The sequence below is a fragment of the Pseudothauera rhizosphaerae genome (genome assembly GCF_004801305.1).
Classification (GTDB): Bacteria; Pseudomonadota; Gammaproteobacteria; order Burkholderiales; family Rhodocyclaceae; genus Pseudothauera; species Pseudothauera rhizosphaerae.
This window is the reverse complement of the sequence record NZ_SSOD01000002.1, coordinates 334,549-383,938: the sequence shown is the minus strand read 5'-3', so window position 1 is coordinate 383,938 and position 49,390 is coordinate 334,549. Positions and strand designations below refer to the sequence as shown.

Annotated in this window: 46 protein-coding genes (1 of these 46 cut by a window edge); 16 read left to right on the top strand and 30 right to left on the bottom strand. The window is 68.4% G+C overall.

The features are described 5' to 3' along the window. Positions 1-248 precede the first annotated feature (248 nt). The 3 genes from E6O51_RS03830 to E6O51_RS03820 all read right to left on the bottom strand — a co-directional run bounded on the left by E6O51_RS03830 (position 249) and on the right by E6O51_RS03820 (position 3,274). The gene (locus E6O51_RS03830) at positions 249-1,538 is read right to left on the bottom strand and encodes an HAD family hydrolase (protein ID WP_136383633.1); all 1,290 of its coding nucleotides are present in this window, start codon (positions 1,536-1,538) and stop codon (positions 249-251) included. A 234-nt stretch (positions 1,539-1,772) separates the two neighbouring features. Beyond that, on the bottom strand, positions 1,773-2,651 hold the full coding sequence (locus E6O51_RS03825) for a pirin family protein (protein ID WP_136383632.1): 879 nt from the start codon (positions 2,649-2,651) through the stop codon (positions 1,773-1,775). A 23-nt stretch (positions 2,652-2,674) separates the two neighbouring features. After that, positions 2,675-3,274 carry an FMN-dependent NADH-azoreductase gene (locus tag E6O51_RS03820; RefSeq protein ID WP_136383631.1) on the bottom strand — a complete coding sequence of 200 codons (600 nt, stop codon included), beginning with the start codon at positions 3,272-3,274 and terminating at the stop codon, positions 2,675-2,677. A 96-nt stretch (positions 3,275-3,370) separates the two neighbouring features. Between E6O51_RS03820 and E6O51_RS03815 the strand changes: the two genes are divergently transcribed. The 6 genes from E6O51_RS03815 to grxD all read left to right on the top strand — a co-directional run bounded on the left by E6O51_RS03815 (position 3,371) and on the right by grxD (position 9,221). Beyond that, positions 3,371-4,300, top strand: a complete 930-nt coding sequence (locus E6O51_RS03815; protein WP_136383662.1) for a LysR family transcriptional regulator — start codon at positions 3,371-3,373, stop codon at positions 4,298-4,300. Between the two features lie 59 nt (positions 4,301-4,359). After that, the gene (locus tag E6O51_RS03810) at positions 4,360-5,118 is read left to right on the top strand and encodes an META domain-containing protein (RefSeq protein WP_136383630.1); all 759 of its coding nucleotides are present in this window, start codon (positions 4,360-4,362) and stop codon (positions 5,116-5,118) included. A gap of 137 nt (positions 5,119-5,255) precedes the next feature. Continuing rightward, entirely contained in the window at positions 5,256-6,509 is a 1,254-nt protein-coding gene (hemA, locus tag E6O51_RS03805) for a glutamyl-tRNA reductase (protein ID WP_136383629.1), read from the top strand. A gap of 121 nt (positions 6,510-6,630) precedes the next feature. Next, positions 6,631-7,710: a peptide chain release factor 1 gene (prfA, locus tag E6O51_RS03800; protein ID WP_136383628.1), complete on the top strand. Its 1,080-nt coding sequence runs from the start codon at positions 6,631-6,633 to the stop codon at positions 7,708-7,710. Between the two features lie 216 nt (positions 7,711-7,926). Continuing rightward, entirely contained in the window at positions 7,927-8,808 is an 882-nt protein-coding gene (gene prmC, locus E6O51_RS03795) for a peptide chain release factor N(5)-glutamine methyltransferase (protein ID WP_136383627.1), read from the top strand. 80 nt (positions 8,809-8,888) lie between these two features. Continuing rightward, entirely contained in the window at positions 8,889-9,221 is a 333-nt protein-coding gene (grxD, locus tag E6O51_RS03790; protein WP_136383626.1) for a Grx4 family monothiol glutaredoxin, read from the top strand. A gap of 121 nt (positions 9,222-9,342) precedes the next feature. Here the strand turns inward: grxD and E6O51_RS03785 are convergent, their stop codons facing one another. The 13 genes from E6O51_RS03785 to argH all read right to left on the bottom strand — a co-directional run bounded on the left by E6O51_RS03785 (position 9,343) and on the right by argH (position 22,849). Further along, positions 9,343-10,044, bottom strand: a complete 702-nt coding sequence (locus tag E6O51_RS03785; RefSeq protein WP_136383625.1) for a retropepsin-like aspartic protease family protein — start codon at positions 10,042-10,044, stop codon at positions 9,343-9,345. A gap of 43 nt (positions 10,045-10,087) precedes the next feature. Further along, positions 10,088-11,179 (bottom strand): nucleotidyltransferase domain-containing protein, encoded by a 1,092-nt coding sequence (locus E6O51_RS03780; RefSeq protein WP_211091316.1) that lies wholly within the window; start codon positions 11,177-11,179, stop codon positions 10,088-10,090. After that, positions 11,176-12,099, bottom strand: a complete 924-nt coding sequence (locus tag E6O51_RS03775) for an HprK-related kinase A (RefSeq protein ID WP_168735179.1) — start codon at positions 12,097-12,099, stop codon at positions 11,176-11,178. The genes E6O51_RS03780 and E6O51_RS03775 overlap by 4 nt, the downstream gene beginning before the upstream one ends. 155 nt (positions 12,100-12,254) lie before the next feature. After that, positions 12,255-12,668, bottom strand: coding sequence for a type IV pilin protein (locus tag E6O51_RS03770; RefSeq protein WP_136383623.1), 414 nt, complete (start codon positions 12,666-12,668; stop codon positions 12,255-12,257). Between the two features lie 32 nt (positions 12,669-12,700). Further along, positions 12,701-16,222: a pilus assembly protein gene (locus E6O51_RS03765; RefSeq protein ID WP_168735178.1), complete on the bottom strand. Its 3,522-nt coding sequence runs from the start codon at positions 16,220-16,222 to the stop codon at positions 12,701-12,703. Positions 16,223-16,285: 63 nt separating this feature from the next. Then, on the bottom strand, positions 16,286-16,894 hold the full coding sequence (locus E6O51_RS03760; RefSeq protein WP_136383621.1) for a pilus assembly PilX family protein: 609 nt from the start codon (positions 16,892-16,894) through the stop codon (positions 16,286-16,288). Next, positions 16,891-18,087 carry a PilW family protein gene (locus E6O51_RS21750; protein ID WP_168735177.1) on the bottom strand — a complete coding sequence of 399 codons (1,197 nt, stop codon included), beginning with the start codon at positions 18,085-18,087 and terminating at the stop codon, positions 16,891-16,893. Before E6O51_RS21750 ends, E6O51_RS03760 begins: the two co-directional genes overlap by 4 nt. After that, a complete protein-coding gene (gene pilV, locus E6O51_RS03750) occupies positions 18,084-18,533 on the bottom strand; it encodes a type IV pilus modification protein PilV (RefSeq protein WP_136383620.1) in 450 nt (149 codons plus the stop codon). The genes E6O51_RS21750 and pilV overlap by 4 nt, the downstream gene beginning before the upstream one ends. Continuing rightward, positions 18,530-19,009: a GspH/FimT family pseudopilin gene (locus tag E6O51_RS03745; protein ID WP_168735181.1), complete on the bottom strand. Its 480-nt coding sequence runs from the start codon at positions 19,007-19,009 to the stop codon at positions 18,530-18,532. Before E6O51_RS03745 ends, pilV begins: the two co-directional genes overlap by 4 nt. Positions 19,010-19,309: 300 nt before the next feature. Continuing rightward, positions 19,310-19,567 carry an HPr-rel-A system PqqD family peptide chaperone gene (locus E6O51_RS21745; protein ID WP_168735176.1) on the bottom strand — a complete coding sequence of 86 codons (258 nt, stop codon included), beginning with the start codon at positions 19,565-19,567 and terminating at the stop codon, positions 19,310-19,312. Further along, the gene (locus E6O51_RS21740; protein WP_168735175.1) at positions 19,564-20,277 is read right to left on the bottom strand and encodes a hypothetical protein; all 714 of its coding nucleotides are present in this window, start codon (positions 20,275-20,277) and stop codon (positions 19,564-19,566) included. Before E6O51_RS21740 ends, E6O51_RS21745 begins: the two co-directional genes overlap by 4 nt. Before the next feature lie 227 nt (positions 20,278-20,504). Continuing rightward, the gene (locus E6O51_RS03735; RefSeq protein WP_136383618.1) at positions 20,505-21,413 is read right to left on the bottom strand and encodes a fructosamine kinase family protein; all 909 of its coding nucleotides are present in this window, start codon (positions 21,411-21,413) and stop codon (positions 20,505-20,507) included. Positions 21,414-21,430: 17 nt separating this feature from the next. Further along, positions 21,431-22,849 carry an argininosuccinate lyase gene (gene argH, locus E6O51_RS03730; protein WP_136383617.1) on the bottom strand — a complete coding sequence of 473 codons (1,419 nt, stop codon included), beginning with the start codon at positions 22,847-22,849 and terminating at the stop codon, positions 21,431-21,433. Between the two features lie 79 nt (positions 22,850-22,928). Between argH and E6O51_RS03725 the strand changes: the two genes are divergently transcribed. Beyond that, positions 22,929-23,954 (top strand): sensor histidine kinase, encoded by a 1,026-nt coding sequence (locus E6O51_RS03725; protein WP_136383616.1) that lies wholly within the window; start codon positions 22,929-22,931, stop codon positions 23,952-23,954. Beyond that, positions 23,951-24,730: a LytR/AlgR family response regulator transcription factor gene (locus E6O51_RS03720; RefSeq protein ID WP_136383615.1), complete on the top strand. Its 780-nt coding sequence runs from the start codon at positions 23,951-23,953 to the stop codon at positions 24,728-24,730. Before E6O51_RS03725 ends, E6O51_RS03720 begins: the two co-directional genes overlap by 4 nt. A 9-nt stretch (positions 24,731-24,739) precedes the next feature. On the opposite strand, the gene ppc is transcribed toward E6O51_RS03720, so the two are convergent. Continuing rightward, positions 24,740-27,493 carry a phosphoenolpyruvate carboxylase gene (ppc, locus tag E6O51_RS03715; RefSeq protein ID WP_136383614.1) on the bottom strand — a complete coding sequence of 918 codons (2,754 nt, stop codon included), beginning with the start codon at positions 27,491-27,493 and terminating at the stop codon, positions 24,740-24,742. 190 nt (positions 27,494-27,683) lie between these two features. On the opposite strand from ppc, the gene hemC reads away from it, so the two are divergent. The 4 genes from hemC to E6O51_RS03695 are packed head-to-tail and all read left to right on the top strand — an operon-like array spanning position 27,684 to position 31,883. Continuing rightward, a complete protein-coding gene (gene hemC, locus E6O51_RS03710; RefSeq protein WP_136383613.1) occupies positions 27,684-28,631 on the top strand; it encodes a hydroxymethylbilane synthase in 948 nt (315 codons plus the stop codon). A 15-nt stretch (positions 28,632-28,646) separates the two neighbouring features. Further along, the gene (locus tag E6O51_RS03705; RefSeq protein ID WP_136383612.1) at positions 28,647-29,441 is read left to right on the top strand and encodes a uroporphyrinogen-III synthase; all 795 of its coding nucleotides are present in this window, start codon (positions 28,647-28,649) and stop codon (positions 29,439-29,441) included. Positions 29,442-29,450: 9 nt separating this feature from the next. Then, complete coding sequence (locus E6O51_RS03700) at positions 29,451-30,662, top strand: uroporphyrinogen-III C-methyltransferase (RefSeq protein ID WP_136383611.1); 1,212 nt, start codon at positions 29,451-29,453, stop codon at positions 30,660-30,662. 9 nt (positions 30,663-30,671) lie between these two features. Beyond that, positions 30,672-31,883: a heme biosynthesis HemY N-terminal domain-containing protein gene (locus E6O51_RS03695; RefSeq protein WP_136383610.1), complete on the top strand. Its 1,212-nt coding sequence runs from the start codon at positions 30,672-30,674 to the stop codon at positions 31,881-31,883. Between the two features lie 94 nt (positions 31,884-31,977). Here the strand turns inward: E6O51_RS03695 and hemF are convergent, their stop codons facing one another. The 9 genes from hemF to E6O51_RS03650 form a co-directional block, all read right to left on the bottom strand. Then, on the bottom strand, positions 31,978-32,892 hold the full coding sequence (hemF, locus tag E6O51_RS03690) for an oxygen-dependent coproporphyrinogen oxidase (protein WP_136383609.1): 915 nt from the start codon (positions 32,890-32,892) through the stop codon (positions 31,978-31,980). 109 nt (positions 32,893-33,001) lie between these two features. After that, positions 33,002-34,276 (bottom strand): phosphoribosylamine--glycine ligase, encoded by a 1,275-nt coding sequence (gene purD / locus E6O51_RS03685; RefSeq protein WP_136383608.1) that lies wholly within the window; start codon positions 34,274-34,276, stop codon positions 33,002-33,004. Positions 34,277-34,290: 14 nt separating this feature from the next. After that, entirely contained in the window at positions 34,291-35,874 is a 1,584-nt protein-coding gene (gene purH / locus E6O51_RS03680; protein ID WP_136383607.1) for a bifunctional phosphoribosylaminoimidazolecarboxamide formyltransferase/IMP cyclohydrolase, read from the bottom strand. Positions 35,875-35,944: 70 nt separating this feature from the next. Then, positions 35,945-36,181, bottom strand: coding sequence for a helix-turn-helix domain-containing protein (locus E6O51_RS03675; protein WP_136383606.1), 237 nt, complete (start codon positions 36,179-36,181; stop codon positions 35,945-35,947). Continuing rightward, on the bottom strand, positions 36,178-37,200 hold the full coding sequence (gene dusB / locus E6O51_RS03670) for a tRNA dihydrouridine synthase DusB (RefSeq protein WP_136383605.1): 1,023 nt from the start codon (positions 37,198-37,200) through the stop codon (positions 36,178-36,180). Before dusB ends, E6O51_RS03675 begins: the two co-directional genes overlap by 4 nt. Positions 37,201-37,338: 138 nt before the next feature. Next, the gene (locus E6O51_RS03665; RefSeq protein ID WP_136383604.1) at positions 37,339-38,484 is read right to left on the bottom strand and encodes an FAD-dependent monooxygenase; all 1,146 of its coding nucleotides are present in this window, start codon (positions 38,482-38,484) and stop codon (positions 37,339-37,341) included. Then, positions 38,481-39,821 (bottom strand): aminopeptidase P N-terminal domain-containing protein, encoded by a 1,341-nt coding sequence (locus E6O51_RS03660; RefSeq protein WP_136383603.1) that lies wholly within the window; start codon positions 39,819-39,821, stop codon positions 38,481-38,483. Before E6O51_RS03660 ends, E6O51_RS03665 begins: the two co-directional genes overlap by 4 nt. Positions 39,822-39,841: 20 nt before the next feature. Next, complete coding sequence (gene murU / locus E6O51_RS03655; RefSeq protein WP_136383659.1) at positions 39,842-40,525, bottom strand: N-acetylmuramate alpha-1-phosphate uridylyltransferase MurU; 684 nt, start codon at positions 40,523-40,525, stop codon at positions 39,842-39,844. 25 nt (positions 40,526-40,550) lie between these two features. Further along, a complete protein-coding gene (locus tag E6O51_RS03650; RefSeq protein ID WP_136383602.1) occupies positions 40,551-41,564 on the bottom strand; it encodes an aminoglycoside phosphotransferase family protein in 1,014 nt (337 codons plus the stop codon). A 126-nt stretch (positions 41,565-41,690) separates the two neighbouring features. Between E6O51_RS03650 and E6O51_RS03645 the strand changes: the two genes are divergently transcribed. The 4 genes from E6O51_RS03645 to rsmA are packed head-to-tail and all read left to right on the top strand — an operon-like array spanning position 41,691 to position 47,236. Further along, entirely contained in the window at positions 41,691-44,129 is a 2,439-nt protein-coding gene (locus tag E6O51_RS03645) for an LPS-assembly protein LptD (RefSeq protein WP_230976683.1), read from the top strand. A 20-nt stretch (positions 44,130-44,149) separates the two neighbouring features. After that, positions 44,150-45,466, top strand: coding sequence for a peptidylprolyl isomerase (locus E6O51_RS03640; protein WP_136383601.1), 1,317 nt, complete (start codon positions 44,150-44,152; stop codon positions 45,464-45,466). Further along, positions 45,435-46,433 (top strand): 4-hydroxythreonine-4-phosphate dehydrogenase PdxA, encoded by a 999-nt coding sequence (pdxA, locus tag E6O51_RS03635; RefSeq protein WP_136383600.1) that lies wholly within the window; start codon positions 45,435-45,437, stop codon positions 46,431-46,433. Before E6O51_RS03640 ends, pdxA begins: the two co-directional genes overlap by 32 nt. Positions 46,434-46,456: 23 nt before the next feature. Next, positions 46,457-47,236 carry a 16S rRNA (adenine(1518)-N(6)/adenine(1519)-N(6))-dimethyltransferase RsmA gene (rsmA, locus tag E6O51_RS03630; RefSeq protein ID WP_136383599.1) on the top strand — a complete coding sequence of 260 codons (780 nt, stop codon included), beginning with the start codon at positions 46,457-46,459 and terminating at the stop codon, positions 47,234-47,236. Positions 47,237-47,276: 40 nt separating this feature from the next. On the opposite strand, the gene E6O51_RS03625 is transcribed toward rsmA, so the two are convergent. From E6O51_RS03625 to E6O51_RS03610, 4 genes are all read right to left on the bottom strand, one after another. After that, complete coding sequence (locus E6O51_RS03625; RefSeq protein ID WP_136383598.1) at positions 47,277-47,468, bottom strand: YgaP family membrane protein; 192 nt, start codon at positions 47,466-47,468, stop codon at positions 47,277-47,279. A 173-nt stretch (positions 47,469-47,641) separates the two neighbouring features. Beyond that, complete coding sequence (locus E6O51_RS03620; protein WP_136383597.1) at positions 47,642-48,301, bottom strand: Crp/Fnr family transcriptional regulator; 660 nt, start codon at positions 48,299-48,301, stop codon at positions 47,642-47,644. Between the two features lie 10 nt (positions 48,302-48,311). Continuing rightward, a complete protein-coding gene (gene xth, locus E6O51_RS03615; RefSeq protein ID WP_136383596.1) occupies positions 48,312-49,073 on the bottom strand; it encodes an exodeoxyribonuclease III in 762 nt (253 codons plus the stop codon). A 93-nt stretch (positions 49,074-49,166) separates the two neighbouring features. After that, positions 49,167-49,390, bottom strand: the 3' end of a protein-coding gene (locus E6O51_RS03610) for a sulfite exporter TauE/SafE family protein (protein WP_136383595.1). The gene runs 532 nt beyond the window's last position; the window shows 224 of its 756 coding nt (coding positions 533-756); the start codon falls outside the window, past its right edge; the stop codon is at positions 49,167-49,169.

Below are 49,390 nucleotides of genomic sequence, written 5' to 3'. Positions count from 1 at the left end.
CGGGCTTGAACCAGAGGCAGGCGGGTGGCAGCTTGGGCTCCCACACGTGCTTTGCGCACCCCGGCCTGGCAGCTTGCCACCCGCCGCTCTCACCCACGATCCTACGGGGTATCGCAGACACAAGCGGCCTTGGCCGCGATGCGCACGCTATCGAAACGAACGTCGCCATCGCGGCCAAGGCCGCTCCCACAAAAAAACACGCCCTCTCCGCGTGCGGCGGGGAGGGCGTGGGCCTGTACTCGCCAGGCTTACCTCGTCAGCTTGCTTTCCTTGGCCCCCAGCGGGACGCTGGCCTGGGACTTCAGGAAGAGGCCGGTGTTGTCGTCGCGACCCTGCAGCAGGAACTTGGCACCGGGCTTGCCGTACTGTTCCACGGCCAGCTTGGACATCTTGCCGATGTCGCTGCCGCGGATGCGGTTGATGATGAGGACCGTCTTGATGTCGGCGAAGTCCTGCATCATGTTCTGGTCGCCTTCGCTGTCGCCGGCCACCAGGATCGGGCCGTAGCCGTACTTGGGAACGACGAAGCGTTCGAGCGCGCGGGTCTTGCCCTTGCCCTGGGTCTGGTCGTAGCCGTAGCGGAAATCCACCTGGATGCGGCCGGCGGCGTCACGTTCCAGTTCCATCGCGATCACCCGTTCGGGCAGGGCGTTGTAGCCGAACTTGGGATTGGACGAGATTTCCTTGACCACATCCACGAAGGAGGCCGAGCAGATCCAGATGTCGATGCCCGCCTGACGCAGGGCGACGAACAGATCCTGCATTTCCGGCACCAGGCGCAGGCCGTTCTTCCAGCTGATGGACACCACGCCCGCCTTGCCCGGCAGGGACGCCGGACTGGTCCACTTCACCTTCTCCACCGGCTGCTTGAGCTGCCAGTCGGCGGTTTCCTGCACCAGTTGCCGCACGTCCTTCTCCGTCATGCCGGCGAACTGGTACAGCACCCACGGATAGGACACGGACACGTCGAAGGTGCCGCCGATGGCGTCATACAGGTAGCGCACCTTGGTGATGAAGTTCATGTAGTGCGGGCTCTGCTTCACTTCCGCCAGCGACTTCGTGCCCTTCAATCCCTTGTAGTTGTTGTACAGCCAGGTGTAGCTCTCGATCGCATCGGGGACCACGAGGTCGATGTTGAGCGGCTGGCCGGCGGCGTTGTTGTAGTCCTTGCCGAAGTTCCCCTTGGGCACGTCCTTGCGCAGGGCCGCGTCCATCTGCGCGGGCGTCGCGCCGTAGCGCAGGTTTTCCAGTTGGTAGATCAGGGTCGCTTCCTCGATGTCGAGGAAGACCATGGTGTTGTCCCAGTCGAATACGGCATACGCCGGCTTGGCCGGGTCGTAGTTCGGGCTGGCCTTGCCGTGGGCGTTGATGAGGGCTTCGAGTTCGGTCTTGTTGAACGCATCCCAGTTGCGGTCGGCGAGCCTGACGGCCTGCTGCGCCTGGGCGGACGACGTGACGGACGGAGAATCGGTCGCGCAGCCGCCCAGGAGGACGGCCAGACACGCGGAGAAGATCAGTACGGCGTTTCTCGATTTCATCACTACTCTCCTCGAGTTGTTCTTGAAAGGATGCCGAAACTGCTGCTGCGACTACTCTTACAAAATATGACCAAGCGGGCGTGATTTCACCCCTGGCAACACGAATCATGTCGGATTCGGCCGCAGGGCGTTTTGACGAAAGGCATAAGAACCCCTGACAAAAGGAAACAGCCCGCACGCCAGGCAAGGCGTGCGGGCTGCTCGTGGAGGGGTGAGGGGCGGGGCCTGTGTCTTTCAGGCGGCCAGCTTGCCGTCGCGGAAGTCGCTGAGCGCCTGGTAGATCTCCTGCTCGGAGTTCATGACGAAGGGGCCGTACTGCACGATGCGCTCCTTCAGCGGCTGTCCCGCGATCAGCAGCGCGCGCGCCTCCCCGTTCGCGGCGATGGTCACGCCGTCCGCGTGGGGGTCGTTGGCGAGGATGCCCATGCGCCCGGCCGCCACCGTGCGCTCACCGATCCGCACCTCGCCCCGATACACGTAGACGAAGGCGTTGTGGGCCGCGGGCAGCGGCTGGCTGAAGCTTGCGCCGGCCGGCAGGTGCAGGTCCAGGTAGAGCGGGGCGGTGGCATCGCGGCTCACCGCGCCGGCCATGCCGTGGCTCTCCCCGGCGATCACGATGGCCTCCACGCCCGCCCCGGTGGCGAAGCGCGGCAGATCGCCCGCGCCGAAGTCGCGGTACCAGGGGGCGCACATCTTGTCCTGCGCCGGCAGGTTCAGCCACAACTGGAAGCCTTCCATCAGGCCTTCCTGCTGCTGCGGAATCTCCGAGTGGATCACGCCGCGGCCGGCGGTCATCCACTGCACGCCGCCGGTTTCCAGCAGGCCCTCGTGGCCCGTGCTGTCCCGGTGCCGCATGCGCCCGGCCAGCATGTAGGTGATGGTCTCGAAACCCCGGTGCGGATGGTCCGGAAAGCCGGCGATGTAATCGTCCGGCCTGTCGCTGCCGAAGGCGTCGAGCATCAGGAAGGGGTCCAGACGGCGCTGCAGCGGCTGAGTGAGCACGCGGGTCAGCCGGACGCCGGCGCCGTCGGAGGTGGCGACGCCGCTGACCAGTTGCTCGACGCCGCGCGAGTGCGTGAGCGTTGCGCCGGGGAGGATGGCAAGCGGGTTCATGGAGGTACTCCTGTCGTGCGGGCTCAGGCCAGCGCGGCGGCGAGGTCGGCCTCGGCCTGGGCAAAGCCCTGTTCGGCCGCCTCGGCGCCCATGTTGAGCCCTTCGGCGTAGATGAAGCGCACGTCCGTGAGGCCGAGGAAGCCCAGCACGGTGCGCAGGTAGGGCACCTGGGTGTCGGCCTCGGTGCCGCGGTAGCGCCCGCCGCGGGCCAGCGCCACGTACACGATCTTGCCTTTGAGCAGGCCTTCCGGGCCGCTGGCGGTGTAGCGGAAGGTGACGCCGGCGCGGGAGATGGCGTCGATCCAGCCCTTCAAGTGCACCGGCACGCCGAAGTTGTACATGGGCACGCCCAGCACCAGCACGTCGGCGGCTTGGACCTCGGCGATCAGCGCATCGTCGAGCGCCACGCGCGCGGCCTGCTTCGGCGTGCGCTGCTCGGACGGGGTGAACAGGGCGTCCAGCGCCGCTTCGTCGAGCAGGGGATGGGGCGTGGCGACCACGTCGCGCACGGTCAGCCTGGCGCCGGGGTTCCTGGCCAGCAGGCGTTCGGTCACGGTGTTGGCGACGCGGGTGGAATTGCCGCCTTCGCGGCGGGCGCTGGAGTTGATTTGCAGGATGTTCATTGTCGGTCTCCGGGGGTGGGGGTGAGCTACGGGTGCCACTTTATGGAGGAACGACGGCTTGAAGAAGACGGCGGAATGGATAATATTGTTCCGGCCATGGAACAATACGACCCCAACAACCTGCTGATCTTCGCCCGCGTCGTGGAAGCCGGCAGCTTCAGCCGCGCGGCGGAGCAGCTCGGCCTGCCCAAATCCACCGTGTCGCGGCGCATCGCCGGGCTGGAGGAACAGCTCGGCGAACGCATCCTGCTGCGCACCACGCGGCGGCTCACCCTGACCGAATTCGGCTCCCATCTGCTCGAACACGCCCGCCAGGTGGCCGACGAGGTGGACGCGGTGCGCGCGCTGGCCGAACACCGCCAGGCGCAGCCCAGCGGGCGCCTGCGCGTGTCCATGCCGAGCGATTTCGCCAACCTGCTGCTCACCGACATGCTGGCGGCCTTCGCCGCGCTGCACCCCGCGGTGTCGCTGGAACTCGACCTGTCGCCACGGCGGGTGGACATCGTCGGCGAAAGCTTCGACCTGGCGCTGCGCATGGGGGACCTGCCCGACGACGCCTTGCTCGCCGCGCGCCGCATCGCGCTGATGTCCATGGGCCTGTACGCCGCGCCGGCCTATCTGGCCGAGCATGGCGACCCGGGCGAACCCGAGGAGCTCATCCGCCACCAAGCCCTCGTGCTGCAGCCCGCGAGCGGCGGCCGGGCGCGCTGGACGCTGGTCCAGGGCGCCCGACAGCACGATGTGGAGCCGCGCGGGCGCATCGCCGCCAACTCCCCCGAACTGCTGATCAACCTGGCAGGGGCCGGCGCGGGCATCGCCGCCGTGCCCGACCATTTCGCCCGTCCCCGCGTGCGCCGCGGCGAGCTGCGCCGCGTGCTTCCGTACTGGCATCTGCCGGCCCACGCCGCCTGGGCCGTATTTCCCGGCCGGCGCCTGATGCCGGCCAAGACGCGCGCCTTCCTCGACATGCTGGAGAGTGCCCTGGCCGGCGCCTGTACGGCCGCCGAAGGGGAGGCTACGGTATAAGGCATGGGCATGGAGCCCTGTGCCCGGCTCATCGGGCAGACTTCTGAGGAGGACGCGCAATGAACCGATTTCTGCAATCCATCTCGACGCTCGCTGCCACGGCCTGCGCCGCACTGCTGCTGGCCGCCTGCGCCGCTGTTTCCGCATCGCCTGCGACAACCCTGCTCGACGTGGAGTGGCGGCTCATCGAACTGGAAGGGCAGGCCGTCGAGGCCGGCGGCCGGCGCGCCGCGCACCTGATCCTGTCCTCCGATGGGCGGGTCGCCGGTTCGGGCGGCTGCAACCGCCTGCTGGGCAGCTACCGTCTCGAAGGCGAGAAGCTGAGTTTCGGGCAACTGGCCGGCACCAGGATGGCCTGCCTGCAGGGCATGGAGCAGGAGCGCATCCTGTTCGACGCGCTGGCGAAGGTGACACGCTGGCGCACGGAAGACGGGCGGCTCGCGCTGTTCGACGAGGCCGGCACGGTGCGGGCGCGCTTCGCGCGCGCGGACGAGGCGGCCGGCAACGCCTACGAAGGCCCCGGCTGGTCGGGTAGCGAGGTGGTCTACCGCTGCGCGGGCGCCGCGCCGCTCCAGGTCACCTACGTCAACCTGAAAGGGGGCGATGCCTTCGCGGTGCTGCTGCACGAGGGCAGGCAGCACCTGATGCAGTCCCGCGTGGCGGCTTCCGGCGTGCGCTATGTGGATGTGAACGAGGAACGCGGCCTGCGCTGGTATACGAAGGGCGGGGAGGGCTTCCTGAACGCCCTGGCGGCCGACCACACCGCCAGCGAACGGTCCTTGCTCGGCGACTGCCGCGCCGTCGGTCGCGGCGGGTAGGCTATACTCGCCGCCTCCGCGGTTTGCGCCGCCTGCTGTCCGCGGGCGCGGCGATTTTCAGAACCCACTGATTTTGCTCAATCTTTGTTGCCTTCGCCGGGTGCTATAATCTCGCCGTCCGTTCCCCTTCCCCGCGCATGCAACTCTACGCCCTCGGCCTGAATCACCATACCGCGCCGCTCAGCATCCGCGAGCGGGTCGCATTTCGGCCGGAAGGTCTGGAGCAGGCCCTGCAGGACCTGACCCGCGCGCGCAAGGTGCCCGAGGCGGCCATCCTGTCCACCTGCAACCGCACCGAAGTCTATTTCGCCACCGAAGAGCCGCAGCATGCCGCCGACTGGCTGGCGCGCTTCCATGCGCTGGCGCTGGACGAGATCTCGCCCTACCTGTACACCCATCCGCAGCGCGAGGCGGTGCGCCACGTGTTCCGCGTGGCGAGCGGGCTGGATTCCATGGTGCTGGGCGAGCCGCAGATCCTCGGCCAGGTCAAGGAGGCCGCGCGCCGCGCCGAAGACGCCGGCACCATGGGCACGCTGCTGCACAAGCTGTTCCAGAACACCTTCGCGGTGGCCAAGGAAGTGCGCTCCACCACCGCCATCGGTGCCAACATCGTCTCCATGGCCGCGGCCGCGGTGCATCTGACCGAACGCATCTTCGAGCGTGTCTCCGACCAGCACGTGCTCTTCATCGGCGCGGGCGAGATGATCGAGTTGTGCGCCGCCCACTTCGCCGGTGCGCAGCCGAAATCCATGACCGTCGCCAATCGCACCGAAACGCGCGCGGCCGAACTCGCCGACCGCTTCGGTGCGCAGACGCTACGCCTGGACGCCATGGGCGAGGCCCTGTCCCGTTTCGACGTGGTGGTGTCCTGTACCGCCGCGCCGCTGCCCATCGTCGGCCTGGGCATGGTGGAGCGCGCCGTCAAGATGCGTCGCCACCGCCCCATGGTGATGGTCGATCTGGCCGTGCCGCGCGACATCGAACCCGAAGTCGGCAAGCTCGACGACGTCTTCCTGTACACCGTGGACGACCTCGCCCAGGTGGTGGACGCCGGCCTGGAATCCCGCCAGCAGGCGGTGCTGGAGGCCGAGGAAATCATCACCAGCCGAGTGGACGGCTTCCTGCACTGGATGCAGGCGCGGGACGTGGTGCCCACCATCCGCGCGCTGCGCAGCCACGCCGAGGGCCTGCGCCACGCCGAGCTGGAGCGTGCGCTGCGCCTGCTGGCGCGCGGCGACGATCCGCAGCAGGTGCTGGAAGCCCTCAGCCACGGCCTGACCAACAAGCTGGTGCATGGCCCCACGCGCTACCTGAACCAGACCGAAGGCGAACAACTGGCCGAAGCCAGCCGGCTGGTGCAGCGCCTGTTCAACCTCCACCCGGACGACTAGCCGGCATCCGGCGGGCGAAGCCGTTCGCCCTGAGCCTGTCGAAGGGCGGTAGCACCGACCGGGCTTCGACAGGCTCAGCCCGAACGGACCTCCGCCGGCCGCTCCCCTTGATCTTGATTCCATGAAGCAGAGCATCCGCGACAAACTCGAACACCTGGCCGGCCGGCTGACCGAGGTCGATCGCGAACTGGCGGCCGAGGACGCCGCGCGCGACATGAACGCCTTCCGCGCGCTGTCCCGGGAGCGTGCCGAGATCGAGCCGGTGGTAGCGCTCTACCGGGACTACCTGCAGGCGGAGGCCGACTGCCGCACCGCGCGCGAGATGCTGGCCGACCCGGAGATGCGCGAACTGGCGGAGAGCGAGATCGAGGCCGGTGAAGTTCGCCTCGCCGAGCTGGAAGAGGCGCTTGCCCGCGCCCTGCTGCCCCGCGACCCCAACGACGAACGCAACCTCTTCCTGGAAGTGCGTGCCGGCACCGGCGGCGACGAGGCCGCGCTGTTCGCCGGCGACCTGCTGCGCATGTACGCGCGCTATGCGGAACGCCAGCGCTGGCGGGTGGAGATCGTTTCCGTGAGCGAATCCGAGCTGGGCGGTTACAAGGAGGTCATCGCCCGCATCAGCGGCCCCGGCGCCTACTCGAAACTCAAGTTCGAGTCCGGCGGCCATCGGGTGCAGCGCGTGCCTGTCACCGAAACCCAGGGCCGCATCCATACTTCGGCCTGCACCGTGGCGGTGATGCCGGAGGCGGACGAACTGGCCGAGGTAAACATCAACCCGGCCGAGCTGCGCATCGACACCTTCCGCGCCAGCGGCGCCGGCGGCCAGCACATCAACAAGACCGACTCCGCGGTGCGCATCACCCACCTGCCCACCGGCATCGTCGTGGAATGCCAGGACGACCGCTCCCAGCACCGCAACCGCGCCCAGGCCATGTCGGTGCTGGCCGCACGCATCCGCGACGCCCAGGTGCGCGAACAGCAGGCCAAGGAAGCCGCCACGCGCAAGAGCCTGGTGGGCAGCGGCGACCGTTCCGAGCGCATCCGCACCTACAACTTTCCCCAGGGACGGGTCACCGACCACCGCATCAACCTCACGCTGTACAAGCTGGACGCGGTGATGGACGGCGACCTGGACGAACTCGTCGACGCCCTGACCCTGGAGCACCAGGCCGCGCAACTGGCCGAACTGGCGGGAGACTGAAATGAAACTGCACGCCGTTCGCCAAGAGCCTGAGCCCCTCCCCCCTTGCGGGGGAGGGGTTGGGGAGAGGGGGCTGTGCCGGCCAGCATGCCATGGACTGCCTTACGCCCCTGCGGGACGCCCCCTCTCCCCGGCCCTCTCCCGCGAGGGGAGAGGGAGCAGAGCCATCTCGTTTCATGCGTCGTGGGTCGCGCAACGCGCGGTGGAGTAACTGAGATGAGCGACGCCCCCGCAGTCACCGGCACCGACCCCGATTCCGCCGGCTCCGGCGTGCCCGACATCGCCGGCGCGCTCGCCTGGGCGCGTGCCCAGATCGGCGTCATGGATGCCCGCGTGCTGCTGCGCCACGTGCTGCAATGCCCGGCCGCCCGCCTGGTGTCCCATCCCGAAGCACGCCTGGACGACGCGGACTGGCAGGCTTATCACGCCCTGGTGGAGCGCCGCGCAGCCGGCGAGCCGGTGGCCTATCTGGTGGGCGAGCGCGAATTCTTCGGCCGCAGCTTCCTGGTCACCCCGGCAGTACTGATCCCGCGCCCGGAAACCGAGCTCCTCATCGAACTGGCGCTCGCCCATTTCGGCAGCCGCCCGCGCCCGCGGGTACTCGACATGGGTACCGGCAGCGGCGCCATCGCCATCACCCTGGCGCTGGAACTGGACCAGGCCGACGTCACCGCCGTGGACGCCTCCCGCGAAGCCCTGTGGGTGGCCATGGCCAACGCCGCACGGCTGGGCGCCAGCGTTTCCTTCGTGCAGGGCAACTGGTTCGAGGAACTGGACGGCGAGCGCTTCCAACTCATCGTCTCCAACCCGCCCTACGTCGCCGCGGAAGACCCGCACCTCACGGAAGGCGACGTGCGCTTCGAGCCGCGCACCGCGCTCGCGGCCGGCGCCGACGGGCTGGACGACATCAAGACCATCGTCGCCGCCGCCCCCCACCATCTGGAAGACGACGGCTGGCTGCTGCTGGAGCACGGCTACGATCAAGCCGCCGCCGTTCGCGGCCTGCTCACCGACGCCGGCTTCAGCGCCATCACCTCCTGGGCCGACCTCGCCGGCATCGAGCGCGTCACCGGCGGGCACTGGCCGGGGCGGCACTGAATGGGGTGGTCCTTGACGTAGCGCCGCTTGCCCGCCAAAATTTTCCGACTTTTTCACTCAACTTTTATAGAGCGAGCATCATGGACATCCAGGAAGTCATCCGCGAGCAGGTTTCCTCCAACCCGGTCGTGCTCTACATGAAGGGCACTCCCCAGTTCCCGCAGTGCGGCTTCTCCGCTACCGCGGTGCAGATACTCAAGCACTGTGGCGTGAGCGCGGTGGCCGCCGTCAACGTGTTGGAAAACGACGCCATCCGCCAAGGCATCAAGGAATTCTCCAACTGGCCGACCATCCCGCAGCTTTACGTCGGCGGTGAATTTGTCGGTGGTTCGGACATCATGCGCGAGATGTACGAGAGCGGTGAATTGCAGCAACTGCTGGCGGATGCAGGGGCGGTCGGGCAGAAAGGCTGAGCTGCAGGTGGGCGAGGATGCCCGCGCACGAGAATGGAAAAGCCGGCGAGCAGCCGGCTTTTTTTGTGGATTGCGCCCTGACGCCCCATCGCGGGCAAGCCCGCTCCCACGGCGCGGGGGCTCAGTAGCGCTTGCGCAACGTCAGGCGGTTGCCCTCGTGGGTCATTTCGGTGCGGGAAAGGAAGCTCATGCCAAGCAGGGCCACGGGCATGTTGTTTTCCAGAACAATCCCTTCGACACCGTGCATTTCCAGGGGGCCGACCCTTACCGTATCAAGGCGTACCCGCCATCCCCGGACCACGCCGCTGGCGGTCTGCACGCCGATGGGCGTTGCCCCGCTCAGGTCGACGCCCGCACGGCGGGCATCGGCGATGCCGATGCCAACAGAGGTAGCGCCGGTGTCCACCATGAAACGTATCGATGCTCCGTTGATGCTGCCCAGCGTCAGATGATGGCCTTGGGTATCGGCAGTGAGCGTCAGGTCTACGGCACCCGAGGACGTGCCATCGATCCGGACCGGTGCGCGGCCCAGTTCCACATGTTGCACCGTACCGTCCGCCTCGATTTTCGCCGAACCCGTGGCGGACGAAACGGCGAGCAGCTTGACGCCTTCGGGCGTCTGCTGCCCCACGGCTATGGTCCGGGGACGTCCGCCGTCTACTACCAATACGGCCTTGTTGCCGAGTATACCCACCAGAGAGACCTCGGATGCGATGGCGTAAGAGGGCAGGCCCAGCCAGACAGACAGGAGTAGCGCTGTCCACCCTTTTCTCTGGCTGAAGCCGGCGGCGTGGCCGGGGGTGTCGAACGGCCGCAGGAACATGCCGATTCTCCTTGATGGGGTTCTGGAATGGGTCAGTGCCGAATCATACGTCATTCTCCGCTGGCTGCCCTCTGAACCTGCCTACGGCCTTGTGGGTAAGATGCCAGGCCAGCAGGTGAGGTGGCATGCGCAGCCAGTGGGCGCGGACGTATAACAGCCAGCGGGCGAATCCGCTACCGGGGCTGTCGAGCAGGGGATGCTGCGGTCGCAGGGCGTGATCGTACAGGGCATCGCTGAGCCGGTTGACGTGCCCGTTCCGGCTGGGTGCGATACCTGGGGTTTTCAGCAGGCGGATGCACTGGTGACGGGCAAAGGCCAGAGGCGCTTCCAGGTGCAGGGTGTGGGCGCGTGCATCGAGTTCGGCGGCGAAATCCGGCCGAGCGGCGCCGAAGTGGCGAAACAGCCCGTCCAGGTCCAGCAGATCGCGGAAACCATTCGGCAATTCGCCTTCGTGGAACAAATGAGTGGCGCTGTGCAGCAGCATGTCCGTGGGTGAGAGGACGAAGACGCCTTCGTCGTCCGCTACCGGCATGGCCCGTTCGAGCATGGTCGCGGGATCGGGGTCGAAGCGTGCCGTGAGCGGAAGGATGCGGTGGTGCACGTCCACCACGGTCCCACGGCGCAGATGGCGCATGGGCGGCAGTTCGTGCATCCATTGTCGGTAGTAGCGCTGGTCGTAGGCGTCGTGGTGGGTGCCGGCCCAGCCGTGTTTGAGCAGGACGGATTCCACTTCGTCGATGCGCGTGCGCGGAACAAGGATGTCTACGTCCGAAAAGAAACGTCCGCGTGCAAAGGGAAGGTCGGCAGCCAGATAGGCAGCACCCTTGAGCAGTACCAGCGGAACGCCGATTTCGTCCAGCGCCGCACGCAGGCATCCGATTTCCCACTGGACGGCATGGGCCTGGCGGTCGGCCAGGGCGAGGGCCGCCGTGACGTGGGGACGACAGGGGGCCGGCAGGGCTTTCTCGGGCAGGCCACGCGTAGCGAACGCGAGTCTGCCCATGACATTGGCGCGCCTCGCGAGACGGAGCAGCGTGTCCCAGCCGCCCTCACTGAGCTCGGTGAGCCGATCCGGCTCGTTCAGCAGCGAGGCCAGGCGGTCAGGTGGCCAGTTCCGAGCAGCGCTCGTGCTCATGCTTCGAGGGCATTGAACCAGCGCAGGGCGTCGTCGAACTGCGCGTAGTGCAGGTCGAAGGCGGGTCCTCGGCCCAGCAGGGTAGTCAGGGTGGAAAACGCCGTCTCGCCCAGCACGTCGTAGTTGAAGGCATTGTCGATCAGCATGGCCATGGCCTCGGGCCGGGGAATCCGCTCGGCGTGCAGCGTGCTGCCGGCCCGGTAGCGCGGCGTGACGATCCAGCGCAACAGTGCCGGTCGGTCTGATTCGTCCACCGAGCCCGGCGGCGGGGCAAGGTGTGTGACGACCCCTTTCTTCGTATCCCGCACAGGGGGACCGATTGTGCTTTCGGGCAAGGTGCGCCGGATGACCTCGATGGCGTCGTTCTTGAGGCTGATCGGACGCACAAGCCCATATACCCGGCCTTCACCGGGAACGATGAGCGCCAGTTCGTCCGACAGCAGACGCCAGCCGCGATGGCTGAGATAAGCGCACAGCGTGCTCTTTCCCGACCCCGGCGGTGCCGGCAGCAGTACCGCGTCGTCACCGCGTGCTAGGACCGCCGCGTGGAGCAGCAGATACTGGTGGCAGTGGCTGGCGACGCACCAGTTCATGCCCCATTCCATCATTGCGAAAGCCTGCGCCGCGGGCAGCGAAAGGAAAGGAGCGTAGCCGTCGAGGCGGAACTCGACCTGCGGGCGCACCCATCGGCGCAGCGCGACAGGGCGGGCGACCTCGATGTGGAAATCGGCGAACGGCGGGCTGTCTGCTACGGCGTGGTGACCATACAGCAGGCGCAAATTGTCCGCGACGATACCTTCGCCGCAGGCGATGCGGAAGGTGAGCGGACCGGTGCGTAAGGCCAGCCGCCCCTGCGCCAGCCAGTCGGCGAGCGTGCGTGCGGGCAGCGTAGCAAGAGGAACGAAGGGGGAATGCGCCATCGGAAAGCAAGCCGTCTGCATGGGGGGCGTGCCGCCGATTATGCGCAAGGGCCCGGGATGCGCCGCGGAACTGTGACGCGGTCCGTGGACGGTTGTCCGGGTCTTGCAGCCCGGGTTCCGTAGGTTGTGCCTTAGCGCACCCTACGGGCGGAAGGTCAGCGTCGCCAGCAGGAGTCTCCACTGGCACCTTTGGCACCCGTATGGGCAAGGGTCAGGTTGCCGCATGTGTCGCCAGACATCGGACCGGTGGGTGCGGCGGTCAGGGTGAAAGTGGTCGCATTGCCGGCCACGGCGATGTTGTAGAACGCTGCGCCTCCGTCCTTGGGGGAGCGTGTAAAAGGCAGGGTGGGCATGTTGGCACCGTCTTGGTAGGTTCCATTGGTCGTATACCAACGCTCCATGAACTGCGCCAGTTCCATCAGGGCCGCCTGCGCGTCTGCGCGGCGGGCCTTGCGGACGTGGTCCTGGTACGAGGGGTAGGCAATCGAGGCCAGCAGGCCGATGACCGCCACGACAATCATCAGTTCGATCAGGGTGAACCCGCGTTGGGTCCTGTGTGCGATGTTCATCGGCTTGCCTCTGTGAATACCATGCGTTCGCATCATTGGGCAGCACGCCAGCTTTGGCGGCCCTCGTCCTCTTCGTCCAGCCCGGAGTCGTAGCCGGTCCACTCGTTCTGCTCGGGGTCAGTGATCAGATAGTCCCCGATGGTGGCCGGCACACCGCCGGGAACGGCGATGCCGCTGACCGGGATGTTGGTGCCGGGGATGTACATGGGCGGGCCGAATACCGGGTAATCAAGGCGTCCCCCGGTGCGCAGGTCGATTTCCATGTACCAGGAATAGCCGGTTGCCGAGCACGGATCGCTGCTGGGCACGTAGGTACTTACGCGCAGGCGTTCGAACCAGACTTCCGGGGCGCGAATGACGCGCTCGCCTTCGGCGACTCCAGCCGTTGCCGGCGCAATGGCCGGCGGGACGAGGTCCAGATACCAGCCGCGCTTGGAGCTCCAGTCCACCCTGCTGTTGCTGATGGCGCGGGCGTTGAAATCATCGATGATTACCTGGTGGGTGATGGTCTGTTGCTGTAGGGTGCTGCGGTCGGTCTCAGCAATTGCTTGGAGTTTGTCCCAGATGCCATAGACGCTTTGTACGCTACGATCCTCTGCGTCGCCAGCGGCGAAGAAGCGGCCGGTGCCGAACAGCACCATATAGCCGCCCTTCTGGTGCACCCGCAGGGCGGGGGTTACCGTAATGGGCTGGACCTGGCCGCTGGCGTTGCGGGCCGTAAAAAGCGGCAGATTAGTGCCGGAGCCATAGGCCACCTTCCAGTTGCAGTTGCCTGCCCCGGTGGCGCAAGTGCCGTCCATGGTGAACTTCCACAGGTTGCCCAGCAGATCGCCGGCATAGAAGCCCAGGGCGTGCAGGTTGCTGCGGTCGGTGGTGTTGTAGCCCGTCGGCCCGGACAGGCCGTTGTTGCCCGCGACCCCGGTTTCCACCTTGGAGATGAGGCTGCCGTCGGCCAGGTTCACGACATAGAGCACCGCCTTGCCGCTGGCGCTACCGTAGCCGTTGCCGAAGATCGCCGCCCATGCGCCGTTCTGCAGGCGGGCCACCAGCGGCCGGCCGAAGGTGTAGCCCATGTCCGCGTCGGTGAATTCCCATAGCACCTTGCTGGCCGTCATGCTGCCCGGGTTGGTGACGTCCAGGGCGTAGATCGAGTTGCCACCGGCTCCGAGGGAGCCGACCAGCACGGTCTTCCAGCCGCCGCCGAAGTAGGCGTCGGTCACGGTGATGCCGCCATCCACGTAATAGTGGTGCGTGTATTGGGGATCGGCCAGGGCGGCTAGATTGGGATATACGGCGTTGGGCACGTAAGCGAAAAGTTCGGTGCCTTCTTCCGCGTGGAAGGCATGCAGCATGCCGTCGTTGGCGCCCACGTAGACCACCGGGGCGCGGGTGGCTTTGGTGGTCTGCACGAAGTTGCGGTAGCTGCTGCCTTCAGTGCCGGAAAGGGTGTTGTAGCCCAGGTTCTGCTGGTGGACGTATACGGGGTCGGAGTTGATGATGTCGCCCAACACGGAGCCGCGGGTGCGGTAGGTTGTGCCTTCCCCTGTCCGGTCGCCGCGCAGGTAGTTGAGCACGGCCGCGCTGCCAAGCAGGGCCTTTTGATCGTCCGTCAGTCCGCCACTGGCCCAGGTGAAGGTGATTCCGCGGCCGTTTCCTGCGCCGCCGGCGTGGCTCAGAATGTTGCGGCTCGCCGGTGCGGGGAGTTCGCTGGCGGCGTCCCAGTCCGCATCGATATCGAGCGCACCGTCGCCGTCTTCCTCCGGCAGGTAGGACACCAGCCGGCCGCTCCAGTCGCTGCTGTCGAAACTGGCTTGGTACACCCGGGAGCCAGTGTTCAGGAACACGGAACTGGTGGCCATGCGGTTCACAGAGGAGCGTGCTCTGCTGACGATGGAGGCCAGTGTGTTGCCCAGGCCAGCGGCGAATTCTTCCGGGTTCTGTGCGCTGAAGAACCCTCCTCGGCTGTTGATTCCTGCGTGTAACAAGTCATCGAGTTTGGCCGGATTGCTATCTGCAGGGTCCGGCCAATTGATTGAGCTGCCACTTTCGACTGCAGCCCAGGCATCGCTTTCGTCGACTGATCCGGTCACGCCAAACCCAACACCAAACGTAACCATGTGCTGCCAGAAGGCCGGATTCTGCAGGCCCGTCGGCACCCGGTTCGCGAGATCTGAGCGCAGATCCGTTCTCCAGTAATACATGGCGATATCCGCTAGCGTGCCGCTGTATTCATCCTTATATGGGTCCGCTGCAGTGTATTGATATGTAGAGCCATCCGGCGCTGTAATAATAGGCCCGGCGGTATCGTCAATGTTTCCCGTAACGCTGCTGGGGCCATCCGAGTAATACCCGTCAGTCATCAGAATGGTGAAGCTCTGGCGGCACTCTAAATGAGGAGATGAATTATTGTTCCCCGGTACGGCCCCCCAAGGCCCACGGTTATCCGTTCGAGAGAAATATTTTCCGGCATCGTCCAGGGCTCCACGCAAGGGTGTCCCCGCATTCGGGATAGTGCGCCCATACAGTTCAGTGAAGAATGCTTCGCGGTCAGCCCCTGTGAATGGACGAACTCCGCGAACAATGGTTGATGTATTGACACCATCGACGGAGGAGGATGCCTTGTTGATGGCGCCATATCCCACTCGCATGCTTTCGCCCTGCTGGGCAAACGCCCGGCCTATGCCCGCCCGTGCCGCGAGAACGCGCGAGCGGTAATAGGTGTACCAGTTCGCAAAATTCTGTATCTCTTGGGCATACGTGCATACTCCTCCAGTGCAGTCGGAGCGGTTCTCGCGACCGTGGCCGGAGTAGTTGGGAGTCGTCGATTTGATCTCGACTTTGGTGTAATTACTCCAGCTCCAAACGCTTCCCCCGTTGTGCCAGAAGTAGGTAGCAGGCCAGAATGTTTTGCTGTTGGTTGTAGAGGAGCAGGATGTTGCTGATGTGCAAGTACGCCAACTTGGAGACTGATAGTTGGAGTTGTTGACGGTAAGGTTGCGGGCGTAAGCGTTTACACTCGTGCCCCCACTTGGGCAGCTACCCGTGTTTTCTGGATTGTGCGGCGCGCAGGATGCGCTTGCAGACGGGTAGAGTGAGCCATCGTGCTTGGCCCAGGGCGTATAGGTAACGCTGGGGTTGTAGTATGTCTTATTTACTTGAGGAGAGCGTGTCAGCGCATTGTAAGCAGCATTGTCGTCAACAGTGGAAACGGTGTTTGCATAATCGCTTCCGCCATAAACACCAGCCGGTCTTGGGAAAACGAACCGTACGTCACCGTTGGTTCTCCCCGCAGCGCGATAATCATCTGGAGTAATTTCATAGTGCATCGATCCCGAGTCATCAAGAATAAACATGATGTTTGGTTCGACCTGGCTGCTGACGTACAACGGTGCCTGGGAAATGTCTTCGGCCATGACCTGGGCGAGTGCCGCCGTGGGCCAAGTGCTGCCTCCCATGACGATGGCGGTGGCGATTAGGGAAAGAAGGCCCGGCCGGCACGGGATGCGGCGCTTGGGGGAACGGATGGGGGCGGGCATGAGCGACGCGTACTTCATTTTCTTCCTCCTGCGGTGCCGGGCGGGCGAGGCCCTGCGGGGCATCCGCATGATGTGCTTTGCTTATTCGGTGAACCCGTTATTGTAGGACGTGACGAGGGCGGATTCGGCATTGCCGGGAATGCGGCCCACGCCCAGAACCGCATAGCTTTCCACTTTAATGGAGGGGGCACTGCCGGAATCTATGACGGTTTGGTCCCTGGGCGTAAAAGGCTCGCAATCGGTGATTTCGGTGCTGACTTCCTCCCCCGCCACCTCCGTGGTCTCGGTGTAGGTATTGCATACCAGCTTGACGTAAGGTGATTCCTTGGGGCCGCAATAGCGGGAGGAATAGCGGGGGGGAATCTCGCTACTATTTTCCCCGTCGGTAAGCTCTTCGAAGTCAGTAAGGCTGCCGATCACGGCATCGGTGCAGTTCCATGAGTCCTGGGCCGTCCCGGTATCGTTCCGGATGGCGGCTTCCGCGGTGCGCACGGCCAGTTCTCCGGTGTGAAAGGCGCGGTATTGCTCCTTGACGTTGCCGGCCATGCGCTCTTCGAGGATGGTGCTGCGCATGCTGGCGACACCCAGGATGGTGAGCACCACCAGCATGATAAGGGAGACGACCAGGACGGCGCCGCGCTGGCCGGAAGGCGCATGCGCCGGTGGGCGGAGGGCGGTGGCGGCGTTCATAGCAGGCGGTTCCTGAGGGCGATGGTGGAGGTGAAGACTTGGCGCAGGCGGCGGTCGTCGGTGTTTACGGGCGCGCCGCCGAAGGTGACGGATTGCACTTCGGGAACCACGTTAGTTTCCGCACTGCGCACCAGCAGTTCGACGCGCACGGCGACCACGTTTTCCCAGTTGCCTGCTACGGAACTGGCGCTGGCGTCGACGAAGTTGCCGTCGGCCTGGCGGGGGTTGCCTGCGCTTCTCAGGCTGTATAGGAGGCGCATATTCTCGACCCCCTCCACGAGTTCCTGTGCGGCTTGGGTGCCAGCCCTGCGGAAAAGGGCGGGCTCGCCGCCGGCGCCTGTGCCGATGTAGTAGGTGACGGGAAACGCCGCACCGGACACGCGCAGCACGCCGGCATCCTCGAAATTCATCGGGTGGGCTTTGATGAAGTCGTTGCGGTTGCTCGAATCTATGTGTCCGGCGTTGCAATCTGCGAAACTGAGCCGGTGGGTAGCGGTAGGGCCGTCATCGTCTCCGCCGCCTGTTTCACCCTCTTCCCCGCCGCCTCCCGCAATTTCGGAGATGCCGCAGAGCTCCAGCACGACGCCCCGCGTGCAGTTTTCCTCGATGATCACCATGGTTTCACCCGTGTCCGGTTCCGCATCGGGGGCGATTTCCACATCCAGGGTCAGACCGGATGACGTGTCGCTGTCGAGAACCCGCATGGGCCCGCCCCGGGGGGAGAAGGTCTGGGCGGTGACCCAGTCTCCCCGGAGCCGGCCGGCAGGGGCCGTGCCTTCGCCTTCGCTGTATACGGAGGGGACGGTTTCGGGGGAGAACACGGCATTCCAGTTTGCCGTGGCATCGGGGTTGGCAGTTTGGCCCTCGCCGATGGCGCTGGGGTCGGTGAGCGCTACACGCAGCCGGCCTTCGTGAAGGTCGCCCGGTTCGACTTCCTGCTCGGCTTCCTGCCCCAGGCGCGTGCAGCCGAATTCCCGTGCCGGGCTGTAGCCGGCCGCGCGCAGGTCGCGGGCCATGAATTCCAGGGCGAAGCGCCCGCTTTCCTGGACGCGGGACAGGGCTTCGCTGGTGCGGTAGCTCTGCTTGCTGCCGAGGAAGATGGTGATGACGCCGGCGATCAGTATCAGGCCGACCGCCATGGCGACCAGCAGTTCGACCAGGGTGAGCCCGCGCTGGGTGGAGGGTGTTTTCATGATCTGCCAAGCCGGGTGCGAAATTCAAAGATTTGCCTGTTTTCCTGGTCGCCCGCGTCCGTCTCACCACCCGCCTTGATGTTGCCGCGGGCGTCGGTCCATTCGACGAAGATCGTGACGTTGCCGTCGCTGTCGCAGACACCCACGAAGCCTTCCGCATCGGCGCCGAGCAGGTCGGTGAGGAGGGTGTTCCATTCTGTGCGCTTAGTGTCGCTGCTGCCATCGTCATATACCGTGCAAGCGGTGAGGCTCTGCGCCTGCATGCGGTCGGCGAGATCGTTGGCGAGCCAGGTGGCCTGGGAACGTTGATAGGCGCTGTACCCGCTCTGCAGGCTGGTTAATTGCAGACCGGCCACACCGAGCAGGCCAACGCTGAGGATGACCACGGCAACAAGGATTTCGAGGAGCGAGGTGCCTTGCTGGTGCTTGAAAGCGAGGAGGGTCATGAACATGCTCCTGTCTTCGTGCTGACACGTCCTAGGCCGGCGACGCCGACGCAGCGCTGGACGGCGGTGCTGCCGCTGGAGGTCTGGACCTGGAATTCCCCGGTTGCGCTCGCGGTGCCGTCGGACTGGAACACGATGCCGCCCGCGGGGCCGGTAACGACCGGCTCGCCGGCTGCGGCATCCCAGACCTTCAGTACGGTGGCTCCCTGCAGCATGAGCCAGCCAGCCGCCCAGTTCGTGCCGTTTTCGCAAGCGCTGCCGGCGGCATTGCGGCGGCAGACGGTGATGGGGCTCCTGCGCTTGATGGCCTCAGAGCGGGCAGTTTGCAGCGTGCCCACGATGTCGTTGGCGATGGCCGTGGCGCGGTTGTTCTGGATCAGGTTCCGGAAGCTCGGAATACCGATGCCGAGCAGCACCGCGAGCACCGCGACGGTGAGCATCAGTTCGATGATGGTGAAACCACGTGTCTTTTTCATGGGTTGGACACTATGCGGAGTGGGCGGGAGGCTCAAGACGCCGGCGATGAAAGACTGAATTCGGCCGATGAGCGGTTTGCGGGTCCTGGGTGTCAGGATCCGGCCGGCAATTATGCCTGTCTGTGTCGAATGGAAACCGGATGGAGACCATGCCACAAACGGGACGGTACGCGCAGGGCAGGGCAGGGCTGCGATGCTATGCCTGCGGTACGAGGAGGGGGGAGGGCCTTGCCGCGGTCGGGCCGTGGTCATACGGCCGCGGCAGAGTGTGTGCGACCACCAAGGAGCAGGGAGCGTACCCTAAAGTAGGTGGGCGGCCATCAACTGGTCCAGCGCCGATTCTATCCGGGAAAGTTCGTATTCCTGCGGGTTGCCGGAATCGGCGAGGCGGGCGTGGATGGCCGCGGGGTCGGCGCCGACGGCACGCGCTGCATGCAGGACGGCGAGGGTGAAGGTGTCGAGGAGGTGGGTGTCGCCCGAGCGGCGGTCATAGAGCGCCGCCCCGTCTTCCCAGACGGCTTCGAGCAGGTGGGGCTGCGGGGCGGAAGGGCCGTTCAATAGGACGAGAGCCCCGTCCGTTCGAAGTACGCGACGATGTCGGCCGCGTACCAGGGGTTGGCGCCGGCGTGGGGCTTGTAGTAGCCCTTCTGGGCGTATTCGGACCACAGCGCCTTGAGGCTCTGTTCGGTCATCGCGCGCGGGTCGACCAGGCCGGTGCGGATGTTGAGCAGGACGCTGACGAAATGGGCGCCGATCTCGGACGGGTCGGCGTGTCCGGGCAGATCCATGACTTCGAACAGGGAGAGCGGCTTCCAGCCCTGCTGGCCGGACTTGAAGTAGCGGCCGTGCGACCCTTGCGGAAAGTAATTGTGGAACGGATCGGTCAGCGGGATCGGCCAACTGGTGAACGGGCCGTACTTGCTGATGTCGTCATCGTCGTCGTCATGCCCATGACCGGGGGACTTGTCCTTGCCGCCATGCTGGCTGTACCACAGTTTCTTGCGGTGATCGATTTCTTCCTTGGCGGAGTGTTTCCACTTTTTATGGGAGTATCCCCAGCACTTGGGCTTGTCTTCTTCCTTGTGGCTCGCCGTTCCGGACAGGGCTGCGGAGGGGCAGGTGCAGTAGGTCGCCAGTACCGGCCGGCTGGTCAGGGTGAGCAGCAGCGGTGCCGACGACAGCCCGCCGCGCAGCAGTCGGCGGCGCAGGCCGGAGACGTCGTGCGTCGGGGGTGTTTCAGCGGCGCGGTGATCCTGGTCGGGGGTCATGGCGATTCGTCCTGCCAAATGCCTGCGGTAGATGTTAGGTGTGCCATGGCGGCCGTGCCGTGAACCAATGCACGGACGGGGCGCGTTGTGTCTGATCGAAGCAATATCGATGCCGGATGGAGAATGTCGATATATAACAGTGCATTGCGCGCTGTCTGGGGGTGGTTCTGGGGCGTGCGGAAATAATGTGTAAAGTATTCCGACGCGCTAGCGCGCAGTGCCGCGGCCTAGGGCCGCCGTGCGCCGAGTTCGTCATTGAGGCGTGCCAGGAGGCGGAGCGCTTCGCCCAGGTAGCCGCGGCCGAACAGGTTGAGGTGGTTGAGGATGTGGTACAGGCTGTAGAGCAGCTTGCGCTGCTCGTAGCCTTCATTGAGCGGCGCGCAGCGCCGGTAGGCGGCATGGAAGGCGGTGGGAAAACCGCCGAACAGCTCGCTCATGGCGATGTCGGATTCCCGGTCGCCGTAATGCACGGCCGGATCGAACAACGCCGGGGTGCCGTCGGCCAGCACCGCTGCATTGCCGTGCCACAGGTCGCCGTGGAGCAGGCTGGGGCGCGGGCGGTAGTCGAGGAAGAGCGCCGGTACACGTTCGAGCAGGCGTTCGCCCTGGCGCTGCAGATCGCCGCCGAAGCCGTGGGCGCGCGCCAGCGCGAATTGCGGCCGCAGGCGGTATTCGGTGAAGAACAGCGCCCAGTTGTCGGTCAGGACATTGGGCTGCCGGTTTGCACCGATGTAGTTGTCGGCCGGCCAGCCGAAGCGCTCGCCACAGTGCGCGTGCAGGGCGGCGAGCGTTTCGCCGTAGCGGCTGCCTTCCCGCTCGGTGTGCACCGGGCGCAGTTCGAGATGCTCCAGGATCAGGCTGGTGTACTGCCCGTCGCTGCCGCAGGCGATCACGGCCGGGGTGCGGAAGGTGCCGGTGGCGGCGATTGCGGCCAGCCCGTCCGCTTCGGCGGCGAACACGGGCAGTCGCTCGGCGCTGTCGAGCTTGACGAAGAAGCGCCGTGCGCCATCGCCGGCGACGAAGGACTCGTGGCTGCAGCCGCCGCCGGCCGCCTCGATGTGGGTGAGGCGGAAGGCGTTGCCGAGGGCCGCACGCAGCGCGGCTTCGATGGGTGCGCGTGCGGTGGCGGGCGGCATTGTCGCTGGGGCGACGGTCAGCCGAGGCGGGCGCGGGCCCGGGCGATGGCCGCCCGCACCTGATCCGGTGCGGTGCCGCCCACGTGGTTGCGCGAGGAGAGCGAGCCTTCGACGGTGAGCACGGCGAAGATGTCGTCGGCGAGTTTGTCGGCTGTGCCCGGCACGTGGACCATGGCGTCGCGCAGTTCGGCCAGCGAGAGTTGCGGCAGGTCGCGGTCGAGGCCCTCGGCCGTGCGCACCGCCAGCGCCACGGCCTCGTGGGCGTCGCGGAAGGGCAGGCCCTTCTTGACCAGATAGTCGGCGAGATCGGTCGCGGTGGCGTAGCCCTGGGTGAGCGCGCCGCGCATGGCGTCCGCCTTGACGCGGATGCCGGTGATCATGTCGGCGTAGATGCGCAGCGTGTCGATCACCGTGTCGGCGGTGTCGAAGAGCGGTTCCTTGTCTTCCTGGTTGTCCTTGTTGTAGGCCAGCGGCTGGCCCTTCATCAGCGTCAGCAGCGAAATCAGACTGCCATTGACGCGGCCGGTCTTGCCGCGCACCAGTTCGGGCACGTCCGGGTTCTTCTTCTGCGGCATGATGCTCGACCCGGTGCAGAAGCGGTCGGCCAGGTCGATGAAGCCGAAGCGGGGGCTCATCCACAGGATCAGCTCTTCCGACAGGCGGGAGAGGTGGGTCATCAGCAGCGCCGATGTGGCGCAGAATTCGATGGCGAAGTCGCGGTCGCTCACCGCATCCAGCGAGTTCTGGCTGACCTCGTCGAAGCCCAGTTCGGCGGCCACGAATTCGCGGTCGATGGGGTAGCTGGTGCCCGCCAGCGCGGCGCTGCCCAGCGGCAGGCGGTTCACCCGCTTGCGACAGTCGGCGAAGCGCTCGGCGTCGCGCCGGGTCATCTCGTAGTAGGCCATCAGGTGGTGGCCGAAGGTCACGGGCTGCGCGACCTGCAAGTGGGTGAAGCCGGGCATGGGCGTGGCGGCGTTGGCCTCGGCCACGTCGAGCAGGTTCTTCTGGAAGTCGCCGATCAGCGCCAGAATCCGGTCGATGGCGTCGCGCAGCCACAGGCGGATGTCGGTGGCGACCTGGTCGTTGCGGCTGCGGCCGGTGTGCAGGCGCTTGCCGGCGTCGCCCACCAGTGCGGTGAGGTGCTTTTCGATGTTGAGGTGGACGTCCTCGTCGTCCAGGTTCCAGGCGAATTCGCCGCGTTCGATCTCGCCCGCGATCTGCGCCATGCCGCGCTCGATGTCGGCCAGATCCTGCGCGGCTATGATGCCTTGGCGGGCCAGCATCTTCGCGTGCGCGAGCGAGCCGCGGATGTCCTGCTGCGCCATGCGCTGGTCGAAGAACACCGAGGCGGTGTAGCGTTTGACCAGATCGGAAACGGGTTCGGAAAAGCGCCCGGACCAGGCCTTGGCCGGCTGGGAGGAAGTAGTGTCTGTCATAATGCGCGCTTGAAGGATGTTTCCGGCCGGACCCGGCCGTTCATGGGGCCGTCGGGTGCGCCGCACCCCGGCTTGAGCGATGCAAAGTATAAAGCAAAAGGCCCAGCCTCCCTTGCCGCCCGGCGGACTGCCCGATTTCCGCAATCTGGGCGTGCTGCTGCGCCTGCTCCTGCTGGTGAATGTGCTGGTGGTGGCCACCGCACTGGTGCAGGCGGACAGCTTCGACGGCTTCATGCTGCAGTTCATCGCCCTGGCCGGGCGCGTGGAACTGCCGCTGCTGGCCGTGGCCCTGCTGCTCTACCTGGTCCAGCCCTGGCTCGCGCGCCGGTCGCGGCGGGTCGGCATGGTGCTGGTCATGGCCGCCGTGCTGGCCGTCGCGGCCGCCGCGTACTGGCTCGCGGGCGGCTTTGGAGGTTTCGGCGGCGTCGGCCTGCAGCGCTGGCTGTTGTGGGCGGCGGTGGCTGGCGTGCTCGGCCTGTTGTATTTCGACTACCGCAACCGCCGGCTCTCGCGGGCTCTCTCCGAAGCGCGGCTGATGGCGCTTACCGCCCGCATCCGCCCGCATTTCCTGTTCAACAGCCTCAATGCCGTGCTCGGCGTGATCCGCTCCGACCCGCGCCGCGCCGAGCGCGCCCTGGAGGAACTGGCCGACCTCTTCCGCGTGCTGATGCGCGAGAACCGGGAGCTGGTGCGTCTGGATACCGAACTCGCCCTGTGCGAGCGCTACCTGGACTTGGAACGCCTGCGTCTGGGCGAGCGCCTGCAGGTGCGCTGGCAGGCCGAGCACTGCCCGCGCGACGCTCTGGTGCCGCCGCTGCTGTTGCAACCCCTGCTGGAGAACGCGGTGTATCACGGCATCGAACCCCTGGCCGAAGCGGGCGAGATACGGGTGCAGTTGTACCGCCGCGGCGAAGAACTGCGCATCGAGGTGGAAAACCCGGTGTCCCGCGATCTTTCGCATCACGAAGGCAACCGCATGGCGCTGGATAACCTGCGCGAACGGCTGATGCTGTTCTTCGACCTGGAGGCGGGGCTGGAGAGCGAGCGGCGCGAGGGCCGCTACCGGGTGCGCATCCGCATGCCCTACCGGAGTGCACCCGCATGAACGATACGGTCACCAGAACCCTGCGCGTGCTGATCGTGGACGACGAGGCGCCGGCCCGCAGCCGCCTGCGCGACCTGCTCGGCGACATCGCCGCGACCCAGCCCACCGAGGTCGCCGGCCTCGCCGCCAACGGCGTGGAAGCCTTGCGCCTGCTGGAAGCGGCGCCCGTGGACGTGGTGCTGGCCGACATCCGCATGCCGGTCATGGACGGCGTGGAGCTGGCCCGCCACCTGCGCCGCCTGCCGCAGGCGCCCGCCGTGATCTTCACCACCGCCTACGACCAGTACGCGGTGCAGGCCTTCGAACTGGCCGCGGCGGACTACCTGCTCAAGCCGGTGCGGGCGGAACGCCTCGCCGATGCGCTCGGCAAGGCGCGCCGCCACCTGGCGCCGGCCGATGCGGCCCTGGCGGCGCTGGCGCCGGGCGTGCGCCGGCACTTCAGCGTGAGCGAACGCGGGCGCATCCTGCTGGTGCCGGTGGAGGCCGTGCTCTACCTGAAGGCGGAGCAGAAGTACGTCACCGCGCGCACCGTGGAGCGGGAATACCTGCTGGACGAATCCCTGGTGCAACTGGAACAGGAATTCGGCGGGCGCTTCCTGCGCATCCACCGCAACAGCCTGGTGGCGCGCGCCGCGCTGCAGGGCGTGGAACGGGCGGCTGACGCGGACGAGGAAGGCGGCGAAGGCCACTGGCAGGTGCTGCTCGCCGGCGTGCCCGAACGCCTGCCGGTGAGCCGCCGGCAGTGGGCGGCGGTCAAGCAGTTGTTGGGGTTGTAGCACGCGGCGTCAGCCGCTGTTGCGCAACCCGGCGGCAATGCCGTTGATGGAGATGTGCAGCCCCAGGCGGATGCGCTCGTCGTCATGGGTTTCCCGGTGGCGGCGCAGGAGTTCCACCTGCACATGGTTGAGCGGGTCCAGGTAGGGGAAGCGGTTGCGGATCGAGCGCTTGAGCAGCGGGTTGCCGTCCAGCAGTTCGCGCTGGCCGGTGATGGCCAGCAGCGCCTCGACCGTATCCTGCCATTCGGCGCGGATGCGCGCGAAGATGGCGTCGCGCAGGGCCGCGTCCCGCACCAGTTCGGCGTAGCGCGCGGCGATGGCCAGATCGGTCTTGGCCAGCACCATGTCCATGTTCGACAGCAGGGTGGCGAAGAAGGACCACTCCCGGTGCATGCGCCGCAGGTGGGCGAGGCCGTCGTCCGGCCGGGCGGCGAGCCAGGCCTTGACCGCGGTGCCGAAGCCGTACCAGCCGGGCAGCATCAGCCGGCATTGGGCCCACGAGAACACCCAGGGGATGGCGCGCAGATCCTCGATGCGCATGCCTTTCTTGCGGGAGGCGGGGCGCGAGCCGATGTTGAGCTCGGCGATCTCGCTGATCACCGTGGACTGCCAGAAGTAGTCCTCGAAGCCGGGCGTCTCGTACACCAGCCCGCGGTAGGCGGCGAAGGCGCCGTCGGAGAGCGCCTGCATGGTGTCGAGGAAGGCCGGGTCCGGCGCGGCGCCGCCGTCCGCCAGCAGCGTGGCTTCCAGCGTGGCGGCCACCAGCACCTCCAGGTTGCGCCGGCCCACTTCCGGGTTGCCGTATTTGGCGGCGATGACTTCGCCCTGCTCGGTGAGGCGGATCTGGCCCTGCACCGCGCCGCCCGGCTGGGCCAGGATGGCCTGGTAGCTGGGCCCGCCGCCGCGGCCCACCGAGCCGCCGCGGCCATGGAACAGGCGCAGGCGCACGCCGTGGCGGGCGAAGGTTTCCGCCAGGCCGATCTCGGCCTTGTAGAGCTCCCATCCCGAGGTCAGGAAGCCGCCGTCCTTGTTGCTGTCGGAATAGCCCAGCATCACTTCCTGCAGCTCGCCGCGGGCGGCCACCAGCGCCCGGTACGGTTCCAGTGCGAACAGGCGGTCCATCACGCCGGGGGCGTTGCGCAGGTCCTCGATGGTCTCGAACAGCGGCACGACGTTCACGTCCAGAGCGCCCTCGTGGGGCCGCAGCAGGCCTGCTTCCTTGAGCAGCACGGCGAGTTCGAGCAGGTCCGAGACGTCGGCGGTCTTGGAGATGATGCAGTTCTGGATCGCCGCCGGGCCGAAGCGCAGATGGGCGCGGCGCGCGGCGCGGAAGATCGCCAGCTCGGATTCGGTTTCTTCGCTGTAGGCGAGATGGGGCGAGGCGAGCAGGCGCGGGGTGGCGAGCTCGGCCAGCAGCAGGTCGATGCGGGCGGTCTCGTCCAGCGTCCGGTAGTCGGCCGCCGCGCCCGCGGTGGCGAGCAGTTCGGCCACCACGCGTTCATGCACGTCCGAGTTCTGGCGCAGGTCGATGGGCGCTAGGTGGAAGCCGAACACTCTGAGCGCGCGGCGCAGGTGGCGCAGGCGGCCGCGGGCCAGTGCGGCCGTGCCGTTGGCGACGAGCGAATGGTGGAGGATGTCCAGGTCCGCGGCGAATTCGGCGGGGTCGGCATAGGACTCGGCTTCGCCCACCGGTGGGCGCGGCGGCGCGCTGCCGAGCAGGGCGTGCCAAGTGGCGGCGAGGCGCGCATACATGCCCGCGATGGCGCGGCGATAGGGTTCGTCGCTGCGGTGCGGGGAGTGGTCGGCGGAACGTTCGGCCAGGGCCAGCAGGGCGTCCGAAACCTGGACCAGGCCGAGGGCGAGGGAAAGCTGCGCGCCCAGCGCGTGCAACTCGTCCAGGTAGAAGCCGAGCGCCGCGGCGGCCTGCAGTGCGAAGGCGCGCTCCAGCACCTCGGCGGTGACGAAGGGGTTGCCGTCCCGGTCCCCGCCTATCCAGTTGCCGACCTGCAGGAAGGCGGGCAGTTCGGCCCCGGCCTGCCCGAGGTGGTCTTCGATGCCGGCATACAGGCGCGGCAGTTCGCGCAGGAAGGTGGTGGAGAAATAGGACAGGCCGTTGTTCACCTCGTCGATCACCGACAGCCGGGCCGGGCGCAGCATGCGGGTCTGCCACAGGGTGAGCACGGCGCGGCGCAAGGAATCGACGTTGGCCGCCAGTTCCTCGGGCGTAAGCTGCATGCGGTCGCGCTCGTCCAGGAGCTGGGCGATCCCGGTCTGGCAGTTGAGGATGCTCTTTCTCTGCACCTCGGTGGGATGGGCGGTGAGCACCGGCGACACCAGGGCGTGGGTGAAGAAGTCCGCCAGCGCCGCCGGTGCATCCTGGCCCAGTGCATGGGCGGCGCGCTCCAGCGCACAGGCCAGGCTGCCTTCCCGCGGCGCGGAGCCGGCCAGCAGGTGGGCGCGGGAGCGGCGGATGTGGTGCTGGTCCTCGGCGATGTTGGCCAGATGCGAGAAGTAGCTGAACGCGCGCACCACCTGGATGGTCTGCTCCCGTTCGAGGGCGTCGAGAATGCCTTCCAGCTCGCGGCGGGCGTCCAGGTCGTCGTAGCGGCGGAAGCGCACCGAAGTCTGGCGGATGCGTTCGATCAGGGCGAAGCTGGCTTCGCCCTGCTGGTCGCGCACGGTGTCGCCCAGCAGGCGACCGAGCAGGCGGATGTCTTCGCGCAGCGGCGCGTCCTTGTCGGGGGTAGTCGGGGTGTCGGCCATCGTGGCGGTCAGCTTCGATATCGTCGGTTGAATGGGAGGCGGGATGCCGTCCCGTGGGCCGGGAGGGCGGGCGGCATGCATGCTAGAATCGCGCCCAGCCAGAGCGCCATGGGTGTCAACCCTGATGCTGCACCGCGGCGAAAAGCGGCCTCCGGCATGAATCCCGTTCTCCTTGCATGAGTTCCCGACCGTGACCCGAAACGAATCCGGCAGCGCCGCGCCCGAGCGCATCGTCATCGCCACCCGCGAAAGCCGTCTCGCCCTGTGGCAGGCCGAGCACGTCAAGGCGCGGCTGGAGGCATTGTATCCGGCATGCCGGGTGGAACTGCTGGGCATGACCACGCGCGGCGACCAGATCCTCGACCGGCCGCTGGCCAAGGTGGGCGGCAAGGGCCTGTTCGTCAAGGAACTGGAAACCGCGCTGCTCGACGGCCGCGCCGACATCGCCGTGCATTCCATGAAGGACGTGCCCATGGAGATGGCCGAACCCTTCGCGCTGCCCTGCATCTCGGCGCGGGAACTGCCGCTCGACGCCTTCGTCTCCAGCCGCTACGCCAGCCTGGACGACATGCCGCCGGGGGCCGTGGTCGGCACCTCCTCCCTGCGTCGCGAGTCGCAGTTGCACATGAGCTATCCCTACCTGGCGGTGACCAGCCTGCGCGGCAACCTGGACACCCGCCTGCGCAAGCTGGACGAAGGCCAGTACGACGCGATCATCCTCGCCGCCGCGGGCCTCAAGCGCCTGGGTCTGGGCGAGCGCATCCGCGCCCTGCTGCCGTCCGAGGTCTCGCTGCCCGCGGCCGGGCAGGGCGCGCTGGGCATCGAGTGCCTGGCGGACCGGCCCGAGGTCGCTGCCTGGCTCGCGCCCCTGAACGACCCCGACACTTCCGCCTGCGTGCGCGCCGAACGCGCAGTCGCCCGGGCGCTGGCCGGCAGTTGCGAGGTGCCCCTCGGCGCCTACGCTGAAATTCGTGCCGGCCGCCTGTGGCTGCGCGGTTTCGTCGCGCTGCCCGACGGCAGCCGCATGGTGCGCGCCGAGCGCGAAGGCGACCCGGCCGAAGCGGAGGCGCTGGGCCGCGCGCTGGCCGACGAGCTGCGCGCCCAGGGAGCCGAGGCCATCCTCGCCGAACTCGGCTGACTCGCCGCCCCGGGCATGCCCCAGACCGCACCCCAGCCCCTTGCCGGGCTCCGCATCCTCGTCACCCGTCCTGCCGCGCAGGCGGACGCCCTGTGCGAGGCCATCGCCGCCCATGGCGGCACCCCGGTGCGTTTTCCTGTCATGGCCATCGAGGCGCTCGCCGATACGTCCGCGCTGGAGGACCTGGCCGACCGCCTCGGCACCTTCGATCTCGCCTTCTTCGTCAGCCCCAATGCCGTGCAGCACGCCCTGCGCGCCATCCTCGCGCGGCGCGCGTGGCCGGCCGGCGTGGCGGTTGCCACAGTGGGCAAGGGCAGCGAGCGCGCGTTGGCCGAGCACGGTTTCACCGGTGTGATCGCCCCGGACAGCGGTTTCGACAGCGAAGCCGTGCTGGCGCTGCCGGCCTTCGCGCCGGAAGCCGTGCGCGGACGCCGCGTCGTCGTGTTCCGCGGCGACGGCGGGCGCGACCTGCTCGGCGACACGCTGCGGGAGCGCGGCGCGGAAGTAGAGTACGTCACCTGCTACTGCCGCGCACTGCCACCGGTCGAACCGGCGCTGCTGCAGGGCCTGGCCGAGCGCGGCGAGCTCGATGCCATCAGCCTGACCAGCAGCGAGGGCGTGCGCAACTTCCTCACCCTGTTCGGCGGCGAGCTGCCGCCGGCGCTCGCGCGCATACCTGTGTTCGCCTCGCACCCCCGCATTGCCGAGCAGGCGACGCTGGCCGGTTTCTCCCGCGTCATCGCCACCGAACCGGGCGACGACGGCCTGCTGGCCGCGCTGGAAGCGCACTTCGATACCAGCCTCGGTTAAACTGAACGCATGAAAGAAGAAACCCCCGCGCTCACGCAGCCGCCGGCCGCCGCCGATGCGGCCGCGCCCAGGACCGGCGATCAGGCTTCCGCCGACCCCCGGCCGGCAGACCTTTCCCCGCCTGCGCCGCCCGCCCGCGGCGGCTCGCCCGGACTGGCGATCGTGCTCGCGGTCGTGGCCCTCCTCGGTGCGGCCGCCGCGGGCTGGCAGGCCTGGCAGACGCGCAGCCAGGCCGGCGAACTGCGCGACGAGCTCGCAAGCCGCCTGGCCGCGGCCGATACCGCCGCCACCGAGGCGCGCGCGCTGACCCGCCAGCAGCAGGAAGCCATTGGCACGCTGCAGGGCAAGCTCGGCGCGCTGGAGTCCAAGGTCGCTGCCACCGAAGGGCAGGCGGCGGCGCTCGAAGCCCTGTATCAGGAATTCTCCCGCTCGCGCGAGGACCGTGTGATCGCCGAGGTCGAGCAGGCGGTGACCATCGCCGGCCAGCAACTGACCCTCGCCGGCAACGTGGAAGCGGCGCTGATCGCCCTGCAGGGCGCCGAGGCCCGCCTGGCGACGCAGGACCGCGGCCAGATTGCCCCGCTGCGCCGCGCCATCGCCCGCGACATCGAACAACTGCGCGCGATGCCGCAGGTGGACGTGCAGGGCATCGCCCTGCGCCTGGAAATCATGCAGGATCGCATCGAAACGCTGCCGCTGGCCTATGCCGGTGAACTGCCGCGTCCCGCCGAGGCGACCGATGCCGTCTCCGAACCCGCCTCGTTCGGCTCCGCGCCGCTCGATTTCGTCGCCATGCTGGGGCGCGATCTGTGGAACGAGCTCAAGACCCTGGTGCGCGTCGAGCGCCTGGACCAGACCGAGCCCGTCCTGCTCGCGCCGGCGCAGGGCACCTTCCTGCGCGAGAACGTCAAGATCCGCCTGCTCACCGCGCGTCTCGCGCTGCTGGCGCGGGACGGCAACAACTATGCGGCCGACCTGAAGCAGGCACGCGGCTGGATCGAGCGCTTCTTCGACCTGCGCGACGAAGGCGTGCAGGCGCTGGTGGCCGAACTGAAGACGCTGGAGGCCACGCCCGTGGTCGTCGAGCACGGCGTGACCCTGGACAGCATGGCGGCCCTGCGCCTGTTGCAGGCGCGCCCGGCAGGTGGCGCCGATGCGGAACCCGCCGGCCCGGCTGACGACGGGCAGGACGCCGGCGGCGCAGCCGCTCCGGCGCGCTGAGGCCGACCCATGCGCGCCCTGATCTGGCTCATCGGCATCTTCGCGCTGGCCGCCGCCATTGCGGTCGCCGGCAGCATCAATACGGGCTACGTGCTGCTGGCGGTACCGCCCTACCGCGTGCAGTTGTCGCTCAACCTGGTCATCATCGGGCTGCTGGCGGCATTCTTCGTCGCCTACCTGCTGGTGCGCGTGTTGCACAACACCCTTGCGTTGCCGGGTGCGGTGAGGGCCTTTCGCGAGCGCCGCAGGCGCGACAAGGCCGGCCGCATGCTGCGCGACGCGCTGCGCACGCTGTTCGAGGGGCGCTATGCGCAGGCACTTAAGCTGGCCGAAAAGTCGTGCACCCTGGGCGAACGAACCCCCGCGGCGGCGCTGGTGGCGGCGCGGGCGGCCCACGCCATGCGCGACGAGACCCGCTACAAGACCTGGATCGGCCGCATCGCTGAATACGGTGATGCGGCCCGCGCCGCACGCCTGATGACCGAGGCCGAACTGGCGGTGGAAGACCGGGATTTCCAGCTCGCCGCCGAGCGCCTCGAAACCCTGCGCCTGCTCGGCAACCGCCAGATCGCCGCCCTGCGCCTGTCCCTGCGCGTGGCCTCCGCCCTGCACCGCTGGGACGAGGTGCTCAAGCTCGCGCGCCAGCTCTACAAGCACAAGGCCCTGTCCGACGAGCAGGTCGCCCCGCTGGTCCGCCGCGCCCACGTGGAGCGCATGCGTGAACTGGGCGGCGACGGCAAGGCGCTGTCCGACTACTGGAAGGCGATCCCCGCCGCCGAGATGAAGGACCGCCGCCTGGTCGAGCGGGCGGTGCCGCTGCTGGTGGCGGGCGGGCAGGGAGCGCTGGCGCGGCGCAAGGTGGAGCAGTTGCTGGACGCCGAGTGGGATTCCGGCCTGGCGCGCCTCTACGCCCTGTGCGGCCAGGACGACGCGGTGGCCTGCCTGGCCAAGGCGGAAGAGTGGCTCAAACGGCATCCCCAGGATGCCGGCCTGCTGCATGCGCTGGGCCGCTTGTGCCTGCAGGCGCAGTTGTGGGGCAAGGCGCAGAGCTATCTGGAACTGTCCCTCAAGCAGGACCCGGCGGTGGAAACCCATCTGTCCCTGGCCGGGCTGCTGGAGCAGCTCGGGCGGGGCGAGGAAGCGCAGGAGCACTACCGCGCGGCGGCGAAGGTGTCGGCCGAGCCGGCGGCACAGCAGGGCAGTCTGCCGGTCGCGATCTGAGTCCGATCCATGGGTGCCACGGGCTGGTAGGAGCGGCCTTGGCCGCGATGCGGCCTGCGGGAAAACGAACGCCGCATCGCGGGCGAGCCCGCTCCTACACCCAGTCCTGCGGCTTCAGATAGCGCTCGTACAGTTCCGCTTCCGCGCTGCCCGCTTCCGGGTGCCAGTCGTAGCGCCACTTCACGATGGGCGGCAGGGACATCAGGATGGATTCGGTACGCCCGCCCGACTGCAGGCCGAAGAGGGTGCCCCGGTCGAACACCAGGTTGAATTCCACGTAGCGCCCGCGGCGGTAGGCCTGGAAGTCGCGTTCCCGCTCGCCATAGGGCGTGTCGCGGCGGCGTTCGAGGATGGGCAGGTAGGCGTCGACGAAGGCGTTGCCCACGGAGCGGGTGAGGCCGAAAGCAGCATCGAACGGGGTCTTGCCGTCCGCGCCCAGGTCGTCGAAGAACAGCCCGCCCACGCCCCGCGGTTCGTTGCGGTGCTTGAGGAAGAAGTAGCGGTCGCACCAGTCCTTGAGCCGACGGTATTCCGCTTCGCCGCCGAAAGGAAGCACCGCCGCCTTGCAGGTGGCGTGGAATTGGCGCACGTCCTCTTCGAAGCCGTAGTAGGGCGTCAGATCCATGCCGCCGCCGAACCACCACACCGGCGCCTTGCCTTCGGCCAGGGCGACGAAGCAGCGCACGTTCATGTGCGCGGTGGGGCAGTAGGGATTGCGCGGGTGCAGCACCAGGGACACGCCCATGGCCTCGAAGCGGCGGCCGGCGAGTTCCGGGCGGTGGGCGGTAGCGGAAGCCGGCATGCCTTCGCCCGTGACGTGGGAGAAGTTCACCCCGCCGCGCTCGAAGAAGCCGCCTTCCTCGATGACGCGGGTCAGCCCCCCGCCGCCGCCCGGGCGCTCCCAGCCGTCGGCGCGGAAGGGCTGGCCGTCGAAGGCTTCCAGGCGTTCGACGATGCGCGCCTGCAGGGTGGTGAAATACTGCTTGATGGCGGCGAGATCGGGCGTCATGGTTTCCGGCGATGTCGTTACTGCCGTGGGAGCGGGCTTGCCCGCGATTGCGGTCGGGGCTACATGGACGCCGCAATCGCGGGCAAGCCCGCTCCTACATGGAGAGGGATCAGCCCTTGCGCGCCACGGCCCGGTGGCCGATGTCGCGGCGGTACTGGCGGCCGGCGAACTGGATCTGGTCGGCGGCCTCGTAGGCGAGCTTCTGCGCGCTGCGCACGTTGTCGCCCAAGGCGGTGACGCACAGCACGCGGCCGCCGGCGGTGACCACTTGGCCGTCCTTCTCCGCCGTGCCGGCATGGAAGACGTGGACGTCCGCGGTGTCGGCGGGCAGGCTGGTGATGGGGTCGCCCTTGCGGGGGCTGTCCGGGTAGCCCGCGGCGGCGAGCACCACGCCCAGGGCCACGCGGCGGTCCCATTCGGCCTCGGCCTGGTCGAGCTTGCCTTCGATGGCCGCCTCCACCAGGTCGGCCAGGTCGGTCTTCAGCCGCATCATGATGGGCTGGGCTTCCGGGTCGCCCAGGCGGCAGTTGAACTCCACCACGCGGGGTTTGCCTGCGTCGTCGATCATCAGCCCGGCGTAGAGGAAGCCGGTGTAGGGGCTGCCGTCGGCGGCCATGCCGGCCAGCGTGGGCTGGATGATCTCGCGCATCACGCGGGCGTGGATTTCGGGGGTGACCACCGGGGCGGGGGAGTAGGCGCCCATGCCGCCGGTGTTGGGACCCTGGTCGCCGTCCTGGAGGCGCTTGTGGTCCTGGCTGGTGGCGAGCGCCAGCGCGTTCTTCCCGTCGGCCATGACGATGAAGCTCGCTTCCTCGCCCTGCATGAATTCCTCGATGACCACGCGCGCGCCGGCGTCGCCCATCTTGTTGTCCAGCAGCATCATGTCGATGGCGGCATGGGCCTCGTCGGTGGTCATCGCCACCACGACGCCCTTGCCTGCGGCCAGGCCGTCGGCCTTGATGACGATGGGCGCGCCCTCGGCCTTCAAGTAGGCGTGGGCTTCGGCCGCGTCGGCGAAGGTCCGGTACTTGGCGGTGGGGATGCCGTGGCGGACCAGGAACTGCTTGGCGAAGTCCTTGGAGCTTTCCAGCCGTGCGGCGGCCTGCAGCGGGCCGAAGATGGGCAGGCCGGCGGCGCGGAAGGCGTCCACCACGCCGGCGGCCAGCGGCGCTTCCGGGCCGACCACGGTGAAGGCGACCTTTTCCCTGTGGGCCAGCTCCACCAGCTCGGGGATCGCCGTGACCGGGGCGTTCTCCAGCAGCGGCTCGCGCGCGGTGCCGGCGTTGCCGGGGGCGACCAGCACGCGGGTGACCTTGGGCGACTGGGCGAGTTTCCAGGCCAGCGCGTGTTCGCGTCCGCCCGAGCCGATGACGAGGACTTTCATGGACTGCTCCGTGCTCAGTGGCGGAAGTGGCGGAAACCGGTGAACACCATGGCGATGTTCTGCTCGTCGGCGGCGGCGATCACCTCCGCGTCGCGCACCGAGCCGCCGGGCTGGATCACCGCGGTGGCGCCGGCCTGGGCGAGCACGTCCAGCCCATCACGGAAGGGGAAGAAGGCGTCGGAGGCCACCACGCAGCCGGTGATCTGCAGGCCGGCGTTCTCGGCCTTGATCCTGGCGATGCGGGCGGAGTCCACGCGGCTCATCTGGCCGGCGCCCACGCCCACGGTCTGGCCGTCCTTGCAGTAGACGATGGCGTTGGACTTCACGTACTTGGCCACGCGCCAGGCGAACAGCAGGTCGGAGAGTTCGGCGTCCGTGGGCGCGCGCTTGGTGACCACCTTCAGGTCGGCGAGGGCGATGCGGGCCTCGTCGGCGCTCTGCACCAGCAGGCCGCCGCCCACGCGCTTGTAGTCGAGGGCGCCGGCAGGCTTGCCCAGCGGACAGGTGAGCACGCGCACGTTCTGCTTGGCGCGCAGCAGTTCCAGCGCGTCGGCGGTGTAGGAGGGCGCGATCAGCACTTCGAGGAACTGGGCCGACACGGCTTCCGCAGCGGCGCGGTCCACCACGCCGTTGAAGGCGATGATGCCGCCGAAGGCCGAGGTGGGGTCGGTGGAGAAGGCCTTTTTGTAAGCCTCCAGCGGGGTCGCGCCGAGGGCCACGCCGCAGGGGTTGGCGTGCTTGACGATCACACACGCCGTGCTGTCGAAGGCCTTGACGCATTCCCACGCCGCATCCGCGTCGGCGATGTTGTTGTAGGAGAGTTCCTTGCCCTGCAACTGGGTGTAGCCTGCGATGGCGCCTTCGGGCGTGTTCGGCTCGCGGTAGAAAGCCGCGCTCTGGTGCGGGTTCTCGCCGTAGCGCAGGTCCTGCACCTTGTCGAAGGCGAGCTGGAAGCGTTCGGGGTAGGCCTGCTTCGAGAGGTCGCCGGCTTCGTTGGTGACCAGCGCGGTGAGGTAGTTGGAGATGGCCGAGTCGTAGCGCGCCGTATGGGTGAAGGCCTTCACCGCCAGCGCGAAGCGGGTTTTGTAGCCGAGCTTGCCGCCATTGGCCTTGAGCTCGGCGACGATGCCGGCATAGTCCTCGGGATCGGTGACGATGCCCACGCCGCCCTGCTCGTTGCCGTGGTTCTTGGCCGCGGCGCGCACCATGGTGGGGCCGCCGATGTCGATGTTCTCGATGGCGTCTTCCAGCGAGCAGTCCGGGCGGGCCACGGTGGCCTGGAAGGGGTAGAGGTTCACCACCACCAGGTCGATGCGGCTGATGTCGTGGTCGGCGATGGTGCGCATGTGCTCGGCCAGGTCGCGGCGGGCGAGGATGCCGCCGTGCACCTTGGGATGCAGGGTCTTGACGCGGCCGTCCAGCATTTCGGGAAAGCCGGTGTGCTCGGAGACGTCGGTGACGGCGAGGCCGGCCTCGCGCAGCAGGGCGGCGGTGCCGCCAGTGGACAGCAGCTTGACGCCGAGGGCGGCCAGTTCGCGGGCGAAGTCGAGCACGCCGCGTTTGTCGGAAACGCTGATCAGGGCTTGGGTGACGGTCATGGGAAGCTTGGGCAACGGGAAGTGGGGAAAGGCGTGGGGAACGCGCCGCCCCGGGGGCGGCGCGGAATGATCACAGCAGATCGTATTCGTTGAGCTTGCGGCGCAGGGTGTTGCGGTTGATGCCCAGCATGTCGGCGGCGGCGGTCTGGTTGCCGCCGGCCTGGCGCAGCACGAATTCCAGCATCGGACGCTCCACGTTGCGGATCACCATGTCGTAGATGGCGGCCGGCCGTTCGCCGTCCAGGTCGCGGAAGTACTGGTCCAGGGTGCGCTGGACGGATTCGGCGATGTCGTTGGAACGGCTCATGCTGCGAGCTCCTGCGGATAGTCTTCCTCGTAGCGCAGGCGGGCGTCTTCCGCCGCCAGGCGGCCGAAGAACTCGTCCACCGCGTCGAGTTGTACGTCGATGTCGGGCAACTGGTTCATGGCGCGGCGGAAGGCCGCGGAGCCGACCAGGCCCTTGGTGTACCAGGAGATGTGCTTGCGCGCGATCTTGACCCCGGTCTCCTCGCCGTAGAAGGCATAGAGGTCGGCCAGGTGCTCGCGGCACACCTGGTGGATTTCGCTCACCAGCGGCGGCGCGAGCAGTTCGCCGGTGGTCAGATAATGTTCGATCTCGCGGAAGATCCACGGCCGGCCCTGGGCGGCGCGGCCGATCATGACGCCGTCGGCGCCGGTGTGGTCCAGCACGTGTCTGGCCTTCTGCGGGCTGTCGATGTCGCCGTTGGCGATCACCGGGATGTTCACCAGCGTCTTGACGTGGGCGATGGTGTCGTACTCGGCTTGCCCCATGTACTGGTCGGCGCGCGTACGGCCGTGGATGGCGATGGCGCGCACGCCCGCTTCCTCGGCGATGCGGGCGATGGCGGGGGCGTTGCGGTTGTCCCGGTTCCAGCCGGTGCGGAACTTCAGCGTCACCGGGGTCTCCGGCACGGCCGCGACCACGGCGTCGAGGATGTGTCCCACCAGGGCCTCGTCCTGCATCAGCGCGGAGCCGGCCATGACGTTGCACACCTTCTTGGCCGGGCAGCCCATGTTGATGTCGATGATCTGCGCGCCGTGGTCCGCGTTGTAGCGCGCGGCCTGGGCCATCATGGCCGGATCGGCGCCGGCGATCTGCACGGAGATGGGCGCCACCTCGCCCGCATGGTCGGCCCGCCGGCGGGTCTTGGCGCTGCCGTAGAGCAGCGAATTGGAGGTCACCATCTCGCTCACCGCGAGCCCGGCCCCCAGCTTCTTGCAAAGCTGGCGGAAGGGGCGGTCCGTGACCCCGGCCATGGGGGCGACGAACAGGTTGTTGCGCAGGGTGAAGCCGGCGAACTGCATGGGGATCGGGCTTGGGGAAAAGGCGGCATTTTACCCCATGCGGCGAGGGGTTGGGGCGCGCCGCGCCGGCCGGCTGCAGGCGGCGGGGCGGTCTTCCGGCGGAGCGGCGCGCGCCTGCTCGGTTTGCGCCGGGGTGGCTCAGGGCCAGGCGCGGGCGCCGAACATCATGCGCTTGGCGACGAAGTGGCGCAGCGGTCCGACCAGATCCAGGGCGAACAGGCCGGCGCCGCGCAGGTGGCGCAGGGGGGCGAGGTCGTTGCTGAAGAGGCGCACCAGGGTGTCGGTGAAGCCGATGGTGCCAAAGCGGTCCGGGTTGCGGCGGCTGGCGTAGGCGGCCAGCGTGGCGGTTGCGCCGGGGTCGCCGGGGTGGCGCAGCAGGGTGTCGGCCAGCGCCCACACGTCGCGCAGGGCGAGGTTGAAGCCCTGGCCGGCGACCGGATGCAGGGTCTGGGCGGCATTGCCCAGCCACACGGTGCGGGGGCCGACCGGGGTCTTGCGCACCTTGAGGCCGAGGGGGTAGCGCAGCCGCTCGCCGATGGACGTCAGGCACAGGCGGCCGCCGAGATGGGCCTGCAGGTGGGCGAGGTAGGCGGCATCGTCGAGGGCGAGCAGTTCGTCCGCCTGTTGCGGGCTGACCCCGTGCACCAGCGCGTAGGAAGTACCGCAGGGCAGCAGGGCCACTGGACCGGCCGGGGTGAAGCGTTCGAAGGCGGTGCCGGGAGGCGCGCCTTCGGCTTCGACCAGGGCGATCAGCGCGTGCTGGCCGTAGTCCCGTTCGGTCAACTCGGCGGCCTCCGCCCGGATGCCGCCTTCCGCGCATATAGCCAGGCGGACGCGGCGTTCCCCTGCGTGTCGGCCGGCGAGCTGCACCGTCACGCCGTCCGCGTCGGGCGCGAGGCTGCGCACCTCGGTCTCGTCCAGCACCGGAATGCCGGCCGCGTCCACCGCGCGGCGCAGCGCGCCGGCGAGGGCGCCTGCGGGCAGCACGTGGCCCAGCGCGGGCACGCCGTAGTCCGCGGCGCGGATCAGCGTGCGGCCGAAGCCGCCCTGCTGGGAGACGTGGATGGTGATGATGGGCGTGGCGGGCAGCGCCTGCCACACGCCGAGGCGTTCGAGCGTGAGCCGGGTGCCGTGGGACAGGGCCAGCACGCGCGGGTCGGCGGCGACCGCTTCCGGTTGTCTGGTGTCGGCGAGCGCCACGTCGAGCCCGCTGTCCTTCAATGCGAGCGCGAGCGCCAGGCCCACCGGGCCGGCACCCGCCACCAGCAGGTCGTGTTCCGTCATGCGCGGCCCTCGCGCATCACGGCTTCGATGTCCGCCACGCTGCGCGGGGCGTCCTCGGTGATGAACTCGCAGCCGTCGGCGGTGACCACCGCGTCGTCCTCGATGCGCACGCCGATGTTCCAGAAGTCCTGGGGTACGTCGTCGGCGGGGCGGATGTAGCAGCCGGGCTCCACGGTGAGCACCATGCCGGGGGCGAGGGAGCGCCATTCGCCGCCCTGCTTGTACTCGCCGGCGTCGTGCACGTCCATCCCCAGCCAGTGGCCGGTGCGGTGCATGTAGAAGCGGCGGTAGTCGCCGTTCTCCAGCACGCCGTCCAGGCTGCCGGCGAGGAGCTTCAGGTCCAGCATGCCCTGGGCGAGCACCTTGACCGCGGCCTCGTGGGGTTCGTTCCAGTGGGCGCCGGGGCGGATGGCGGCTTTTGCTGCGGCCTGGGCGGCCAGCACCAGTTCGTAGACGTCGCGCTGGGGGCCGGAGAAGCGGCCGTTGACCGGGAAGCTGCGGGTGATGTCCGAGGCGTAGCCGTCCAGTTCGCAGCCGGCGTCGATCAGCAGCAGGTCGCCGTCGGCCATGCGGCGGTCGTTTTCCACGTAGTGCAGCACGCAGGCGTTGGGGCCGCTGGCGACGATGCTGGTGTAGGCCGGGGCCTGGCTGCCGGCGGCGCGGAAGGTGTGCAGCAGTTCGGCCTCGACCTCGTATTCGAAGCGCCCCGGGCAGGCGGCGGCCATGGCGCGGCGGTGGGCGCGGGCGGAGATGGCGGCGGCGCGGCGCATGGTGTCCAGTTCGAAGGCATCCTTGACCAGGCGCATTTCGTCCAGCTCGGCGCGGATGTCCCGCACCGAGTGGGGCGGCACCACGCCCGTGCGCGAGTTGGCGCGCACCGCGTTGAGCGCGGCCATGATCCTGCCGTCCCACTCGCTGTCGTAGCCCAGGCCGCTCCACAGCACGGGCCTGTCGGCGAGGAGTTCGGGCAGGCGGCGCTCCAGGTCGCCGACGGTGTACGCCTCGTCGAAGCCGAAGGCGGCCTGGGCGGCTTCCGGGCCGTAGCGGTAGCCGTCCCAGATTTCCCGCTCCTCGTCCTTGGCGCGGCAGAACAGCACGCTGCGGTCCTCGTCGCCTGCGATCAGTACCGCCACCGCCTCCGGCTCGCGGAAGCCGGTGAGGTAGTAGAAGTAGCTGTCGTGGCGGTAGAGGTAGTGGGCGTCCCGGTTGCGGATGCGCTCGGGCGCGGTGGGCAGGATGGCGATGCCGCCGCCTTCCGCGCGCATGCGGGCGAGCAGGCGGGCGCGGCGGGCGCGGAAGGGGGTGATGTCGAGGACGGATTCGAGGGGGGCGTTCATGGATGGATTATGGCATGCGCTCAGAGGCTCTTTTGGACGCCGAGATGCGCGTCCAGTTCGGCCAGCCGGGCCGGCGTGCCCACGTCCAGCCAGTAGCCTTCATGCAGGCTGCCCGACACGCGCCCGGCGGCCATGGCGGCGCGCAGCAAAGGGGCGAGCTTGGCCGGGCGGCCGGCGGGCAGTTCGGCGAACAGGGCCGGATGGTAGGCGCCCAGGCCGGAGAAGGTGAGGCGCTCCCCAGCGCCGTCGTGTACGCGGCCGTCGGCGAGCACGAAGTCGCCCCCAGGGTGGTGGGCCGGATTGGGCACCAGCAGCAGGTGGGCGAGATCGCCGTCGGTGGCGAGCCGGCCGGCCGCGGCGGCGAGGGCTGCCGGGTCGGCATCGCAATAGACGTCGCCATTGATCACCAGGAAGGGGGCTTCCCCCAGCAGGGGGAGGGCCAGGCGGATGCCGCCGGCGGTTTCCAGCGCCTCGCCTTCCCGCGACCAGGCGATGTGCACGCCCCAGGTGCTGCCGTCACCGAGGGCGGCTTCCAGTTGCGCGCCCAGGTGGGCGTGGTTGATGATCAGCTCGGTGATGCCGGCCGCGCGCAGGCGCTCGATGTGATGCACGATCAGCGGCTTGCCGCCGGCCGGGAGCAGGGGCTTGGGGCAGGTGTCGGTGAGCGGGCGCATGCGTTCGCCGCGGCCTGCGGCCAGGATCATCGCGCGCATGGTTGTCGTCGCCGGCTCAGAAGGTGTAGCCATATTCGACCGGCTCGGGGTCGAACTGGTCGAGGAGCTTCAGCAGCGGTGCCAGTTCGCCGTAGCGGCGGCAGGCGCGGCGCAGATAGTCGGCGACCAGCGGCATGTCCTTCAGGTAGCCGTCCTTGCCGTCCCGGTGGTAGAGGCGGGCGAAGATGCCCAGCACCTTGAGGTGGCGCTGCACCCCCATCCATTCGAAGTCGCGGTGGAAGTCGGCGAAGTGCTCGCGCACCGGCAGGTGGAGCTTGCGCGCCGCGTCCCAGTAGCGCGCCAGCAGGTCGAGGACGAAATCCTCCTCCCAGCGGATGTAGGCGTCCTTGAGCAGCGAGGCCAGGTCGTAGCTGAGGGGGCCGTATACCGCGTCCTGGAAGTCGATGATGCCGGGGTTGCGGCCGTCTTCCAGGTACATCAGGTTGCGGGAGTGGTAGTCCCGGTGCACGAAGACCTGCGGTTCGGCCAGGTTCACCGCCAGGATGCGCTCGAAGGTCCGGTCGAGCATGGCGCGCTCGGCGTCGGTGAGCGTGTGGCCCTTGTGGCGGGCCACGTACCATTCGGGGAAGAGGGCCAGCTCGCGGGCGAGCAGTTCGCGGGAATACTCGGGCAGCGCATCCGGGCGGCTGGCGGCCTGGATGGCGATCAGGCTGCCCAGGGCCTCGGCGTAGAGCCCGTGGGCAGTGGCGGTGTCGGCCGGGTCGAGCACGTCGAGGTAGGTGCGGCTGCCCAGGTCCGAGAGCAGCAGGAAACCCTGGCCCACGTCCTGGGCCAGCACCTCGGGCACGTGGGCGCCGGTGGCGCCGAACAGCTCCGCGACCCTGAGCCAGGGGCGGCAGTCCTCGTGCTCGGGCGGGGCGTCCATGACGATGCGCGAGGGGCCGCCGTCGGCGAAGCTGACGCGGAAATAGCGCCGGAAGCTGGCGTCTGCCGACGCCGGGGCGAGCTCGAAGGCGCGGCCGGGCAGTTGCGCGGCGAGCCACTGCTGCAGTTGGTCGAGTCGATGCAAACCGGTTCTCCGCAAACGTTCGTGTAAAATCCGCAAGTTTATCAAAGGCACCGGATGCGCCGCGGGGCGCGCAGCCAACTTTTACGAACGGGGAACGTCTTGCCAGCTTTGGGCTTGAAGACGCGGATGCGAGTGATTCCGCTGCTGTTGTGCTGGATGTCGGGGACGACCCTGGCGGGCAACATGCCCGCGCTGGTGGTGTCGCCCGACCTCGTGCGTGGTCGCCCCGTGGGTGGTGCGGCGCGCAAACCCGTCCCTGCCCAGCCCGCCCCGGCGGTGCCCGAGCCCGGCGGACCGGGGCTGGCGCCCGCGCCGGCCGGGGAAGGCGCTACGGTGCAGCCCGTCCATCCCGCCGACATTCCGCCCGCCGCGGAGCCTGCGCCGGCACCCGCCGCATCCGTGGCCGGCCCGGAGCAGGGAGCCAGGGCCGCACCGGCCGGCGAGGAAACCACCCAGGTCAGCGCGCTGCGCATCAGCGGCACCCGCGCCGTGGAACTGGTGGCCGACGGCGAGGCCGAGCTGCAGCGCGGCGAACTGGTGCTGACCGCCGACCGCCTGACCTACCGCGAGCTCACCGACGAGGCCGTCGCCGAAGGCAACGTGCGCATCGCCCAGCGCACCGACGAGATCACCGGCCCGTCGGCGCGTCTGGTCATCGGCGAGCGCACCGGCGAATTCGAGGCCCCGCACTACGCCCTCACCCGGCGCTCGGAGCCGCGTCCCGGCGAACCCGAGCGGGTGATCACCGGCAGCGGCTCCGCCGACATGCTCTATTTCGAAGGCGAGAACCAGTACCGCCTGCGCAACGCCACGTGGACGAGTTGCGCGCCCCAGGACCCGGACTGGTACGTCAAGGCGCGCGACCTGGAGCTGGACTACGACACCGAGCTCGGCACGGCGCGCCACGGCACCGTGGTGTTCAAGGACGTGCCCATCCTGTGGGTGCCGTGGGCGGACTTCCCGCTCGTCGGCCAGCGCCAGTCCGGCCTGCTGGCGCCGACCTTCGGCACTTCCAACAAGACCGGCGCCGACATCACCCAGCCCTACTACTGGAACATCGCGCCCAACTACGACGCCACGCTGTCGCCCCGCCTGATGAGCCGCCGCGGCCTGCAACTGGGCGGCGAATTCCGCTACCTGGGTGCGAACTACCGCGGCGAGATGCGCGGCGAGTGGTTGCCCAAGGACCGCGTGGAAGGCACCGAGCGCTACCTGGGCGCACTGCAGCACGAGCATCGCATCACGCCGCGGCTGCGTGCTTCGCTCGATCTGAACACGGTGTCGGACGACCAGTACTTCGAGGATCTCAGCTCCCGCGTGGCGGTCGCCTCCAAGGTCAACCTGCTGCGCCAGGGGCGGCTGGACTACGCGGGCGCCGACTGGTGGTCGGCCTCGGCACTGCTGCAGAGCTACCAGACCCTGTCGGGCTCCTCGCCCTACCGCCGCCTGCCGCAGCTCGAATGGAGGGCGAACCGCGCAAATCTACCGGGCGGCACGACCTTCGCGATGAAGGCGCAATACACGGAATTCGACCATCCCGACGAGGGGCGCATCACCGGCGGGCGCACCGTGCTCTACCCACAGCTCGCGCTGCCCTTCGAGCGCGGCGGTTATTACATCACCCCCAAGGTCGGCCTGCATTACACGCGCTACAGCCTCGACCGCCCGGAGACCGACACCCGTGATGAGGCGATCACCCGCTCGGTGCCGATCTTCTCGGTGGACAGCGGGCTCAACTTCGAGCGCGACACCTCGTTTTTCGGCCAGGACTTCGTGCAGACCCTGGAGCCGCGCATCTTCTACGTGCGCGCGCCTTCCCGAGACCAGGACGACATTCCGCTGTTCGACACCCAGCGCTTCGATTTCAGCTTCGCGCAGATGTTCTCCGAGACGCCCTACGGCGGCTACGACCGCGTGGCCGACGCCAACCAGGTGACCGTCGCGCTGACCTCGCGCCTGATCGATCCGGCCAGCGGCGCGGAGCGGCTCTACGCCGCCATCGGCCAGCGCCACTATTTCTCCGACCAGGAAGTGACGCTGCCCGGCGAGGCGCGGCGCACGGACCGGCGTACCGACTTCCTGGCCGCCCTCGGCGGGCAGATCACGCCCCATACCGCGCTCAACAGCGCCTGGCAGTACAACCCCCGCGACAGCCGCACCGAGCGTTTCGCCCTTGGCGTGCGCTGGCAGCCGGAGTTCAGCAAGGCGCTCAACGTGAGCTACCGCTGGACGCGCGACGTGCTGCGCGACATCGACGTTTCCGCGCAATGGCCGCTGGGCGGACGCTGGTACGGCGTGGGCCGGGTCACCCGCTCCATCCTGGAGCGCCGCGTCACCGAGGCCATCGCCGGGCTGGAGTACGATGGCGGCTGCTGGGTGTTCCGCACCGTCGCCCACCGTTTCGCCACCACCGAGGAGGACGTGACCCAGGCCCTCTTCATCCAGCTCGAACTGAACGGGCTGGCCAGCATCGGCGCGAATCCGGTGGGCCTGCTCAAGCGCAGCGTGTCCGGCTACGGCAAGATCAACGAGCCGGGTTCCGGGCGCATCTTCGGCACCGACTGACACCTGATAACCGAGACACCATGAAACGACTGATTTTCCGACTGGGTTTTTCGCTGCTGGCCTGCGCTGCGGGCTTGAGTGCGCTGCCCGCCGCGGCGCAGCGCGCGGTCGAGGCGGACCGCATCGTGGCGGTGGTCAACAACGAAGTGATCACCGCGGTGCAACTACGCGAACGCCTGGACCAGGCCGTCCGCCGCCTGAGCCGGCAGGGCACCGAGCTGCCGCCGCGGGAGGTGCTGGAACGCCAGATGCTCGAACGCCTGATCCTCGAACGCGCCCAGTTGCAGCTTGCGCGCGAGAGCACCATCCGCGTGGACGAAACCATGCTGGAGCGCTCCATCCAGCGCATTGCCGACAGCAACGGGCTGACGCCGGAAGGGCTGCGCGAGGCGCTGACGCGCGACGGCATCGCCTGGGACCGCTTCCGTGACGAGGTGCGCACCGAACTCATGCTCACCCGTCTGCGCGAGCGCGAGGTGGACAACCGCATCGTGGTGACCGAGGCCGAGGTGGACAACTTCATCACCACCAATCCGGACGCCTTTTCCGGGCGCGAGTACCACCTCGCCCACATCCTGCTGCGCGCGCCCGAAGGCGCCAGTCCGGCCCAGCTCGAAGCGCTCGCCGCACGCGCCCAGGACGTCATGGGCCGGCTCCAGGGCGGCGAGGATTTCGCCAGCGTGGCGGCGGCGGTGTCGAATGCGCCCGACGCGATGAACGGCGGCGATCTCGGCTGGCGGCGCCGGGACGCGCTCCCCGCCCTCTTCGCCGAGGTGGTCGGCAATCTCTCTCCCGGCCAGTTGTCGCCCATCATGCGCAGCGCCGCGGGCCTGCACATCGTCAAGCTTCTCGATGTGCGCGGCGGCGCGCTGGCCGGCGCCGACCAGGTCGAGCAGACCCGCGCCAGCCACATCCTGGTGCGCACCTCCGAAGTGCTCTCCGACGTGGAGGCGGAAAGCCGCCTGCGCCGGCTGCACGAACGCATCGTGCGGGGCGGCGAGGACTTCGCCGCCCTTGCGCGCGCCCACTCGGACGACCTCTCCGCCGCCAAGGGCGGCGAACTGGGCTGGGTGTACCAGGGCGACACCGTGCCCGAGTTCGAGCGCGCCATGAACGCGCTGGCACCGGGCGAAATCAGCGAACCGGTGCGCTCGCCCTTCGGCTGGCACCTGATCAAGGTGCACGAGCGCCGCGTGCAGGACGTCACCGAAGAGCGCAAGCGCGCCATGGCACGCGCCGCCCTGCGCCAGCGCAAGTCCGAGGACGCCTTCGAGGACTGGGTCCGCCAGTTGCGCGACAGCACCTATGTCGAATACCGGCTCGAAGAGCAGGAGTGAACCCGCGCCGCTGGCCGTGACCAGCGGCGAGCCGGCCGGCATCGGTCCCGAGCTGTGCGCCCGGCTCGCCGGGCGTACCTGGCCGAGGCCGCTGGTGGTGCTGGGCGACCTCGATCTGATCGAGGAGCGCGCGGACCGCAGCGGCGCCGACGTGGTGGTGCGCGAATACCTGCCCGACGTGCCGCCGCAGGCCGGGATGCTGGACGTGCTGCACTGTCCGCTGGCCGCCCCCGCGCAGCCCGGCGTGCTCGATCCGGCCAACGCCCGCTACGTGCTCGACCTGCTCGACCGCGCCATCGCCGGCTGCCTCGCCGGCGATTTCGCCGGCATGGTCACGGCGCCGGTGCACAAGGGCGTGATCTGCGACGCCGGCGTGGCCTTCTCCGGCCACACGGAATACCTCGCGGAAAAGACCGGTACGCCGCGCGTGGTCATGATGCTGGTGGGCGGCGGCCTGCGCGTGGCGCTCGCCACCACGCACCTGCCGCTTTCCGCCGTGCCCGCGGCGATCACCCCCGCGCTGCTGGAAGAAACATTGCGCATCCTGCACCGTGACCTGGTGACGCGTTTCGGGCTGCCCTCGCCGCGCATCCTGGTGGCCGGCCTCAACCCCCACGCAGGCGAGGGCGGCCACATGGGGCGCGAGGAGATCGACGTCATCATCCCCGTGCTCGAACGCCTGCGCGCCGAAGGCATGCAGTTCCTCGGCCCCCTGCCGGCCGACACGCTCTTCGTCCCCCACTCGCTGGAAAAGGGCGACGCCGTGCTCGCCATGTACCACGACCAGGGCCTGCCGGTGCTCAAGCACGCGAGCTTCGGCGGCGGCATCAACGTCACCCTGGGCCTGCCCATCGTGCGTACTTCCGTCGACCACGGCACGGCGCTGGATCTCGCCGGCAGCGGGCGGGCCGATCCGGGCAGCCTGTACGCCGCGGTGGAGCTGGCCGCGCGCATGGCCCGGTCCTGACTTCCCCGAGAACCGGGCCTTCCATGGAACATCGCGCACGCAAGCGCTTCGGGCAGAACTTCCTGTCCGACCCCAACATCATCCGCAAGATCGTGGACGCCATCCGCCCGCAGGCGGACGACCTGGTGGTGGAGATCGGCCCCGGGCTCGGGGCGCTCACCGAACCCCTGCTGGAACGCCTCGCCCACCTGCACGTGGTGGAGATCGACCGCGACCTCATCGCCCGCCTGCACCAGCGCTGGAGCCCCGAACGCCTGACCGTGCACGAGGGCGATGCGCTCAAGTTCGACTTCGGCGCGCTGGCCGCGGACGGCCGCCCGTTGCGCGTCGTCGGCAACCTGCCCTACAACATCTCCACGCCGCTGCTCTTCCACCTCGCCGGCTTCGCCGAGCGCGTGGGCGACATGACCTTCATGCTGCAGAAGGAGGTCGTCATGCGCATGGTGGCCGAGCCGGGCAGCGAGGAGTACGGACGCCTGTCCGTGATGCTGCAGTACCGCTTCCGCATGGGGCGGCTCTTCGACGTGCCCCCCGGCGCCTTCCGCCCGGCGCCCAAGGTCACCTCCAGCATCGTGCGCATGGTCCCGCTGCCCGCCGACGCGCTTGCCGCGCAGGACGAGGCCCTGCTCGGCCGCGTGGTGGCCGCGGCCTTCGGCCAGCGCCGCAAGACCCTGCGCAACACCCTGCGGGACTATCTGGCCGAGGACGATTTCGCCGCGCTCGGGATCGACCCCGGCCTGCGCGCCGAGCGCCTGGCGGTGGCCGACTACGTGGCCATCGCCAACCACGTGGCGCGCAAATGAAAAAGGCCGGGTTGCCCCGGCCTTCATATCGCGTGTTTTCTCAGTTCCGCTTCGCCGGGCAGGTATTGACCCCGATCAGCAGATAGGCCGGGCACCAGCCCATGAGGCCGGTGGCCAGCGGCAGGATGCCGATCCACGCCCACACGGGCCCCCCCAGCAGTGCCCATGCGATCAGCGCGATGCCGACCAGGATGCGCAGGATCTTGTCGATTCCGCCCACGTTGCTTTTCATGCCGCTCTCCTCGTGTGTTTGAACGGCAGCATTGCAGCACCGCGGCCGGGCCGGCGTCTGTAACCGCGGTCACACAGCATCCGGGCGGGTAGGAGCGGGCTCGCCCGTGATGCAGCCTACGAGGAAACCACCGCCGTATCGCGGGCAAGCCCGCTCCTACCACCGCAGTTCCGTTAGTGGCCGCCGGCGGCGAGCCGGCGCAGGCCGGCGGGGTCGAGGATTTCCACCTGCTCGCGCCCCAGGCGCACCAGGCCCTGTTCCGCGAAGCCCTTCAGCAGCCGGCTGACGATCTCGCGCACGCTGCCCAGTTCGTCGGCCAGTTGCTGGTGGGTCACGTGCAATACCTGGCCCTTGCCCAGCAGCAGCGCGGCCAGGCGCTGGTCCAGGCGCTGGAAGGCGACCGCCTCGATCAACTGCATCAGGTCGGCGATGCGTTCGGCGAAGAGGTGGAAGACGAAGCCGCGGAAGGCCGGTTCGCCCAGCAGTTCGTCGAACACCGCCTTGGGCAGCAGCATCAGCAGGGTGTCGGACTCGGTGATGCCGCGCGCATTGTAGTCCTCGTGGCCGAGCAGGCAGGACGAGGAGATGATGCAGGTCTCGCCCGGCGTCACGCGGTAGAGGGGCAGTTCGCGGCCGTTGGGGGCGCACTTGAGCACGCGCAGCGAGCCTTCGACGACGAAGGGAAAGCCCTCGCAGGCCTGGCAGTCGTCGAACACCAGCGCGCCGGCGGGAATGTGCATCCACCGTGCCGCCGCCTCCACCCGCGCGCGGACGGCGGGGGGCAGGGCGTCGAGTACCGGATAGCGGGCGGCGAGTTGGGCGGTGTCGCTCATGGGACGGGGCTCAGGCGTCCAGTTCCAGGACCACGGGGGCGTGGTCCGAGGGGCGTTCCAGCTTGCGCGGTGCCTTGTCCACCGTGCAACTGCGGCAGGCGGCGCGCAGGGGCTCGGAGACCAGGATGTGGTCGATGCGCAGGCCGAAGTTGCGCCGGAAAGCGCCCTGGCGGTAGTCCCACCAGGAGTAGCTCTTCTCCGGCTGCTCGAAGAGGCGGAAGGCGTCGGTGAGGCCCAGCGCGGTGAGGGCGCGGAAGGCTTCGCGCTCCTGCGGCGAGACGTGGATTTCCTCCTTCCAGTCCGGGTGGGCGTCGCGCGCCTCGGGGGCGATGTTGAAGTCGCCGGTGAGCACCAGCTTCGGATGGCGGCGCAGTTCGTCGCGCACCCACTCGGTGAGTGCGGCAAGCCAGCGCAGCTTGTACTCGAACTTCTCCGAGCCCACCGCCTGGCCGTTGGGGAAGTAGCCGCAGATCACCCGCACCCCGTTCACGGTGGCGGCGACGATGCGCTTCTGCTCGTCCGCGAAGCCGGGAATGTCCCGCGCCACGTCTTCGGCCGCCACCGGGGTCAGGATGGCGACGCCGTTGTAGGTCTTCTGCCCGTTGCTCACCGCCTGGTAGCCCGCCGCAGCCAGTTCCTCATGCGGGAACGCAGGGTCCTCCAGCTTGAGTTCCTGCAGGCAAAGGGCGTCCGGCCTGTGCTCGGCCAGCCAGTCCAGCACGTGGGGTAGGCGGACCTTGAGGGAATTGACGTTCCACGTAACGATTTTCATGCTGTCGGTCACATCTCGGTGGCGGCCGGAGCATCCGGCCGGGGGGAGGGCGCCGGCAGATTGTATTGCAGCGTCCGCGCGTCGCGGGCGGTTTCAGGCGTGGCGGCTCGCCAGTTGCGGCACGGCCGAGGCCAGCAGCGCCACGCCCGATGCGGTCAGCAGCGCGAGCACGAGCTGGCGGAAGCGCGCTTCGCTGATGCCGATGTAGAGCCGCGCGCCGAGCAGCGCGGGCAGCAGCATGGCCGGCGCCACGATGGCGAACAGCGGCAGCATCTCCCGCGTGACGAGGCCGGCGGCGAGGTAGCTCGCCATGGTCA

Bases quoted from the DNA above. Each gene is read 5' to 3' on its own strand.
- dusB (WP_136383605.1), bottom strand. From the start codon at position 37,200: ATGCAGTTCGCCGGCTTCACCCTGCGCAACAACCTGTTCGTCGCCCCC.
- E6O51_RS03720 (WP_136383615.1), top strand. From the start codon at position 23,951: ATGAACGATACGGTCACCAGAACCCTGCGCGTGCTGATCGTGGACGAC.
- E6O51_RS03725 (WP_136383616.1), top strand. From the start codon at position 22,929: ATGCAAAGTATAAAGCAAAAGGCCCAGCCTCCCTTGCCGCCCGGCGGA.
- grxD (WP_136383626.1), top strand. From the start codon at position 8,889: ATGGACATCCAGGAAGTCATCCGCGAGCAGGTTTCCTCCAACCCGGTC.
- prmC (WP_136383627.1), top strand. From the start codon at position 7,927: ATGAGCGACGCCCCCGCAGTCACCGGCACCGACCCCGATTCCGCCGGC.
- E6O51_RS03760 (WP_136383621.1), bottom strand. From the start codon at position 16,894: ATGAACGCCGCCACCGCCCTCCGCCCACCGGCGCATGCGCCTTCCGGC.
- E6O51_RS03735 (WP_136383618.1), bottom strand. From the start codon at position 21,413: ATGCCGCCCGCCACCGCACGCGCACCCATCGAAGCCGCGCTGCGTGCG.
- murU (WP_136383659.1), bottom strand. From the start codon at position 40,525: ATGATCCTGGCCGCAGGCCGCGGCGAACGCATGCGCCCGCTCACCGAC.
- hemA (WP_136383629.1), top strand. From the start codon at position 5,256: ATGCAACTCTACGCCCTCGGCCTGAATCACCATACCGCGCCGCTCAGC.
- E6O51_RS03770 (WP_136383623.1), bottom strand. From the start codon at position 12,668: ATGAACATCGCACACAGGACCCAACGCGGGTTCACCCTGATCGAACTG.
- argH (WP_136383617.1), bottom strand. From the start codon at position 22,849: ATGACAGACACTACTTCCTCCCAGCCGGCCAAGGCCTGGTCCGGGCGC.
- E6O51_RS03665 (WP_136383604.1), bottom strand. From the start codon at position 38,484: ATGACGGAACACGACCTGCTGGTGGCGGGTGCCGGCCCGGTGGGCCTG.
- hemF (WP_136383609.1), bottom strand. From the start codon at position 32,892: ATGACGCCCGATCTCGCCGCCATCAAGCAGTATTTCACCACCCTGCAG.
- pdxA (WP_136383600.1), top strand. From the start codon at position 45,435: ATGTCGAATACCGGCTCGAAGAGCAGGAGTGAACCCGCGCCGCTGGCC.
- E6O51_RS03780 (WP_211091316.1), bottom strand. From the start codon at position 11,179: ATGAGCACGAGCGCTGCTCGGAACTGGCCACCTGACCGCCTGGCCTCG.
- pilV (WP_136383620.1), bottom strand. From the start codon at position 18,533: ATGACCCTCCTCGCTTTCAAGCACCAGCAAGGCACCTCGCTCCTCGAA.
- E6O51_RS03820 (WP_136383631.1), bottom strand. From the start codon at position 3,274: ATGAACATCCTGCAAATCAACTCCAGCGCCCGCCGCGAAGGCGGCAAT.
- purD (WP_136383608.1), bottom strand. From the start codon at position 34,276: ATGAAAGTCCTCGTCATCGGCTCGGGCGGACGCGAACACGCGCTGGCC.
- purH (WP_136383607.1), bottom strand. From the start codon at position 35,874: ATGACCGTCACCCAAGCCCTGATCAGCGTTTCCGACAAACGCGGCGTG.
- E6O51_RS03640 (WP_136383601.1), top strand. From the start codon at position 44,150: ATGAAACGACTGATTTTCCGACTGGGTTTTTCGCTGCTGGCCTGCGCT.
- E6O51_RS03645 (WP_230976683.1), top strand. From the start codon at position 41,691: ATGCGAGTGATTCCGCTGCTGTTGTGCTGGATGTCGGGGACGACCCTG.
- E6O51_RS03700 (WP_136383611.1), top strand. From the start codon at position 29,451: ATGAAAGAAGAAACCCCCGCGCTCACGCAGCCGCCGGCCGCCGCCGAT.
- xth (WP_136383596.1), bottom strand. From the start codon at position 49,073: ATGAAAATCGTTACGTGGAACGTCAATTCCCTCAAGGTCCGCCTACCC.
- E6O51_RS03825 (WP_136383632.1), bottom strand. From the start codon at position 2,651: ATGAACCCGCTTGCCATCCTCCCCGGCGCAACGCTCACGCACTCGCGC.
- E6O51_RS03620 (WP_136383597.1), bottom strand. From the start codon at position 48,301: ATGAGCGACACCGCCCAACTCGCCGCCCGCTATCCGGTACTCGACGCC.
- E6O51_RS03660 (WP_136383603.1), bottom strand. From the start codon at position 39,821: ATGAACGCCCCCCTCGAATCCGTCCTCGACATCACCCCCTTCCGCGCC.
- E6O51_RS03625 (WP_136383598.1), bottom strand. From the start codon at position 47,468: ATGAAAAGCAACGTGGGCGGAATCGACAAGATCCTGCGCATCCTGGTC.
- E6O51_RS03675 (WP_136383606.1), bottom strand. From the start codon at position 36,181: ATGAGCCGTTCCAACGACATCGCCGAATCCGTCCAGCGCACCCTGGAC.
- E6O51_RS03705 (WP_136383612.1), top strand. From the start codon at position 28,647: ATGCCCCAGACCGCACCCCAGCCCCTTGCCGGGCTCCGCATCCTCGTC.
- E6O51_RS03785 (WP_136383625.1), bottom strand. From the start codon at position 10,044: ATGTTCCTGCGGCCGTTCGACACCCCCGGCCACGCCGCCGGCTTCAGC.
- E6O51_RS03830 (WP_136383633.1), bottom strand. From the start codon at position 1,538: ATGAAATCGAGAAACGCCGTACTGATCTTCTCCGCGTGTCTGGCCGTC.
- prfA (WP_136383628.1), top strand. From the start codon at position 6,631: ATGAAGCAGAGCATCCGCGACAAACTCGAACACCTGGCCGGCCGGCTG.
- E6O51_RS03765 (WP_168735178.1), bottom strand. From the start codon at position 16,222: ATGAAGTACGCGTCGCTCATGCCCGCCCCCATCCGTTCCCCCAAGCGC.
- ppc (WP_136383614.1), bottom strand. From the start codon at position 27,493: ATGGCCGACACCCCGACTACCCCCGACAAGGACGCGCCGCTGCGCGAA.
- E6O51_RS03745 (WP_168735181.1), bottom strand. From the start codon at position 19,009: ATGAAAAAGACACGTGGTTTCACCATCATCGAACTGATGCTCACCGTC.
- E6O51_RS21750 (WP_168735177.1), bottom strand. From the start codon at position 18,087: ATGAAAACACCCTCCACCCAGCGCGGGCTCACCCTGGTCGAACTGCTG.
- rsmA (WP_136383599.1), top strand. From the start codon at position 46,457: ATGGAACATCGCGCACGCAAGCGCTTCGGGCAGAACTTCCTGTCCGAC.
- E6O51_RS03810 (WP_136383630.1), top strand. From the start codon at position 4,360: ATGAACCGATTTCTGCAATCCATCTCGACGCTCGCTGCCACGGCCTGC.
- E6O51_RS21740 (WP_168735175.1), bottom strand. From the start codon at position 20,277: ATGACCCCCGACCAGGATCACCGCGCCGCTGAAACACCCCCGACGCAC.
- E6O51_RS03815 (WP_136383662.1), top strand. From the start codon at position 3,371: ATGGAACAATACGACCCCAACAACCTGCTGATCTTCGCCCGCGTCGTG.
- E6O51_RS03775 (WP_168735179.1), bottom strand. From the start codon at position 12,099: ATGGCGCATTCCCCCTTCGTTCCTCTTGCTACGCTGCCCGCACGCACG.
- E6O51_RS03695 (WP_136383610.1), top strand. From the start codon at position 30,672: ATGCGCGCCCTGATCTGGCTCATCGGCATCTTCGCGCTGGCCGCCGCC.